This window comes from Amycolatopsis nivea (genome assembly GCF_004522235.1).
GTDB lineage: Bacteria > Actinomycetota > Actinomycetes > Mycobacteriales > Pseudonocardiaceae > Amycolatopsis > Amycolatopsis nivea.
Genome location: NZ_SDLT01000002.1, coordinates 281,897 through 338,195 on the forward strand (window position 1 = coordinate 281,897; position 56,299 = coordinate 338,195).

Annotated in this window: 53 protein-coding genes and 1 tRNA gene (1 of these 54 only partly in view); 27 read left to right on the forward strand and 27 right to left on the reverse strand. The window is 68.0% G+C overall.

The window, feature by feature from the left end; genetic code table 11:
• Positions 1 to 41: 41 nt before the first annotated feature.
• The 3 genes from rph to EIZ44_RS03510 all read right to left on the reverse strand — a co-directional run bounded on the left by rph (position 42) and on the right by EIZ44_RS03510 (position 7,328).
• Positions 42 to 2,633, reverse strand: a complete 2,592-nt coding sequence (rph, locus tag EIZ44_RS03500; protein ID WP_134727706.1) for a rifamycin-inactivating phosphotransferase — start codon at positions 2,631 to 2,633, stop codon at positions 42 to 44.
• A 174-nt stretch (positions 2,634 to 2,807) separates the two neighbouring features.
• Complete coding sequence (locus EIZ44_RS03505) at positions 2,808 to 6,794, reverse strand: CLIPPER-2 domain-containing protein (RefSeq protein WP_134727707.1); 3,987 nt, start codon at positions 6,792 to 6,794, stop codon at positions 2,808 to 2,810.
• Between the two features lie 63 nt (positions 6,795 to 6,857).
• Positions 6,858 to 7,328, reverse strand: coding sequence for a MarR family winged helix-turn-helix transcriptional regulator (locus tag EIZ44_RS03510; protein WP_134727708.1), 471 nt, complete (start codon positions 7,326 to 7,328; stop codon positions 6,858 to 6,860).
• Positions 7,329 to 7,399: 71 nt separating this feature from the next.
• Here EIZ44_RS03510 and EIZ44_RS03515 point away from each other — a divergent pair, with 71 nt between their 5' ends.
• Positions 7,400 to 8,596 (forward strand): FAD-dependent oxidoreductase, encoded by a 1,197-nt coding sequence (locus tag EIZ44_RS03515; RefSeq protein WP_134727709.1) that lies wholly within the window; start codon positions 7,400 to 7,402, stop codon positions 8,594 to 8,596.
• Here EIZ44_RS03515 and dcd read toward each other — a convergent pair.
• A complete protein-coding gene (dcd, locus tag EIZ44_RS03520) occupies positions 8,593 to 9,174 on the reverse strand; it encodes a dCTP deaminase (RefSeq protein WP_037354328.1) in 582 nt (193 codons plus the stop codon). The genes EIZ44_RS03515 and dcd overlap by 4 nt on opposite strands.
• The gene (locus tag EIZ44_RS03525) at positions 9,161 to 10,369 is read right to left on the reverse strand and encodes an oxygenase MpaB family protein (protein ID WP_134727710.1); all 1,209 of its coding nucleotides are present in this window, start codon (positions 10,367 to 10,369) and stop codon (positions 9,161 to 9,163) included. The genes dcd and EIZ44_RS03525 overlap by 14 nt, the downstream gene beginning before the upstream one ends.
• Before the next feature lie 115 nt (positions 10,370 to 10,484).
• Here EIZ44_RS03525 and EIZ44_RS03530 point away from each other — a divergent pair.
• Positions 10,485 to 10,555, forward strand: a tRNA-Gly gene (locus EIZ44_RS03530).
• Positions 10,556 to 10,889: 334 nt separating this feature from the next.
• Here the strand turns inward: EIZ44_RS03530 and EIZ44_RS03535 are convergent.
• The 5 genes from EIZ44_RS03535 to EIZ44_RS03555 form a co-directional block, all read right to left on the reverse strand.
• Positions 10,890 to 11,303 carry a type II toxin-antitoxin system VapC family toxin gene (locus EIZ44_RS03535; RefSeq protein ID WP_037808933.1) on the reverse strand — a complete coding sequence of 138 codons (414 nt, stop codon included), beginning with the start codon at positions 11,301 to 11,303 and terminating at the stop codon, positions 10,890 to 10,892.
• Positions 11,300 to 11,554, reverse strand: a complete 255-nt coding sequence (locus tag EIZ44_RS03540) for a hypothetical protein (protein WP_078870279.1) — start codon at positions 11,552 to 11,554, stop codon at positions 11,300 to 11,302. The genes EIZ44_RS03535 and EIZ44_RS03540 overlap by 4 nt, the downstream gene beginning before the upstream one ends.
• Before the next feature lie 208 nt (positions 11,555 to 11,762).
• A complete protein-coding gene (locus EIZ44_RS03545; protein WP_037808936.1) occupies positions 11,763 to 13,145 on the reverse strand; it encodes an amino acid permease in 1,383 nt (460 codons plus the stop codon).
• Positions 13,146 to 13,273: 128 nt separating this feature from the next.
• Positions 13,274 to 13,924: a hypothetical protein gene (locus EIZ44_RS03550; RefSeq protein WP_037808938.1), complete on the reverse strand. Its 651-nt coding sequence runs from the start codon at positions 13,922 to 13,924 to the stop codon at positions 13,274 to 13,276.
• Positions 13,925 to 13,926: 2 nt separating this feature from the next.
• The gene (locus EIZ44_RS03555; RefSeq protein ID WP_240691213.1) at positions 13,927 to 14,595 is read right to left on the reverse strand and encodes a hypothetical protein; all 669 of its coding nucleotides are present in this window, start codon (positions 14,593 to 14,595) and stop codon (positions 13,927 to 13,929) included.
• Positions 14,596 to 14,709: 114 nt separating this feature from the next.
• Between EIZ44_RS03555 and EIZ44_RS03560 the strand changes: the two genes are divergently transcribed.
• Positions 14,710 to 15,087, forward strand: coding sequence for a nitroreductase family deazaflavin-dependent oxidoreductase (locus EIZ44_RS03560; protein WP_067577605.1), 378 nt, complete (start codon positions 14,710 to 14,712; stop codon positions 15,085 to 15,087).
• Between the two features lie 12 nt (positions 15,088 to 15,099).
• Complete coding sequence (locus EIZ44_RS03565) at positions 15,100 to 15,630, forward strand: GNAT family N-acetyltransferase (protein ID WP_134727711.1); 531 nt, start codon at positions 15,100 to 15,102, stop codon at positions 15,628 to 15,630.
• A 1-nt stretch (position 15,631) separates the two neighbouring features.
• Here EIZ44_RS03565 and EIZ44_RS03570 read toward each other — a convergent pair whose 3' ends face one another.
• The 4 genes from EIZ44_RS03570 to mug form a co-directional block, all read right to left on the reverse strand.
• On the reverse strand, positions 15,632 to 15,907 hold the full coding sequence (locus tag EIZ44_RS03570) for a GlsB/YeaQ/YmgE family stress response membrane protein (protein ID WP_037808945.1): 276 nt from the start codon (positions 15,905 to 15,907) through the stop codon (positions 15,632 to 15,634).
• A 158-nt stretch (positions 15,908 to 16,065) separates the two neighbouring features.
• A complete protein-coding gene (locus EIZ44_RS03575; RefSeq protein ID WP_134727712.1) occupies positions 16,066 to 17,910 on the reverse strand; it encodes an acyl-CoA dehydrogenase in 1,845 nt (614 codons plus the stop codon).
• Between the two features lie 159 nt (positions 17,911 to 18,069).
• On the reverse strand, positions 18,070 to 18,858 hold the full coding sequence (locus EIZ44_RS03580) for a response regulator transcription factor (protein WP_051728643.1): 789 nt from the start codon (positions 18,856 to 18,858) through the stop codon (positions 18,070 to 18,072).
• 246 nt (positions 18,859 to 19,104) lie between these two features.
• On the reverse strand, positions 19,105 to 19,683 hold the full coding sequence (gene mug / locus EIZ44_RS03585; protein ID WP_134727713.1) for a G/U mismatch-specific DNA glycosylase: 579 nt from the start codon (positions 19,681 to 19,683) through the stop codon (positions 19,105 to 19,107).
• 29 nt (positions 19,684 to 19,712) lie between these two features.
• Between mug and EIZ44_RS03590 the strand changes: the two genes are divergently transcribed.
• Positions 19,713 to 20,351, forward strand: coding sequence for a class I SAM-dependent methyltransferase (locus tag EIZ44_RS03590; protein WP_205673036.1), 639 nt, complete (start codon positions 19,713 to 19,715; stop codon positions 20,349 to 20,351).
• 183 nt (positions 20,352 to 20,534) lie between these two features.
• Here the strand turns inward: EIZ44_RS03590 and EIZ44_RS03595 are convergent, their stop codons facing one another.
• On the reverse strand, positions 20,535 to 21,176 hold the full coding sequence (locus EIZ44_RS03595; RefSeq protein ID WP_134727715.1) for a VanZ family protein: 642 nt from the start codon (positions 21,174 to 21,176) through the stop codon (positions 20,535 to 20,537).
• 103 nt (positions 21,177 to 21,279) lie between these two features.
• Complete coding sequence (locus tag EIZ44_RS45865) at positions 21,280 to 21,405, reverse strand: hypothetical protein (protein WP_276323719.1); 126 nt, start codon at positions 21,403 to 21,405, stop codon at positions 21,280 to 21,282.
• Positions 21,406 to 21,575: 170 nt separating this feature from the next.
• Here EIZ44_RS45865 and EIZ44_RS03600 point away from each other — a divergent pair, with 170 nt between their 5' ends.
• Positions 21,576 to 23,264 (forward strand): bifunctional metallophosphatase/5'-nucleotidase, encoded by a 1,689-nt coding sequence (locus EIZ44_RS03600; protein ID WP_134727716.1) that lies wholly within the window; start codon positions 21,576 to 21,578, stop codon positions 23,262 to 23,264.
• Between the two features lie 83 nt (positions 23,265 to 23,347).
• Positions 23,348 to 23,689, forward strand: a complete 342-nt coding sequence (locus EIZ44_RS03605) for an MmcQ/YjbR family DNA-binding protein (RefSeq protein ID WP_439098580.1) — start codon at positions 23,348 to 23,350, stop codon at positions 23,687 to 23,689.
• Here EIZ44_RS03605 and EIZ44_RS03610 read toward each other — a convergent pair.
• From EIZ44_RS03610 to EIZ44_RS03620, 3 genes are read right to left on the reverse strand one after another with little or no spacing between them, the layout of a single operon-like run.
• Positions 23,679 to 25,517 (reverse strand): VanW family protein, encoded by a 1,839-nt coding sequence (locus EIZ44_RS03610; protein ID WP_134727718.1) that lies wholly within the window; start codon positions 25,515 to 25,517, stop codon positions 23,679 to 23,681. The genes EIZ44_RS03605 and EIZ44_RS03610 overlap by 11 nt on opposite strands.
• A 24-nt stretch (positions 25,518 to 25,541) precedes the next feature.
• A complete protein-coding gene (locus EIZ44_RS03615; RefSeq protein WP_037808959.1) occupies positions 25,542 to 25,874 on the reverse strand; it encodes a GroES family chaperonin in 333 nt (110 codons plus the stop codon).
• Between the two features lies 1 nt (position 25,875).
• Positions 25,876 to 27,705: a thioredoxin-like domain-containing protein gene (locus EIZ44_RS03620; protein WP_134727766.1), complete on the reverse strand. Its 1,830-nt coding sequence runs from the start codon at positions 27,703 to 27,705 to the stop codon at positions 25,876 to 25,878.
• Between the two features lie 169 nt (positions 27,706 to 27,874).
• On the opposite strand from EIZ44_RS03620, the gene EIZ44_RS03625 reads away from it, so the two are divergent.
• Complete coding sequence (locus EIZ44_RS03625) at positions 27,875 to 28,447, forward strand: hypothetical protein (protein WP_037809419.1); 573 nt, start codon at positions 27,875 to 27,877, stop codon at positions 28,445 to 28,447.
• 3 nt (positions 28,448 to 28,450) lie between these two features.
• On the opposite strand, the gene EIZ44_RS03630 is transcribed toward EIZ44_RS03625, so the two are convergent.
• Positions 28,451 to 28,906: an SRPBCC family protein gene (locus EIZ44_RS03630; RefSeq protein WP_134727719.1), complete on the reverse strand. Its 456-nt coding sequence runs from the start codon at positions 28,904 to 28,906 to the stop codon at positions 28,451 to 28,453.
• 17 nt (positions 28,907 to 28,923) lie between these two features.
• A complete protein-coding gene (locus EIZ44_RS03635; RefSeq protein WP_037808961.1) occupies positions 28,924 to 31,227 on the reverse strand; it encodes a hypothetical protein in 2,304 nt (767 codons plus the stop codon).
• Between the two features lie 268 nt (positions 31,228 to 31,495).
• On the opposite strand from EIZ44_RS03635, the gene EIZ44_RS03640 reads away from it, so the two are divergent.
• Genes EIZ44_RS03640 through EIZ44_RS03655 form a run of 4 tightly spaced genes read left to right on the forward strand, consistent with a single transcriptional unit; the run spans position 31,496 to position 34,616 of the window.
• Positions 31,496 to 32,002 carry a hypothetical protein gene (locus EIZ44_RS03640; protein WP_134727720.1) on the forward strand — a complete coding sequence of 169 codons (507 nt, stop codon included), beginning with the start codon at positions 31,496 to 31,498 and terminating at the stop codon, positions 32,000 to 32,002.
• On the forward strand, positions 32,003 to 32,608 hold the full coding sequence (locus tag EIZ44_RS03645) for a DUF3558 domain-containing protein (protein ID WP_134727721.1): 606 nt from the start codon (positions 32,003 to 32,005) through the stop codon (positions 32,606 to 32,608).
• Position 32,609: 1 nt separating this feature from the next.
• On the forward strand, positions 32,610 to 33,839 hold the full coding sequence (locus EIZ44_RS03650) for a hypothetical protein (RefSeq protein WP_134727722.1): 1,230 nt from the start codon (positions 32,610 to 32,612) through the stop codon (positions 33,837 to 33,839).
• Between the two features lie 27 nt (positions 33,840 to 33,866).
• The gene (locus tag EIZ44_RS03655) at positions 33,867 to 34,616 is read left to right on the forward strand and encodes an ESX secretion-associated protein EspG (RefSeq protein WP_134727723.1); all 750 of its coding nucleotides are present in this window, start codon (positions 33,867 to 33,869) and stop codon (positions 34,614 to 34,616) included.
• A 126-nt stretch (positions 34,617 to 34,742) separates the two neighbouring features.
• On the opposite strand, the gene EIZ44_RS03660 is transcribed toward EIZ44_RS03655, so the two are convergent.
• Genes EIZ44_RS03660 through EIZ44_RS03670 form a run of 3 tightly spaced genes read right to left on the reverse strand, consistent with a single transcriptional unit; the run spans position 34,743 to position 37,410 of the window.
• A complete protein-coding gene (locus EIZ44_RS03660) occupies positions 34,743 to 35,516 on the reverse strand; it encodes an amino acid ABC transporter ATP-binding protein (protein ID WP_134727724.1) in 774 nt (257 codons plus the stop codon).
• Positions 35,513 to 36,472: an amino acid ABC transporter permease gene (locus tag EIZ44_RS03665; RefSeq protein ID WP_037808969.1), complete on the reverse strand. Its 960-nt coding sequence runs from the start codon at positions 36,470 to 36,472 to the stop codon at positions 35,513 to 35,515. The genes EIZ44_RS03660 and EIZ44_RS03665 overlap by 4 nt, the downstream gene beginning before the upstream one ends.
• Before the next feature lie 23 nt (positions 36,473 to 36,495).
• Complete coding sequence (locus EIZ44_RS03670; RefSeq protein WP_037808971.1) at positions 36,496 to 37,410, reverse strand: ABC transporter substrate-binding protein; 915 nt, start codon at positions 37,408 to 37,410, stop codon at positions 36,496 to 36,498.
• Positions 37,411 to 37,576: 166 nt separating this feature from the next.
• On the opposite strand from EIZ44_RS03670, the gene EIZ44_RS03675 reads away from it, so the two are divergent.
• From EIZ44_RS03675 to EIZ44_RS03685, 3 genes are read left to right on the forward strand one after another with little or no spacing between them, the layout of a single operon-like run.
• Complete coding sequence (locus EIZ44_RS03675) at positions 37,577 to 39,238, forward strand: circularly permuted type 2 ATP-grasp protein (RefSeq protein WP_037808973.1); 1,662 nt, start codon at positions 37,577 to 37,579, stop codon at positions 39,236 to 39,238.
• Positions 39,239 to 39,252: 14 nt separating this feature from the next.
• Positions 39,253 to 40,200, forward strand: coding sequence for an alpha-E domain-containing protein (locus EIZ44_RS03680; RefSeq protein WP_009085091.1), 948 nt, complete (start codon positions 39,253 to 39,255; stop codon positions 40,198 to 40,200).
• The gene (locus EIZ44_RS03685) at positions 40,197 to 41,039 is read left to right on the forward strand and encodes a transglutaminase family protein (protein ID WP_037808975.1); all 843 of its coding nucleotides are present in this window, start codon (positions 40,197 to 40,199) and stop codon (positions 41,037 to 41,039) included. Before EIZ44_RS03680 ends, EIZ44_RS03685 begins: the two co-directional genes overlap by 4 nt.
• Here the strand turns inward: EIZ44_RS03685 and EIZ44_RS03690 are convergent, their stop codons facing one another.
• The gene (locus EIZ44_RS03690) at positions 41,040 to 42,020 is read right to left on the reverse strand and encodes a FecCD family ABC transporter permease (protein WP_051728647.1); all 981 of its coding nucleotides are present in this window, start codon (positions 42,018 to 42,020) and stop codon (positions 41,040 to 41,042) included.
• The gene (locus EIZ44_RS03695) at positions 42,017 to 43,033 is read right to left on the reverse strand and encodes a FecCD family ABC transporter permease (RefSeq protein WP_043831747.1); all 1,017 of its coding nucleotides are present in this window, start codon (positions 43,031 to 43,033) and stop codon (positions 42,017 to 42,019) included. The genes EIZ44_RS03690 and EIZ44_RS03695 overlap by 4 nt, the downstream gene beginning before the upstream one ends.
• 62 nt (positions 43,034 to 43,095) lie before the next feature.
• Between EIZ44_RS03695 and EIZ44_RS03700 the strand changes: the two genes are divergently transcribed.
• Positions 43,096 to 44,109 carry an ABC transporter substrate-binding protein gene (locus EIZ44_RS03700; protein WP_134727725.1) on the forward strand — a complete coding sequence of 338 codons (1,014 nt, stop codon included), beginning with the start codon at positions 43,096 to 43,098 and terminating at the stop codon, positions 44,107 to 44,109.
• A gap of 94 nt (positions 44,110 to 44,203) precedes the next feature.
• On the opposite strand, the gene EIZ44_RS03710 is transcribed toward EIZ44_RS03700, so the two are convergent.
• Positions 44,204 to 45,625, reverse strand: a complete 1,422-nt coding sequence (locus EIZ44_RS03710; protein ID WP_134727726.1) for a M20/M25/M40 family metallo-hydrolase — start codon at positions 45,623 to 45,625, stop codon at positions 44,204 to 44,206.
• A gap of 360 nt (positions 45,626 to 45,985) precedes the next feature.
• Between EIZ44_RS03710 and pdhA the strand changes: the two genes are divergently transcribed.
• The 11 genes from pdhA to EIZ44_RS03765 form a co-directional block, all read left to right on the forward strand.
• A complete protein-coding gene (pdhA, locus tag EIZ44_RS03715) occupies positions 45,986 to 47,191 on the forward strand; it encodes a pyruvate dehydrogenase (acetyl-transferring) E1 component subunit alpha (protein ID WP_037808983.1) in 1,206 nt (401 codons plus the stop codon).
• Complete coding sequence (locus tag EIZ44_RS03720) at positions 47,191 to 48,183, forward strand: alpha-ketoacid dehydrogenase subunit beta (RefSeq protein ID WP_134727727.1); 993 nt, start codon at positions 47,191 to 47,193, stop codon at positions 48,181 to 48,183. Before pdhA ends, EIZ44_RS03720 begins: the two co-directional genes overlap by 1 nt.
• Before the next feature lie 16 nt (positions 48,184 to 48,199).
• The gene (locus EIZ44_RS03725; RefSeq protein ID WP_134727728.1) at positions 48,200 to 49,579 is read left to right on the forward strand and encodes a dihydrolipoamide acetyltransferase family protein; all 1,380 of its coding nucleotides are present in this window, start codon (positions 48,200 to 48,202) and stop codon (positions 49,577 to 49,579) included.
• A gap of 106 nt (positions 49,580 to 49,685) precedes the next feature.
• Positions 49,686 to 50,258 (forward strand): TetR/AcrR family transcriptional regulator, encoded by a 573-nt coding sequence (locus EIZ44_RS03730; protein WP_167753960.1) that lies wholly within the window; start codon positions 49,686 to 49,688, stop codon positions 50,256 to 50,258.
• Between the two features lie 56 nt (positions 50,259 to 50,314).
• Positions 50,315 to 52,213, forward strand: coding sequence for an ABC transporter ATP-binding protein (locus EIZ44_RS03735; RefSeq protein WP_240691214.1), 1,899 nt, complete (start codon positions 50,315 to 50,317; stop codon positions 52,211 to 52,213).
• 31 nt (positions 52,214 to 52,244) lie between these two features.
• Positions 52,245 to 52,829, forward strand: coding sequence for an ABC transporter ATP-binding protein (locus EIZ44_RS03740; protein ID WP_240691215.1), 585 nt, complete (start codon positions 52,245 to 52,247; stop codon positions 52,827 to 52,829).
• Positions 52,826 to 54,016, forward strand: coding sequence for a hypothetical protein (locus tag EIZ44_RS03745; RefSeq protein ID WP_134727730.1), 1,191 nt, complete (start codon positions 52,826 to 52,828; stop codon positions 54,014 to 54,016). The genes EIZ44_RS03740 and EIZ44_RS03745 overlap by 4 nt, the downstream gene beginning before the upstream one ends.
• 11 nt (positions 54,017 to 54,027) lie before the next feature.
• A complete protein-coding gene (locus tag EIZ44_RS03750) occupies positions 54,028 to 54,528 on the forward strand; it encodes a P-loop NTPase family protein (protein ID WP_134727731.1) in 501 nt (166 codons plus the stop codon).
• A 33-nt stretch (positions 54,529 to 54,561) separates the two neighbouring features.
• A complete protein-coding gene (locus EIZ44_RS03755) occupies positions 54,562 to 55,473 on the forward strand; it encodes an SEC-C metal-binding domain-containing protein (protein WP_134727732.1) in 912 nt (303 codons plus the stop codon).
• Between the two features lie 54 nt (positions 55,474 to 55,527).
• Positions 55,528 to 55,995 (forward strand): FxsA family protein, encoded by a 468-nt coding sequence (locus tag EIZ44_RS03760; protein ID WP_037808993.1) that lies wholly within the window; start codon positions 55,528 to 55,530, stop codon positions 55,993 to 55,995.
• 13 nt (positions 55,996 to 56,008) lie between these two features.
• Positions 56,009 to 56,299 carry the 5' portion of a very short patch repair endonuclease gene (locus tag EIZ44_RS03765; protein ID WP_107050910.1) on the forward strand. It continues 138 nt past the right edge of the window, so 291 of the gene's 429 nt are visible here — the first part of the coding sequence; the start codon lies at positions 56,009 to 56,011; its stop codon lies beyond the right edge, outside the window.

Here is a 56,299-nt window from a genome sequence, read left to right on the forward strand (position 1 = left end):
TACGATGGTTACCTCCAAATGGCGCAGCGGCCGGAGACCCACTACCCAGCGTCGAGAACCTCGACGTACCCGTCCGTCCCGTTGACGCGGATCCGTTGTCCGTCCTTGATCAGCTTCGTGGCGTTCTGCACCCCGACGACCGCGGGCAGGCCGTACTCCCGCGCGATCACCGCGCCGTGCGTCATCTGGCCGCCGACCTCAGTCACCAGGCCGGTGATCGCCACGAACAGCGGTGACCAGCTCGGATCCGTGTACGCCGTGACGAGGATGTCGCCCGGTTCGAGATCGGCGTCGCCGAGATCCAGGATGACGCGGGCACGGCCCTCGATCGTCCCGGCGGACACCGGCAGCCCGCCCAACGCGCCTTCGGGCAGGTCGTCGCGACGGTAGCTGCCGGAAACGGCCTCGCCGTCCGAGGTGAGCACGCGGGGCGGCGTCATCGATTCGTAGGACCGGAACGCTTCCTTGCGCTGCTGGATCAGCTCGCGGTCGACCTCGCTCGTCCGCACGACCTCCTGGAATTCCTGCAGGCGCAAGAAAAAGAGGTCCTCCGGCTCGTCGAGCACGCCAGCCCGCACCAGCCGCTCGGCCTCGCCCAGCAGAGCTTCCTTGTATACGAAATAGCGGCTGATCATGCCGTACTTCGGATACTCGCGGTACCCGGTGAACGTGCGGACGCGCTCGATCATCCGCTCGGTTTCCTCGGCCTTAGCCGCGCCGTCCGGCAAGGCGCGCAACCGTTCCAGGACCTCCTGCGCCTTGTCCAGCGCTTCCTGACGGCCCTGTTCGAAGCGGCGCTGCCCGGCCCCCGGCTCGAAGTTTTTGATGTTGGACAACAACATCGGCACCAGCGCGACCGGCTGTTCGCTCCACCGAGGCCGGGTAATGTCGATCTCGCCGACGCAGCGCATCCCGTACTTGTCGAGGTACCCCTGGATCGCGGCGCGCGATTCCTCCCCGCCGGCCAGCTTCGGCAGCTCGTCCAGGAAACCGTTGTCCTCGACGTCCTGAAGGAACGCGACGACCTCGGGATGGGCGCGGAGCACGTCGGCGACGTCAAGGAGCGCCAGCCCCATCTCCGCGGTGACGTTGTGCGGTACGGACTGGGTGAGCGTGTCGGCGACGTTCTTTTCGCCGAGCCACTCTTGGAGGTGGTCGTTCAGCCACCAGGTCGCTTGCATCGCCGCGGTGAACACCTGGTGGCTGCGCCGGTCGAAGAGGATCCGGCGCATTTCCTCGACGTCCTCGAAAATGAAGTCGAGCAGTTCACTGCCGGACTTCGCAGCGATTTCTCGCTGCAGCTTGGCGATGGAGGCCTCGCTGTGCTGGATCAGCTCGGTGACGACGGCCGGATCGGTTTCGATGGTGGCCGGTGCGGCGCCGGGGATCTGCTCGCCGGGTCCGTCGTCGTCGGACAGCGGGAGGAAGCCCTCGCGGGAAAGGACGGTCTCCAGCGCGTCCGCCATCAGCGGATCGGATTTCCCCACCACCGCGAGGAAACTGGCGCGGCTCTTGGGCACCGACAGCAGTGCGGTGGCGTCCGCGAACAGCCGCCCGCCCGCCTCGGCCATCGGCCGCGGGGTCGTCAGCTGCCAGACCGACAGGCCCAGAGGCTTCATCGCGTCGGTCATCATCTGCTGGTGACCGACGGAGAGGTAGACGTGGTTTCCCTCGTCGGCGGCCGCCGGGAGCGGGAACAGCGTGGTGATCGGGCGGCTCTGCACGATCTGGAACTCGTCGTCGGACAGGCACCATTCGATGTCCTGCGGGCGGCCGAAATGCGCCTCGATCGTGCGGCCGAGTTCCACCAGCCGCAGGACCTGGTCGTCAGTCAGCGCGGCCTGTTCCTGCTGGTCCGCGGCGATCACCTGCTCTTCGGTGCCGCCGCCCTCGACGGCCAGGATGGCGCGTTGCTTGGCGGAGACCGCCTTGTCGACGATCACGCCGTCGCGCACCTGGTAGTTGTCCGCGTTGACCAGACCGGAAACCAGCGCCTCGCCGAGCCCGAAGCTGGCCTCCACGACGGCGGTCTTCCGGTTGGACGTCACCGGGTCGGCGGTGAAGAGCACCCCGGCCGCCTGCGGGAACACCATCTGCTGCACGACCACGGCCATGTGGACTTTCCGGTGGTCAAAGCCGTTGCGCAGCCGGTAGGTCACCGCGCGTTCGGTGAACAGCGACGCCCAGCACCGGCTGATGTGCCGCAGGACCGCCTCCGCGCCAAGGACATTGAGGTAGGTGTCCTGTTGCCCGGCGAAGGACGCGCCCGGAAGGTCCTCCGCGGTCGCGCTCGACCGGACCGCGTAGGCGCGTCCGTCCACCAGCGCGTCGGTGATCTCCTTCGCCAGATCGTCCGGGATCGCGATCGCTTCCAGCGCTTGTCGGATCTCCGCGCTGCCCTCGCTGATCGCGTCCCGGTCGTCCGGGTTCAGGTTCGCCAACCGGTCCAGCGGCCCGGCCAGTTCCGGCGCGTTCTCGATGATCCGCTCGAACGCTTCGGTCGTCACGCAAAAACCGGGCGGCACGCGGACCCCGTCGATCCGCGCGAGTTCGCCCAGATGCGCGCCCTTGCCCCCGACGATCGCGACCTGCTCCCGGTCGATCTGCCCGAGACCGAGCACGTAGCTGCCCATTCGTTCGTTTCCCCCGTCTGTGGTCGTTCCCGGCTTTCGCTCGCCTGTCGGACGGAAGCCGGGTCGGCTGGAGATTCTGCGGTACCACCCGGGTCTTGCGGCAAGCCCCCCGATGCGTTATAAGTTAAATACGGCAGGGAGAGATATTCTTCGCTGCCTTTTCTTTTGCCCGCTTCAAGGGCTCACCTTCGTCGTCGTGGTGGCTTCCTTGGTCACCGGGCGTCCGGTCTGATCGGTCGCGGTCGCGGTGGTCGTCGTGGTGACGTCCGCGCGAGCCGAAAGCGTGCAGGCCCTGGTGACCTGTTCGCCAGGGGCCAGCTGGGTGACGGTGAACGAGCAGGCCGGGTCCGCGGCGCGAACGGTCACGTCGTGCAAAAGCGCGTCGCCGGTATTGCGGAGGGTGCTCACGTAGGTCACCGGGTCACCCGGCCGGATCGGCTGGTCCAGGTGATCGCGGCGCAGGTCTAACGCCGGGTGCAGCACCGCGAAGTCGGCTTTCCCGGTCGCGGTCACCGGCGGGCCCCACGGGGCGGCTGCGGTCGCGGTGAGCGGGGCGGCGCTTGCCGGTGCGACGCACTGGTAGCGCTGGGTTCCGCCGACCGGCAGCTCGGCGAAGGCGTGCGCACAGGCAGGGTCGCCGGCCACCCGGACGTCGTGCAGCGGCTGGTCGCCGGTGTTGGTCACCACGACCTCGAACGGCACCGCGTCGTCGGCTCGATACGCGCTGCCGGTGGCGTGTTTCGCGACGGACAGCGCGGGCTTCTTCACCTTGAACGACGCCTGGGCGGAAGCGTTGACCGTTCGCTGCGTCGGGTCGGTGCCGGTCACCTTCGCAGTGTTCGTGAACCCGGCCGCGCCCGCGGTGATCGAGCACTGGTATTCGATCTGCGCGTCCGGGGCCAGGCTCGGGATCTGGTGCGCGCAGGCCGGGGTGCGATCGTCCACAACGGACACCGCGGTCAGCGGGACGTCGCCGACGTTGCGGACCAGCAGCGAGAAGGTGACCTTGTCGCCCTGGCGCACCTCGTACGGCTGGGCGTCCTTCATGATCGCGAGTTCCGGGTGGATGACGTCGATCTTCGCCGAGCCGGACGCGGTGACCGGGCGGTTCGTGGGGTCGGTTCCGGAGAGGGTGGCGAGGACGGCGAAGTCGTCCGGTTTGGCCTTCACCGTGCACTGGTAGCTCTGCGCGGCACCGGGTTCGAGGCGGTCGAACTTCTTCGGGCACGCGGGATCAGTGCTGGTCACCGCGGTGAGCGGGACGTCGCCGGTGTTGGTGACGGAGACCGTCACGGTGAGAGGGTCGCCGACCCGCGCGACGGTCGGGTTCGCCGAGGTCAGCACGGTGAGCGCGGGATGGATCACGTCGATGTGCGCGTCAGCGGACGCGGTGAGCGGCGGGCCGACCGGCGGGGTGCCGGCGACGTGCGCGGTGCTGACCGCGTCGTCGGCCGGGGCGGGGATGGTGCAGTCGTAGGTTTTGTTCGCTTTCGGGGCGAGGGTGTCGAGGGCTTTCGCGCATGGGCCCTGGTCGGTGACCTTGACGGCGGTCAGCGGGGCGTCGCCGGTGTTGGTCGCGGTGATGGTGAAGGTGACCGGGTCGCCGGCGCGGAAGGGTCCGCCGTGCACGGTCTTCGTCAACGACAATCCCGGGTGCACGACGGTGAACGCAGCGTCCGCGGTGGCGGTGACCGTGCCGCCGATCGGGTCTGCGGCGGTCACCTTCGCGGTGTTCGAGTAACCGTCATGCCCGGCTTTCGTGGTGCAGGTGCAGTGCTGTTCTTCGCCAACAGCCAGGGTGGGGAAGTCGCGGGCACAGCCGGGGGTCTTTTCGTCCACAATGGACACCTTGGCCAGCGGGACGTCTCCGCTGTTGCGCACGGTGATCGTGAAGGTGACTTCGTCCCCTTCGCGCACCTGCGTCGGCGCGACAGTTTGGGTGAGCTGGACGGCGGGGTGGATGACGTCGACGTGTGCGCTCGCGTTCGCGGTGACCGGGCGGCCGGACGGGTCGGTGCCGGTGACCGTTGCGTCGCTGGTGAGGTCGTCCGTCGCGGGCCGAGTGCAGGTGTAGGTCTGCTTTGCCTGCGGGGCAAGGGTTCCCAGCCGCTTCGCGCATTCCGGGACATTCGGGTCGGCGACCTGGGTGTCGCGGAGTTCGGTGTCGCCGGCGTTCGTGACGGTCAGGGTGAACGTCGCGGGTTCACCCGGGCGCACGACGGTCGGCGCCACGCTCTGCGCGAGCGTGACGAGCGGGTGGATCACGTCGATTGCTGCCTCCGTCGCCGCCGTCACCGGCGTTCCGACCGGCGGTTTCGCGGTGACCTGCAGTGCTTCTGTCACGTCGGCGCCCGGTGCGGTGGTGGTGCAGTCGAACGTCCAGTTGGCTCCGGGGGCGAGGGTGTCGTGCTGTTGTGCGCAACCTTCGGCACGGGCCATCGTCGTGACGGCCAGTCCGGTGAGCGGCACGTCGCCGGTGTTCGCCACGACGACATGAATTGCGATGGAGTCGTTTTCGCGGAACGGTCCACCTTGGACAGTCGCGGTCAAGGTGACTGCCGGGTGCTGCACGGTGAACGACGCGCTCGCTTTTGCGGTGACCGGACGGCCGGTCGGGTCGGTGCCGGTGACGGTCAGGTCGTTCGTGAAGCCCTGCGTTCCGGCGACCGTGGTGCAGGTGAAAGTCTGCTTTCCTTGTGCGGCAACAGTCCCGAGGGTTCGCGCGCATTCCGCGACCCGGTCGTCTGCCACGGTGACGTCATGGAACTCGGCGTCGCCGGTGTTGCTTACCGTGACCGTAAAGGTGACGCGGTCCCCCTCGCGCACCTGCGCGGGCGCGGCGGCGACGGTGGCTTCCAACGTCGGGTGAACCACATCGATCCGCGCCTCCGCGGTCGCGCGCTGTGTCGTTCCGAGCTGATCTTTGCCAGTCGCAACAACGGTATTCGTCACGTCGTCCGCCGGAGCTAACTGTTCGCACTTATACGTCTCGACCGCGTTGGGCGCCAACGTGCCGAATTTGCGGACACAACCGGGCACGCTGTCGTCGGCCACCGCGACGTCGTCGAGCGGCACGTCCCCGGTGTTGCGGACGGTGACAGCGAAGGTGACACGGTCCCCTTCGCGCACCTGCGCGGGGGAGGCGGCAGCGGTGACCGCCAAGGCTGGATGGATCACCGTGACGGTGGCCGAGGACTTGGCCGTGACCGGTCGGCCGGTGGCGTCCGTACCAGTGGCGGTAACGCTGTTTGTGGTGGTGAGCGCGGGTTTCGCGGTGCAGGAGTAGGTCTGCTGGGTGCCCGGCGTGAGTACGCCGAAGGACCGCGAGCACTCCGGAGTCAGGTCGTCGGTGACGTCGACCGGGTTGAGCGGGCTGTCACCGGTATTGCGCACGGTGACTTTCCAGGTGACCTGGTCCCCGCCGTGCACCACCGGCGGGACAGCCTCCTTGGAAACGGAGATCGCGGGCGTGATGAGGGGGACTTTCACGTCCGCGGTCGAGCTGACGACTTTGCCAAGCGGATCGATGCCCTTCACGGCCGCGCGGGCTCCGTTCTGCAGCGGCACGGTTGCCGTGCAGGTGCCCACCACCGATTGGCCCGGCGCAAGGGATCCGATGGCGCGTGCGCACGAGGGGACCGCTGGGTCGGCGATGGTCACGTCGTGCAGCGGAACGTCGCCGGTGTTGATGGTCTTGAGCGTGAAGGTCGCCTGATCGCCGGCGCGGTAAGCCGGTTTGTCGACCTGTTGACTCAACTTCAGGGCCGGGCGGAGGACATCGACGTTGCTGCCCGCCGAAGCCGACACCTGCTCCCCGCCGGAACCCACGCCAGTCGCCTTGACCGTGGCGACAAACCCCTTCTCCGGCGCGGCGAACGTGCATTGATAACGCGCGCTGGCCCCCGGAGCGAGGGTGCCGATCTTCTTGCCGCACTGCGGGTTCCGCTCGTCCACGACGTCCACATCGGACACCGGGACGGAAGCCGGGTTCGTCACGCTGACCGTGAACGTCACCTGGTCGCCCGCGTGCACCCGGTGCGGTTCGGCGACCGCCGTGACCTGCAATTCCTGCGCCTGCCGGGGCGCCGCATACGCCGCGGGGGTCAGCAGAGTGGCCACCAGGCCGAGGACTAAGAGCAGACGTTTCCCGGCCGAAACCATGCGGGCAAGTTTTCCACCATCCGGTGACGCCGCGGCGATTTCTTACCCGGCAGTGGGATTACCTCACTCCGCTGAGCGATGAGTGAGACGCACGGTTGACTCGTGGGTGATCGCCGCCGCCTGATCGAGGAAACCGATCACCGTTTGGAGTTGCTCGTCGGAGTAGCCGGCCGCGACCGACTTCGTCGCGGCGACGATGTAGTCCCACAGCGGCGCGACGCGCTCGACGTTCGCCGGGTCGACCCGGACGAGGACTTTCCTCCGGTCGTCGGGATGCGGCATCCGGTTGACGACGCCCTTGCGCTCGAGCCGGTCGACCAGCGCGGTGACCGACGCGGGCGCGAGCCCGGCGTACTCGGCCAGCTCCTTCGGCGTGAGCGGACCGAGCCGGGCGAGGTAGTCGATGACCTTGCTCTCGACCGGCGAAAGACCGTTCTGCTCGGCGAGCGCGGTGTGGAACATGACCGTCTCGGTCGACAGCACCCGGGCACGAAGCAGCAGCTCAGCGACCAGATCCTCGCGTTCGCTTGACATGCCCCGGAGTCTAGCGGACTATTTAGTTCGATAGAACGAATTACTTTCCAAGATATTCGAAGGGGCGAATCATGGCACGGATCTTGATCGCGGGCGGGGGCATCGCGGGGGCGATCACCGCGATCGCGCTGCACGAGGTGGGGCACGAACCGGTCCTGTACGAGGCGTACGACCGCAGCGCGGAAGGAGTCGGCGCGTTCCTGACACTCGCCGTGAACGGCCTCGACGCGCTGACGCCGTTAGGGCTGAAACCGCTGGTCAAAGACCTGGGTTTCGACACGCCGCGGATGACGCTCGGGCTCGGCAACGGCCGCCGGCTCAGCGAGTTCCCGCTCGGCGGCGCGCTGCCGGACGGCACGGTGAGCCAGACCGTCCTGCGCTCCGATCTCTACGTGGCGCTGCGCGACGAAGCGGTCAGACGCGGCGTGCGCACGGAGTTCGGCAAGCGGCTGACCGGTGCCGAACAGTCGGCGGACGGCGTCACCGCGGTCTTCGCCGACGGCACGAAAACCCACGGCGACCTGCTGATCGGCGCGGACGGGCTGCGGTCGACAGTCCGCCGGATCCTGGATCCTTCCGCCCCGTCGCCGCGGTACGTGCCGCTGCTCAACACCGGCGGTTTCGCGCGCGGCCTCGACCTCGACGACGAGCCCGGCATCATGCACATGGTGTTCGGCCGCAAGGCCTTCTTCGCGCACGTACTCGCCCCGGACGGCGCGGTCTGGTGGTTCGCGAACGTGCCGCACGCCAGCGAACCGACCGAATCCGACCTCGCCGCGATGCGCGGCCCCGGCTGGCGGAAGCGGCTGCTCGACCTGGTCCGCGCGGACCGCACTCCGGCCGCGGCGATCATCGAGGCCAGCGAAAACATCTACGAACCGTGGGCGACGTACGACTTCCCGACGGTCCCGGTGTGGCATCGCGGCCGGATCGGCCTCATCGGCGACGCCGCGCACGCGACGTCACCGGCGGCCGGTCAGGGTGCGGCGATGGCGATCGAGGACGCGGTGACGCTCGCGATGTGCCTGCGCGACGTCCCCGACCCGGCGGGCGCGTTGACCACCTTCGAGGCGTTGCGCCGCGAGCGGGTGGAAGCCGTTGTGGCCCAAGGCAAACGCAACGGCGACGCCAAAGCCCCGGGCCCGATCGGCCGGGTGGTCCGGGACTTCTTCATCACGCGCGCGATGCGCAAACCGGCCACCGACGACCCGAACCGGTTCATGTGGGAGCACCGGATCGACTGGGCCGCCCCGGTGAAGGCGGCTTAGCGCCAGGTGTCGACGCGGTGGAAGTTCTTGTACGCGCGGCTCGGCGTCGGCCCGCGCTGCCCCTGGTAGCGGGAGCCGGCCTCGCTGGAGCCGTACGGGAATTCCGCCGAGCTGGACAGCCGGAAAATGCACAGCTGGCCGATTTTCATCCCGGGCCACAGCGTGATCGGCAGGTTCGCGACGTTCGACAGCTCGAGCGTGATGTGCCCGGAGAAGCCGGGGTCGATGAAGCCCGCGGTGGAGTGGGTGAGCAGCCCGAGGCGGCCAAGGGAGGATTTGCCCTCGAGCCGTCCGGCGAGGTCGTCGGCGAGCCGGACCTGCTCGAACGTGGACCCGAGCACGAACTCGCCGGGGTGCAGCACGAACGGCTCGTCGCCCTCTTTTTCGACCAGCGAGGTCAGCTCGTCCTGCTGCAGCTGCGGGTCGATGTGGGTGTACTTGCTGTTGTCGAAGACCCGGAAGTACCGGTCGAGCCGGACGTCGATGCTGGACGGCTGGACCATGGCAGGGTCGAAGGGGTCGATGCCGAGGCGGTCGGCGTCGAGCTCTTTGCGGAGGTCACGGTCACTGAGCAGCACGGATGCAGCCTATCGGGCGGGCAGGCGCGGCCGGGGCACCCCTCCGTCCGAACACCGCGTCCATCCGCTTGAGGTACCGCCGCCGCCCGAACGCGCCGAGTGCTTCCTGCAGCGCAGTCGCACCGGGCACCAGCTGCCGCACGGTCTCCGCCGCGTAATTCACCCCTGCGGCGGCGAGCACCGCGGCCTGCGCGACCGGGTTGTCCGGCAGCCCGAGAAAGTCGGCGTTGTCCCGCCCGAGCACGAGCCGACTGATCGCGGAGTGCACACCGACGTTTACCTGCGCGAGCACCTTCCCGGCCGCCCCGCGCCCCTCGCCGATCGCCGCGTGCGTGTCGACGAGGGCGCGGGCGAGCCGGACGGAGTCGTCGTCGGGGATGAACTCGGTGGCGGCGAGCATCCAGAGCAACCGCCAGGCGTCGTCCTCATCGGCGGGCAGCAGCTCGTCGGCGACGCCCATCAGCCAGCCGACGTAGCGCCAAAGATGCAGGATGTCGGCCTTCTCGCGGGCGGTGTAGCGGAGGCCGAGCAGCTGGGTGCCGAAGACGTAGACGAGCGAGAAGAGCAGGAGAGTGCCCGCGGTCTGGACCTGATTGACCGGCCGATCCCACCGCTCGTAATCCCAATCCGGCCGGTTGTTCATCGCGCGCCGGACGTGCGCGTGCACCAGCCGGATCTTGAGCGCGGCCTGATACCCCGTGCGGTGCTTTTGGAGCGCGCCCGGAGTCGTGACGTCAATCCACCACGCGGCGGTCTCCACCAACCGCCGCGGTGCCCGGTGCTCGATTTCCCCGGTCCCGACCAGGGATTTCGTCGCTCGTGAGGCCAGGTAGCCGCCCATGAGCGACATGTCGCCAAGCGGGAAGAGCCCAAGCAGCCCGGCGCGGGTGATGGCCTTCGCGCCGCGGACGAGCCTTTGCTGGTCGACCCAGTACGGGGTGGCCTCGACCTGGTCGATGAAGGCTTTCAACTCCGGGTGAACCTGTTCCCCCGCCAACGCCTGGTCGACGCGGCTTTGCTGGTGGGGCTCCCGGTGCAGCCACTCGACGACAGCGTCGGCCAGGGCGTCTTCCTGCTGCGCGAAGGTGCGGAGCCGCTTGAGCTGCGCTTCGTCGGCGGTGGCACCCCGGCTCCGGGCGGCCAGCCGGAACCCGCCTTGCCGGAACATCTCAGGAGACATCTCGGGGTCGTCCATCGCGCACCTCCGCACCGTGGGTCGACAACAAGTGTTGTCACTTTGGCGGGGAGCGTCAAGGCGTAGCCCCCGCTGGACATGGGGGTGCTGCGGTTGTGTATGCTGGCGGAGCACTGCGGATGTAGTTCAATGGTAGAACATCAGCTTCCCAAGCTGAATACGCGGGTTCGATTCCCGTCATCCGCTCTCATAGAGAAGCCCCAGGTCAGTGGTTGTCCACTTTAGACCTGGGGCTTTCTTTATCTGCGCTCTTCACTTCTCGCGTGCGAGCCCGCGGACTAGCGTCGACCAAGCGAGGCAGTCCTCCGCTAACGATCCGGAGGAGACCGTCCGCGCCGCAACTCGTATCGCTCATTCGCCCTCATCAAAGTCGGGCGTGTGGCGCATCTGCACGGAGCCGAGCCTGCTCTGGGTCGGAGTCGCGATCTGAGACGAGCAGCCTCTCAAGAGGTGATCTACGGGGCGGAACGACTTATCCGACACAGTCTTCGCTGCGGCCTTCCTGTCTCTGCCGAAGACACTAGGAAGGCAATAGGGTGAACGACGAAATATGCCTTGGCTTGACAACCGAGAAATGACGCGTATCAAGGGTTGCCACCCGCGTAATGCCGAGCCGCTCAGCCAGTGCGATGACGCACGCATCGGCGGTTCCCAACGGGAGATCCGCGTACTTCTCCACAAGGTCGGCCGCCCGCGCGATATCGGCGAGCATCATGGACTCGACGGTGTAGAGTCCGTCAGCGACGTCGCGAAGAAAATCGGCTTCCGCTGAAGCGCCGGCACGCGAGCCAAGCATGTAGCCAATTTCCACAAGCAGCGGCTCCGGCAAGATCAGTGGCTCTAGAGTCGAAGCCAGGAGTTCGGTACAGCGTTCGTGGTCGTCATCGCGCCGGTTGCCCATGGCGACCACGACCCCAGTGTCGACCAGGATCACGCCGATTTGCCCGATCCGCTGCCAAGTTCTCGACGGGCCACTTCCTTGGCGCGCCGGCCGAGGTCGTGTTCACCTTCGAACACGCCTACCGTGCGAAACCGACGACGTGGCGGTTCAGCGTCTGGTGGCACCTCCGCCAGTTGCCGAAGCGCCGCCAACGCAGCGGATACCCGTTCGTCGGGAACCGCCTCGAGGAGGCGTCGAGCCTCTTCACGAGGAGCGCCCGGATCAGGGGCTTCGCTAGTCGCCATGCCACCATCCTAGCTGCAACCACACACAATTCCGACGAACGCGAAGTACGCAATCGCTACTGCGGGTGCACTTGAGCAGCTCTACGCATCGACCGGAAGAGGCTCGGCCCCAGGTCGGAGGCCAGGGCGAGGATCACGGTCAGGGCCCCGTAAGCGTTGCCCTACTGGCTGGTTACGACACCACCCGCCCGACTTGACGGTGCTCGCGTTATCCAGCCTCGGACATCGCGTCTTCCTTCGGCTCCGACGGCGTTGCCCTGCGGTGGAACCAAAACAGCCCGCACAACACCGCCAGCCACACGACCCCAACGAGCAGCGCCAGGCGGGTGTCCTCGGCGAACGCCATCACCACGAAGATGAACACCATGAACACCATCGTCAGAACCTGGCCCACCGGCCAAAACGGCACCGGGAACTCCAGATCAGCGGCAGACGAGCGACGCCGTGAACGGTAGTGCGTAAGCAGGATCATGAACCAAACCCACACCGTCGCAAAGGTGCCCACCGAAGCGATCAGCAGGAAAGCACTGTCCGGCAACAGGTAGTTCAAGACAACAGCCAAACTCAGCGCAGCAGCAACCACCAGGACAGTCATCCACGGGATGCCATTACGCGTAACCCGGGCCATCACAGCAGGGGCTTGGCCGCGTCGAGCCAGGCCATAGATCATTCGGCCGGCACCGAAGATGTCGCTGTTGATCGCGGACAACGCCGCGGTCACCACGACGATGTTCAAAACCGTTGCGGCGGAGTGCAATCCCAGACCGGCGAAGATTTGGACGAAGGGGCTTCCGGAAGTGCTGATCGTGTTCCACGGGTTCAGCATCATGATGATCGCCAGGGTCGCCACGTAGAAAAGCAGAACCCGGACGGGGACCGTATTGACTGCTTTCGGCATGGCGGTGCGCGGGTCTTCGGATTCGGCAGCGGTGAGGCCCAAAATCTCCGTGCCGCCGAAGGCGAACATCACCAAGGCGAACGAAGCGATGAAACCGCTTACCCCATTGGGGAACCAGCCGCCGTGGGACCAGAGGTTGGTCACGCTGCCGGAACTCGAACCCAGGCCGAAGATCAGGATTGCCGCGCCGCCGAGGATCATCGCTACGATGGCGACTACCTTGACCAGCGTGAACCAAAACTCCAGTTCACCGTAAACCCGTACGCTCACCAGGTTCGCGGCGGCGATGACCAGGATCGTCAGCACCACCCAGATCCACCGTGGCACATCGGGGAACCAGAATCCCATGTACACAGCCAAAGCCGTGACATCGGCGACGCAAACGATCACCATCTCGAACGCGTACGTCCAGCCGGTCAGGAAACCTGCCAAGGGACCCAGGTGCTTTCGTGCGTATTCGCCGAAAGAACCGGGCGCGGGATCGTTGACGGCCATTTCGCCCAAAGCGCGCAGCACGAAGAAAATCGCCGCGCCGCCAATGAGATACGCGAGCAGCACCGACGGTCCGGCCTTGGCGATCGTGTCCGAGGAGCCGTAGAACAATCCGGTGCCGATCGCCGAACCTAGGGCGATGAACCGGATGTGCCTGCCGTTCAACCGGCGGCTCAACCCGTCCCCGGACTTCGTCGTCATCGACGGAACCTCCCGAAATCAGTGGCCCGCGTGCGAGCGGGTCGGCACAGTAGAACTGATCCGGCCCGGACCGCCCAACCAACGACTCCCGGAAAGCGTCTGCGATTTCAGACAGTCCACAAAGGACGTCAGCCTTCCACCAATTCCCACGGCGCGCCCGGCTCCGCGCGGTCGAACACCTGGCCCGGCGCGGCGAGCAAGGCTGGCACGACGTCCGGGTACAGCTGCACGACGTGTTCCAGTTCCAGGCCCTCCACCTCGAAATCCTCCGCCTCGGGGACCTCGAAGCCGACGAACAGCCACGTGCCGTCCTGCTCGCGCACGACCTGGCGGACTGCCCGCGCCGGCGCGTCGGCGGTCGTGCCGATTTCGGTCAACCCGGTGCTCAGCTGGACTTCTTCCAGCGGCGAACCGGGGTGCGTCCAGGCGGCGATCCGGGCCTCCTGGTGCACGAGATCCTCGTCCACGTCGTCAGAGTCCGACACCGAGCTGAGCAGCCAGGTGCGGCGGTCCGGGTCCCAGTCCGCGGCCATCCCGGGCGGCACGTCGGCCAGCGCGACCAGGTGCGGCAACAGGGTCACCGCCGCGCGCAGGGCCGTCGCGCCGAACAGCTGGCGGTTGACCTCCATGTCCTCTTCGAACTCGGCGCCGTCGCTGATGAACCAGTCGTCGTCATCGTCCAGGACGACGAAGGCCAGGTTCTCCGGGTGATCCACCAGGTCGTGCGCGATGATCACCGGGGATTCCGGGTCCTGTCGCAGCGGCCATTGCTCGGACATGCTCACTCCCCGTCGTCGATTACGTGCAGCCACTCGGCATCCGGAGCCTCGCGGAAGAACACCTCGCCCGGTTCCGCGTCCAGCAGTTCGACCACCTCCGGGTACAGCTGCGCCACGTGCCCGACCTCCAGGGTGTCAACCTCGACCTCGGTCTGCTCGTCGGGATCCGGCACCTCGAAGCCGACGAACATCCACGTGCCGTCTTCTTCCCGGCTGACGTACCGCACGCCGCGCGCTGGTGCGTCCGGCGCGGTGCTGATCTCCATCAACCCCAGGCTGAGGTTCACCTCGTCCATCGGCGACCCGGCGTGCGGCCAAGCCGCGGCGCGAGCCTCCCGGTACGCGCGGGCCTCGTCGTCATCGCTCGGCACGAGCGGCGAAATCAGCACCCAGGACGCGTTGCCGGCGTCCCACTCCGCGCCCATCCCGGCGGGCAGCTTCCCCAGCGCCGACAGCTGCGGCAGCAGCTCGACGACGTCGTGGAGGCACATCGTGGCGAACTGTTCCTCGTCCAGCTCCGGATCCTCGCCGAACTCCGTGCCGTCGCTGACGAACCAGCCTTCCTCGTCGTCGAGCAGCACGTGATCGAGCTGCTCCGGATGCTCGATCAGCCCGCGCGCGACGAGCACCGCCGCGTGCGGTTCCTGCCCCATCGGCCAGTCCTCGGACATACCCGCTCCCCACCTCGTGTCCACGTGCGCGCCCATCCCACCAGACCCGCCCGCTCAGGTGCACAGCGCGTCTCCGGCAGGAAATTCCACGAACGTTGGATTAGGCTCGGCGGCATGGTGCTGCCCGAACGTCTCGCCCGGTTCAACCGCGTGGTCACCAACCGGGTCACGAAACCCTTCGCCGACAAACTGCCCGGATTCGGGGTGATCGTGCACCGCGGCCGCAAGTCCGGCCGCGAATTCCGCACCCCGCTCAACGTCTTCCGCACCGACGACGGATTCGTCGTCGCGCTCACCTACGGACCGGACGCGGACTGGGTCCGCAACGTCCGCGCCGCGGGCGAGGCGGAGGTGATCACGCGCGGCCGTAAATACCGCGTGCGCGATCCGGAACTCGTGCATGATGAATCGCGCCGGCCGATGCCGCCCGGGGTGCGCCAGTTCCTCGGGCTGGTCGGCGTCACGGATTTCCTTGTGCTGAAACGAGAATGAGGGGGAGCGCGGATGCTTACGGGGAAGCTGGTCCGGCTGCGGGCGATCGAACCTTCGGACGCCGAATCGTTTTACCGCTGGATCCACGACCCGGAGGTGGGCCGGTACATGACCGGCGACCATCCCCGTTCGCTCGCGCAGCTGCGCAAATGGGGAGAGGAACGCCCCGTCAACAAGTACGAGAACGTCGCGCTCGGCATCGAATCCCTCGAAACGGGCAAGCTGATCGGTGCCGTCGACCTGCGCGACGCCAGCCCAGAGATCGGCCGCGCCGAGCTGGACATCTACATCGGCGAGACCGACCACTGGGACGGCGGGTACGGCACCGAGGCGTTGAAACTCATGTGCCGCTACGGGTTCAACGTGATGCGGCTGCACCTGATCGCGCTCTGGGTCGTCGCCGAGAACGAGCGCGCCCGGCACGTCTACCGCAAGGTCGGGTTCGTGGAGGACGGCAGGCACCGCGAATGCCATCGCGGGCCCGACGGCCAGTACCACGACATGTATCTGATGAGCCTGCTCGAGCCGGAACTGAACGACTGAGCTAGCTCTTGACCTGCCGCTTGCCCCACAGGCTCGCGGCGAGCGTCACGCCGATCGCGGCGAGCACGACCTGGGTGATGATTTCCAGCCAGTCGATGCCCTTGGTGTCCGCGTAGCCGATGCCGCGCGCGATCGCGGTGCCGACGAACGCGGCCACGATGCCGACGATGATCGTCAGCCAGATCGGGATGGATTGTTTGCCAGGTGCGACCAGCTTGCCGAGCAGGCCGAGGATCAGGCCGATCACGACCGCGCTGATGATGCCGGAAACCGCCATGCCGAACTCCTTCTGCCGAGAGGACCGGGCCCGACCGGTTTAGCCCGGAACCCGTGGGTTCAAACCCGGCTTACCGCCCGCATGGGGCCACCGCCACCGGAAGCACGAAAAATGCCCCGGTCCGGGTGCGGAGCGGGGCATTTTTCCAGCCAGTGCGATCAGAACGCGGCTTCGTCGATCTCCATGAGCGCGTTGTCCGCGGCCTCCACGATGGCGCGGCGCGAGGTCAGCTCCGGCAGCACGCTCTTCGCGAAGAACGACGCCACCGCCAGCTTGCCCTCGTAGAACGGCTTGTCCTTGGCCGACGCGCCGTTGTCGAGCTTGGCCAGCGCGACCTCGGCACCCTGCAGCAGCTTCCAGCCGACCAGCAGGTCGCCGACCGACATCAGCAGCCGCACGGTGTGCTGGCCGACCTTGTTGATGTTCTGCGGGTCTTCCTGCGACGAGGTCAGGTAGCCGATCAGCGAGCCCAGCATGCCCTGGGTGTCCTCGAGCGCCTGCTTGAGCAGCGCGCGCTCGTTCTTGAGCCGGCCGTTGCCCGCCTCGGACTCGATGAACTTGGTGATCTCGCCCGCGACGAACGCGAGCGCCTGGCCCTTGTCGCGGACGATCTTGCGGAAGAAGAAGTCCAGCGACTGGATCGCCGTGGTGCCCTCGTACAGCGAGTCGATCTTCGCGTCGCGGATGTACTGCTCGATCGGGTAGTCCTGGAGGAAGCCGGAACCGCCCAGCGTCTGCAGCGACTGCACGAGCTGCTCGGTGGCGCGCTCGGAGCCGACGCCCTTGACGATCGGCAGCAGCAGGTCGTTGACGCCGTGTGCCAGCTTCAGCGCGGCCTCGTCACCCTCGCCGGTCCACAGCTGGTCCTGGAACGACGCGGTGTACAGGTAGATCGCGCGCAGGCCCTCGGCGTACGCCTTCTGCAGCATCAGCGAACGACGCACGTCGGGGTGGTGCGTGATCGTGACGCGCGGCGCGGCCTTGTTCAGCATGTTCGGCAGGTCAGCGCCCTGCACGCGCTCCTTGGCGTACTCGAGCGCGTTCAGGTAACCGGTGGACAGCGTGGCGATCGCCTTGGTGCCGACCATCATCCGGGCGTACTCGATGACCTGGAACATCTGCGCGATGCCGTCGTGCACCTCGCCGAGCAGCCAGCCCTTCGCCGGGGTGCCGTGCTGGCCGAAGGTCAGCTCGCACGTGGTGGACACCTTGATGCCCATCTTGTGCTCGATGTTGGTGACGAAGGCGCCGTTGCGCTCGCCCAGCTCGCCGGTCTTGGAGTCGAAGTGGAACTTCGGGACCAGGAACAGCGACAGGCCCTTGGTGCCCGGCTTGGTCTCGATGCCGGGACCCTCGGGACGGGCCAGCACCAGGTGCATGATGTTCTCGACCATGTCGTTCTCGGCCGAGGTGATGAACCGCTTCACGCCGTCGATGTGCCAGGAGCCGTCCTCCTGCTTGACCGCCTTGGTGCGGCCGGCGCCGACGTCCGAACCGGCGTCCGGCTCGGTGAGCACCATGGTGGCTCCCCAGCCGCGGTCGATCATCAGCTGAGCCCAGTGCTTCTGCTCTTCGGTGCCGTTCTTGTCCACGATCATGGCGAAGTTCGGACCCGCCAGGTACATGAACAGCGGGGCGTTCGCGCCGAGGATCAGCTCGGCCGCGGCCCACTGCACCGTCGGGGGCAGGCCGAAGCCGCCCAGCTCGTTGGTGAGGCCGAGCCGCCACCATTCGCCGTCGACGAGCGCCTTGTAGCTCTTCTTGAACGAGTCGGGGATCGTCACGCTGAACGTCTTGGGGTCGTACACCGGCGGGTTGCGGTCCGCGTCGGCGTAGGACTCGGCGAGCGGGCCGGTGGCGAGGTTGTTCAGCTCCGACAGCACGCCGCGGGCGGTCTCCTCGTCCGATTCGGCGAGCACGCCCTTCCCGAGCCGTTCCTGCACGCCGAGTACCTCGAAGAGGTTGAACTCCAGGTCTCGGACGTTGCTCTTGTAGTGGCCCATGTCGTCACTCCGTGTCGTGTTCGGCTTTCCGGCCGGGCACTGGCTCCCTTACTCGCCGGTAACATCAGGATATTACCTACCAGTAACCAGAGCAAGCGAATCCGCCCTTCCAGGGGGTGGATATTCGCGCGGAATGACGGGTCGACCAGGGGGCCGGGCTCACCGCGTGCCGCGCGCCACGGCCTCCTGCACGGCCGGCGGCCCGGCGCTGTCGTCGAGCTGGGGGACCAGGATGCCGCTGCGGAACGCGATGGTCACCGCGTGTGTCCGGTCGCGGGCGGAGAGCTTGCGCAGAATGCTCTTCACGTGGGTCCGCACGGTTTCCACGGACAGGAAGAGCAGCTTCGCGATCCCCGAGTTCTCCAGCCCTTCGGCGACGAGCTGCAAAACCTGGTACTCGCGCCGGGACAGCGGCATGGCGCCCTTGGGCTGCACGAGGTGGCCGTCGACCGGAGCGGCTCTTGGCGACGGCTCGCGTTTGGGCCGTGCGGTGAGCGCGGACAGCGCCGGGTCGATGTAGCGCCGGTCGTGGTGCGCGCGCCGGACCGCCTCGGCGAGCCGCCGGGAATCGACCGCACGCGGAACGATGGCGTGCGCGCCCGCCCCGATGGCGGCGGCGAGGTACTGCTGGGTGCGGTTGGTGTCGCGCACGAGGGTGACCAGCACGAGTGCCGGATCGCCCGCGTTGAGCAGCTTCGCGAGATGGCAGTTGGGGTCCAGCGCGGAGTCGAGGATCACGACGTCCGGCCGGACCTGCTCGCACAACTGCATCGCCGCGTGGTGGCTCGCCGCCTGGCCGGACCAGTGCAGGCCCAGCGTGCGGTGCACCATCGCCGCGATGCCCTCGCGGAAAATCGGGATCGGGTCGACGACCGCGACCCCCAGGCTTCGACCGCCGGCTGGCTGACCGGCCGACATGGGCGTTCGGTGGGGCTCGATGCCACGCATCTCGGGCCTCCGTCCATCTCGGTCGCTCCCGGTGACCGGCACGCCCCCTCGGCGTGCCCGCCGGTCCCCCCTGCCGGAACCGGCCGGGAACGACACCTTGTCCCTGGTTCGACTCCGCCGAGAGCAGCTTGTGACGCGGTTTCCCCCTCATGGCCGTAACGGCTGGTCGCGGCAAACTCTGAGTAGAAAATCGGCCGGGAAATGCGGGGGAACGGCGCAGCGAGGGTCCGCCCGACTGGGTTAGCTCTACTGAGGGTTTACCTGCTCGGGTGAATCTCCGATGACCGCCTGTGCGCGCAGCCGACCGAACTCCCCGGCGAGCGTTTTCGGGGTCCAATGGGCGTTCAGACCGCTCGGATTGGGCAGCAGCCACACCCGAGTCGTCCCGATTGTCCGGTCTTGCGGCCCGACCGCGGCCCGCCGATCGCCGAACGCGACGCGGTAGGCGGTGATTCCCACCACTGCCAGCCAGCGCGGACGGTACTTCTCGACCTTCTCGGTCAGGATCTGCCCGCCCTCGCGGAGTTCGTCGTCGGTCAGCTCGTCGGCGCGAGCGGTGGTGCGGGCCACGACGTTGGTGATGCCGAGGCCGAGGTCGAGAAGTTCGTCCTGCTCGCTCGGGTCCAGCAGGCGCGGGGTGAACCCGCTGGCGTGCAACGCGGGCCAGAAGCGGTTGCCGGGACGGGCGAAGTGCAGGCCGAGCGCGCCGGAGTAGAGGCCGGGGTTGATGCCGCAGAACAGCACGTTCAGGTTCGGGGCCAGGACGTCCGGGATGGTGGTCCCGTGCGCGGCGGCTTGTTCGGCCTTGGTGGGTTTGGCGGGCATGGCTCCAGTTTCCCGGCAAGCTGAGCGGTATGAGCGTGACGCCTGACGGCTGCCCGGTCGACCTGTATCTGGAGCTGCCCGCCGCCGGCGAGCCGGAGGCGATTCACGGTGCGATCCCGGCTGGTGCCGCGGTTCTTGAACTCGGCTGCGGAACAGGCCGCGTGACGCATCCGCTGCTCGCGTTCGGACATCCGGTGGTCGCGGTCGACGAATCGGCGGAGATGCTCGCGCACGTCGCGGGCGCGGAGACCGTCCGCGCGCGCATCGATGAGCTCCAGCTGGACCGGCGGTTCCCGGTCGTCGTGCTCGGCAGCCACCTGGTCAACGGGCCGGATCGGCAGGCGCTGCTGGCGGCGGCACGGCGGCATCTGACTCCGGACGGGCAGTTGCTGGTCGAATGGCATCCGCCCGCCTGGTTCGATCAGGTCGCCGACGGCTCGGGCGGGCAGCTGGGCGACGTGCGCATCGCCCTCGAAGACGTCCGCCGCGACGGCGACCGGCTCTCCGCCACCGTCGCCTACTCGCTCGGCGACCGAACCTGGAAACAGCCCTTCACCTGCGAAAACTTCCCTCTCGAACCAGCACTCGGACAAGCCGGGCTGAAGTTCGGGCGCTGGGTCACCGCTGAGCGGGATTGGTTCTCCGCACGACCTTCGAACGCGGGGTAGCCAACCCGACACCGGGCTCGGTAGCCTGTGTGATCTCTCGCACAACGGCGTCGATGAGGAGAGCACATGCAACTGTGGCTAGTGCTCGGCCTGGTAGCACTGATCATCGCCATCGCCTCGTTGATCGTGATCCTGGAAGACCGCCGCGCCGCGCGCCAAGCCGCGATCGCGAGACGCGCCCGGTTAGCGCGTCTCGGCGAGGTCGATCCGCTCGCTCCGGGCAGGCTCCACGCGGAGGGTTGAAGAGATCGGCCGGAGCGCGAGCAGCAGCGCGCCGGCCAGCCAGCCGAGACCGGAGCCGAAGGTGTTGGTCATGAGGTCGTCGACGTCGAAAATCCGGTAGACGAACGGCGCGGTCCCGAAGTTCGCGGTGAGCTGGGTGATCTCGACGGCCAGTGAGGCCGCGAAACCGATCGCCAGCGCGCCGACCAGGCCGCGGCGCCACAGCACCCGGGCGAAGAAGCCGAGCGGGACGAACAACAGCACGTTCATCGCGGCCTGCTGGAACGTCTGCGTGGTGAACCAGTCCGCCGCCGACAGACCGTGTTTCACCAGCTCGGTGTGGATGTCCGCGATCCACTGGAACGGCTCCAGCTGCACCGTCTGCTCCAGCCGCCTGCTGTGCGGGCCGGGCAGCGGCAGGAAGACGACCGCCAGCGCCATGCACGCGTAGAACACGACCGCCGCCGTGGTCGCCAGGCCGCGCAGCCGCGGGCGGCCGTGGCGCGCGAACTGGAGCACGAGCTGCGGGACCAGGATCGTCGCCCATACCGCGAGGAACCCGATGAACCCGTACTGCAGGGCGGTGACCTGTGCGTTCGTCATACCGAGAACGCTATTGATCTTGCCGCCGCGGCACTTCGGTCGAAGAGCCGGAGGGTCTGGACCACGGATCGGCCAGATGGCCGAGTGGGCGCCGACCGATCGGTCAGCGCTCGCCCGAAGGCGGCTCGTCGTCCTGGTCCACCCGCTCCGAGCGCCAGGCCGCGAAGACGGTGCCGGCGATCAGCAAGAGCACGACGGCAAGCGTCAGCACGACGAGCTGCAGTTCCATTTTGTCCCCCTCGGCACCCAACGCACTGATCGGCGCGGCGCGGGCGAACGTTACCGAAACTTTCACCCGGTACCGGCCGTTCCGCCCTGGTCAGGACCGTCCGATTTGGGCAGACTGCTTCGCCGGGCGTCCGCATCAGGGGTCAGGCGGGCGCGAACACCGGAGGAAACATGAAGCTCTTCACCCGGCTCGCGGCCACCGCCGCGGCCGCACTGGCCACCGTGGCCGTCACGAGCGCGCCCGCCGAGGCCGCGCAGACCGCCGACGTCCGGATCATCGCGTTCAACGACCTGCACGGGAACCTCGAACCGCCGTCCGGGTCGAGCGGGAAGATCACGCTCCCGGACGGGAGCAAGGTGGACGCGGGCGGCGCGGCCTACCTCTCGACGCACGTCAAGCAGCTCGAGGCGCAGGTGCGCAATTCGATGGTGCTGTCCTCGGGCGACAACATCGGCGCGTCGCCGGTGATCTCGGCGCTGTTCCACGACGAACCGACCATGGACTTCCTCAACGAACTCGGCGTGAAGGCGTCCGTGGTGGGCAACCACGAGTTCGACGAGGGCTACCAGGAACTGCTGCGCATGCAGTTCGGCGGCTGTAACAAGACCGACGGCTGCCAGTTCCGCAAGACCTACGACGGCGCGCGCTTCCCGCTGCTCGGGTCCAATGTGTACTTCGACAACGGGCTGCCCGCGCTGCTGCCGTTCAGCATCCAGTACTCCGGCGGCGTCCCGGTCGGCGTCATCGGCGCGACGCTCAAGGACCTGCCGTCGGTCGTGACGCCGGAAGCCATCAAGGGCCTCAAGTTCGGCGACGAGGTCGAGGCGATCAACCGCACCGCGAACATCCTCGACCGGCTCGGCGTGAAAGCCCAGGTCGTGCTGCTGCACCAGGGCGACGAGGCGCTGCCGGGCGCGGGCCCGAACGACTGCAAGGTGCAGCCGGACGGCGACGCCTCGGCCATCGCGAAGAACGTGACGTCGAAGGTCGACGCGATCTTCACCGCGCACAGCCACCAGCAGTACAACTGCGTCATCAACGACCCGGCGGGCCAGCCGCGTCCGGTGATCCAGGGCGCGTCGTTCGGTCGGCTGCTGTCGGTCGTCGACCTGAAGATCGACCGCCGCACGCGCGACGTGGTCCGGTCGCAGACCAAGGCGCACAACGAGATCGTCACCCGCGACGTCACGCCGGACCCGGCCGTGACGAAGCTCGTCGACGAGGCCAGGACGAAGGCCGCGCCGATCGCGAACAAGCAGGTCGGCACCATCACCGCGGACCTGCCCGCGGCGGGCGGGCCGTCCGGCGAATCGCCGCTCGGCGACGTGATCGCCGACGCCCAGCTCGAAGGCACCAAGTCCAACAACGCCGTGATCGCGATGACGAACCCGGGCGGCATCCGCGCCGACCTGACGTACAAGTCGTCGTCGGCCGGGGAAGGCGACGGCGTCGTCACCTACGGCGAGGCGTTCACCGTGCAGCCGTTCTCGAACATCATGCAGACGATCACGCTCACCGGCGCGAATCTGAAGAACGTGCTGGAACAGCAGTGGGGCCAGTCCGGCGGAACCAAGATCCTGCAGATCTCGAAGTCGCTGCATTACACGTATTCGGCGGCCGCTCCGGTCGGCTCGCGGGTCTCGAACATCACGGTCAACGGCACGCCGGTCGACCCGGCGGCCAAGTACCGGGTGTCGGTGAACAACTTCCTCGCCGCGGGCGGGGACGGGTTCACCGAGTTCACCAAGGGCACGGACCTCGCGGGCGGGCCGGTGGACCTGGACGCGTTCATCGCCTACCTCGGCGCGCACCCGGGCATCGCTCCGCCGCCCGCGGACCGGATCACCGCGACTCCGTAACCCGCGGCGCTCCAGGAGCCCTCGCCCACCCGGGCGGGGGCTCCTCTCGTTTCTCCAAGACAACTCGCCGCTGCCGGGCCACGATGGACGGCATGACGATGACCTGGGACGACGTGACCGCGTGGGCGCAGGAAGAGCTGCCGGAAACCGAGGTGGCGACCTGGTACCGCACGCCCGCGCTCAAGGTGGCGGGCAAGGGTTACGCGCGGCTGCGCACCGAGGCCGAAGGCGGGCTGGTGCTGTTCGTCGGGCTCGACGAGAAGGCCGCGTTGCTCGCGTCCGGCGATCCGGCCTTCTTCACCACGCCGCACTACGACGGGCACGGCTCGATCCTCGTGCACCTCGACCGCGTCGACCCACAGCAGCTGCGCGAGCTGCTCACCGAGTCCTGGCGGTCGAAAGCCCCGGCGCGGCTCAGCAAATGACGATCGGCTGCGGCGAGTACGTCGTGCTGCGGCTTTCCTCGCGGACCTCGCCGCCGCTGGCCAGGTCGTAGAACACCCGGGTGTCGCTGACGGTGAACCCGGACGCGCCCGGCGACGCGTGGCACTGACCGTCCGGACCAGGTCCCAACTGCACCGGCGGCGGCACCTGGTTCGACGGCGCGCCGCTGCGGCCTTCGACGCGGAAGTGCTTGGTGCCCCAGATCTTCACCGTCACCGAACCGCCGCTTGCGCTCGCCTGGATCACGAAACCGGTCGGATCGTTGTTGGCCAGCTTGAGGTCCACGGCATTGCCGGAACTGTCCACAGCCGCCGCGTCGCGACCCGCTGGGTAGCGGTCGATGAAGTGGTCGTGCGCCGCGTGGCCGCCGTCGCCGAGTCCGGCCAGGTAAGCCGCGTTGTACAAAGTGGACGAAAGCTGCGACAGCCCGCCGCCGGTCACCGACGGCCCGGTGCCGTCCTCGTCGACCGGCGCGGAGGCGTACCCGCCGCCGCGATAGTCGTTGAGGCTGAACGACTCTCCCGGCTTCACGAGGACGCCGTTGATGCGTCCGGCGAGCGTGGCGACGTTGTCCGCGGCCGGACCGCTGAGCCCGCCGGTGGTGTACTCGCCGACGACTTCCTTGACGCCCAGCGCGTTCGCGCCGTCGGTGGTCAGGGTCGGGTGTTTCTGGTCGTAGGCGACCGGCAGATCGCGGCCGGCCGGCTTGGCGAGCACCGCGGTGAGGGTCTTGAAAGTGTTGGCCCAGTTGATCTTTCGGCCGTCCTCGGACGGGGTGACGGCCGGAACGCCGGAGTCGAGGGTGATCTGCGCGTCCTTGCTCTTCGCCTCGGTGGACGCCAAGTCCGGCTGGACGGCCGCGCGCAGCTTCTCCTGGTCGATCCGCAGTTCGAGACCGCCGCCCCCGTTGGGCTGGAACTGGAACGACGACGCGATCGCGGACGGCTCCAGCGTGCTGTCCTTGCCCTCGCCGTGCAGCACGACCGGCGCGGCGACCGCGGGCGCGACCACGGTGTCCAGCAACCGGTGCACGTCAGCGGAGGTGGTTTGGGGCGGGGTGACCGCCATCTTCACCGTGACCCCGCGCGGCGAAAGCCAGTCCGCGACCACGGCTTGCACCGCGGCCGGGACGTCGGACAGCTCCTGGCCCTGGCGCGGCTCGACCGCATACGCGGTGACCCCGTTGTTTTCCTTCGGCGTGAACCCGATGCTGCCCTCGACCAGCGGATGGTTGAGCTGTTTCCCGGCGAGCTGCTGGACCGCGTCGGTCACCTCGAGCTGGTCGCTGCGCGTCACGACGCCTACCTCGCGGGTGGTGAAGAACGACAGCAGCCGGGTGAGCGGGCTCCACGGCTGGTGCCCGGCCTGGGCGAGGGTGCCGGGCCAGTCGAGGCCGAGCCCGGAATCCGCGGGGACGAGCGTCCCGGTGACGTCCCCGGCGTGGACCGCTACCGGACGGGTCAGCCGCGGCTGGAGTTCGGTATGTAGCTTGGCTTCCGCCTCGGCATAGGAGAGGCCGCCGACGTCGATCCCGGCCACCTGCACGCCGCGCGGCACGTCGCCGGCGCTGGTCATCAGGTCGACGGTATAGAGCAGCACGAACAATCCGAGCAGACAGCCGACGATCATGAACGTGCGGCCGACGCGTTTGCGGAACCGGCGGAACGGCGTGTCCGGCGGCGGGGGCGCGTCGGCGACCGCGAAGATCTCCGTGGCCAGATCGGCTTCGCTGACCAGGGCGGGGTCGTTCAGCAGTTCGTCGCTCAGCAGGTCGTCGGCGAAAGCCGACGAACGGTCTTCTTCACGCAACGCCTGCCTCCCCTGGTACGGGAGCTACAGGTAAAGCCCCGTGCCGTGTTCGGTCCGCTCCGTGGCCACCGCGTGGATGTCGCGTTCGCGCATCACCAGGTGGCCTTCGCCCTGGATCTCGACCTCAAGCTGGTCCTCCGGGTTGAACAGAACCCGATCTCCCTGCTTGACGTTCCGCACGCTGTTGCCGACACCCAGTACATCACCCCACACCAGCCTGCGCGCGACTTGCGCGGTGGCGGGAATCACGATGCCGCCGCTGCTGCGGCGCTCGCCTTCCTCCTGCGACAACCGCACGAGGACGCGGTCGTGCAGCATCTGGATCTCGAGCTTGGGCGTGTCCGGCACGCCAGCCATGCTACTGACCGGTTGCCGGAGCCTTGGGCTCGCCCGCCATCATCAGGCTCAGCGACTTCCCCCCTCCGTTCTCGAACCGCACCGGAACGCCCCAGTCCTGCCGGGTGATCCGGCACGCCGGGTGCTCGCCGCCGTCGTCGCAGCTCGCGGCCTGCGCCACTACCTGCAAGACACCTTCGGTCGCGCCTTCGGCGAACTTGATCCGCCGAACGAGATCAGTTCCGACCCCGGCCCCGTCGGCGAGCAGTTCCGGCGGCGACGCGGTGATCTCCAGCCGCGTCGAAGGCCCGTAACGCTCGTCGAGCTTCTCGCCCGGCGGCGGGGCGAAGACGACGGAGAACTCGATCTCGCCGGGCGCGAGCACGGTCGGCGGCCGCCGCACGGCTTGCCGCGTGCCGGCGACGGCGGTCGCCTGGCCATTGCCCCCGAGCGGGGTAACCCGGTTGCCCGCCGACTCCACGACGTACAGCTCGCCGTCGTGGCGCACCAGGCCCTGCGGTTCGGCGAACCCGGTCGCGAGCGTCGTGACGTCGCGGGTGAACGGGTCGTAGCGGCGGATCGCGCCGTTGTAGGTGTCGGCGATCGCGACCCGGCCGTCGGGCAGCACGGCGAGGCCGAGCGGATGCTGCAGCAGCGCCTGGTCGGACGGGCCGTCGGCGTGGCCGAAGGTGAACAGGTCCGTGCCGACCGCGGTGTGCACGGCGAACGACTCGCCGGCCGGTTCGATCCAGCGCAGGGCCGAGGTTTCCGCGTCGACGAGCCACAGTTTCTGGCCGTCCACGGCGAATCCGGACGTCTGTGCGAAGAACGCCTCGTGCACGTCGCCGTCGCGCAGGCCCTCGACGGTGGTGCCGGCGAACCGGCGGATGGCGCCGGAGACCGGGTCGAAGACGCTCAGCGTGTGGTTTCCGGCCATCGCGACGACCACGCCGCCCGCCGGGGCCCACCACGTGACGTCCCACGGGCTGGTGAGGTCGATGTCCAGCGCCTTGCCGGTGTCGGTGCCGTCGCGCCACTGTTTCCCGGTTCCGGCAACGGTTTTCACCTCGCCGGTGTTGAGGTCGAGGCCGCGCAGGCGGTGTCCGGCGGTGTCGGCGACGATCGCGTGGTACCCGGCGCGCTCGGCGACTTCGTTGGGCAGCAAGGCGATTCCGGACGGTTCGGCGAACTGGGCCAGGTCGAACGGCCCGTCCTGCGTCCCGCGCACGCCGCTGCCGAAGCGGCGGATGACGGTCTCGCCGTCCGAAGCGAACTCGACGATGGAGTGATGCCCGGTGTCCGCGACCAGGATCCGCCCGCCCGCGGTGACCACGGCCTTGCTGGGGAAACGCAGTTCCGTGCGCTGCTCCTCGACCGGCACGTACGGGCTGCCGCCGCGCCGGAGCGTGCCCTTCGCCTCGTGCTTGGCGACGAGGTCGGCGATCACGCGGCGTAGCGCCTCGCCGTGGCCTTCGCCCGCCGCGACGTGCACGACGTAGCCCTCGGGGTCGACGACGACCAGCGTCGGCCAGGCCCGTACGGCGTACTGCGACCACAGCTCCATCTTCGGGTCGTTGACCACCGGATGGTGCACCTCGTACCGGCGCACCGCGGCCTCGATCGACGTGCGCTCGCCCTCGCGGCTGAACTTCGGCGAGTGCACCCCGACGGTGACCAGGACGTCGGCGAATTCCTGTTCCAGCGGACGGAGTTCGTCCAGCACGTGCAGGCAGTTGATGCAGCCGCTGGTCCAGAAGTCCAGCAGCACTACGCGTCCGCGCAGTTGCGCCAGAGTCAGCCGGTGGCCGCCGGTGTTGAGCCAGACGTCGCCGGTCAGCTCGGGCGCGCGCACGCGGGCTTGCCGGGCTTGCGGTGAGGAAGTCACGGGAGGAGTGAACTACATTCGGTCACGCAGTGTTCCGTCAACCACGGCTGGAGAGAAGAACCTCACCCCGGCGAGGGAGTTCATTCCGGCGAAAAAGGGCGCGCGGACGCGGGCCGGCGCTACGTACGCTTCGGGCATGACACACGTTCAGCCGGCCGAAGCCTTCACCGTGGAGGAGGCCCGCATCCTGCAGCAGAATCTCGGCGAGCCCTTGCGGCCTGGCCTCACGCCCGCCGAACTGAGCGACGTCGAGGACCAGTTCGGGTTCACCTTTTCCGACGACCACCGGATTTTCCTCACCGCCGGGGTGCCAGTGGGCGACCGCTGGCCCGATTGGCGCCACGGCGACCCGGACCAGCTGCGCAAACGCCTGGACTGGCCGGTCGACGGCGTCCTGTACGACGTGGAGAACAACGACCTGTGGCTGCCCGAATGGGGCGCCCGGCCGCGGTCGATGTGCAACGCGCTGGCGGTCGCGCGACGGCAGCTCGCGACAGTGCCACAGCTGGTGCCCGTGTGCGGGCATCGGTATCTGCCCGCGACGGCCGGGGAATCCGGGTATCCGGTGCTCTCGGTGTACCAGACCGACGTGGTTTATTACGGCTGGGACCTGCGCAGTTACCTGCGGCACGAGTTCGGCGGGGAGCCGCTGGGGGAGGAACCCGCGAACGTCAAGGTCGTGGAGTTCTGGTCCCGGTTCGTGGAGTGAGCGCTACTCGACCGCGCTCTTGAGCCGCGCGAGCGTCTCCTCGATGTTGACGCGGTTGGTCACCGAACGGTCCTTGACCCCGGTGGCCACCACGGTCAGCGGCGTGAACCAGCCGGGCCGCTGGTCCCACATGCTTTCGGTGACGACGCAGCCGTCGTCGGCGGGTTCGATCACGTACTCCCAGCGGGAGACCGGGATCGGCCCGAGCTTGACGTCGAAGGCGAACCGGCGTCCCGCGTCCGCGGCCGTGATGACGACCGTCGTGGACCACCGGCGCACCCCGCGCCGGTTGCTGCCGCGGAATTTCGCGCCGACCGCCGGGCCGGTCGCGCCGCCGAGCCAGCGGTGCCCGCAGTACTCGGTGGCCGCCCCCGCGAGCGCGCCCGGGTCGCTGACCAGCGCGTACACCTTCGCCGGAGCGGCGCTGACCTCGATCTGACCGGTCGCATCAGGACTCACATACCCAGAGTATGCGATCAGGACTCTCTCCGCAGCATCCGGCTGACGCCCGCCGCGACCGTCGTCGCGAGGATCCAGCCGGACGCGGTGAACCCGGCCGCCACCCAGTTGTCCGCGCCGTGCATGTACCAGCGCGACTTGTTGCCGAAGTCGACGATCGGCACCAGCAGGTCGGCGGTGTAGATGACCGGGTTCCATTGCAGGCCGGAGTCCTGCTGGTTGACCAGGCAGCGCGGGCCGCTGGTCATGTAGCGGCCGGTGTGGTCGTTGACGCAGTCGTCCTTGCCGAGGCCGAACCACAGGCTGCCGAGCACCAGCAGCGTGAACAGCCAGCCGAGCGCGCGCACCGGACGGAAGCCGTAGCCGACCATCGACCGTTGCAGCCAGCTCCACGCGCGGACGCCGGGTCCGAAGAACTTGAAGCCCTTGGCGAGCGCTTCGTAGCGGAACTGCTGCTTTCGCAGGGCGACCGTCGAGGCGTGCTCTTCGTTTCCGGCCGCGCGCAGGGTCGCGGCGAGCTGGTCGTAGGGGCCTGGTCGGTAGCCGCGCATTGCCTTGCGCAGCAACTCGATCCGGTGGTCCAGCGCTTTGTCGTCATCGAGGGCGATGCCGTGTTTCAAGGCGTCGTAACGGAAATCATCGAGTTCGAGACCGTCGGTGGCGTTCCAGATCTCCTCGTTGTCGGCCAGCGCACCGCAATGCGCCCTGCGCAACCGCACCGAACCGGTCGGCGGCTCGGCGGGAGAGAGGATGAACTCGTCCGCGGTGACGTCGCTGGCGTCGAGCGCGATGTCGTGCGGGGCAAGGGATCCGAGCTTCGCACCGTTCATGTCGAGCCTTCGCGCGATCTGCGCGCCGTCGAGGTTCACGCCGCCCTCAGCGAGGAACGGACGGTCTTTGTCCTCGGTGAGCACCAGGTCGCGGCCGATCCGCGCGGTACGGATGTCGAGGGAGAAACTGCTCGATTTCCGTTGCCCTGGCTCGGTGAGCAACGTGCCGAACATATTCACGCTGCCGCCGACTTCCGCGCCCTGAAGCCGCAGTGTGCCCTTCACGGTGGCGTCCGTCAGCTGGAAGTTCCCGGAGATTTTGGCCCTGCGCGCGGAAAACGCGTCCCGACCCGGGTGCAGGAACATCGAATTCCAGGCGAGGAAGTTGCCGCCGACCGTGATGTCCGCGAGCCGCAACTGGCCGATCGGCACGCGGAGATTGGTCGCCTCGATGTCGCCGCCGATGGTGGACCCGTCGAGGTGGAGCGCGCGGTCGTAATACGGCGTCGCACGGCCGCGCACCATGGTGATTTCCGCGCCAGCGAGCCTGAGCGATCCGCCGATGCGCGCGTTGACCATCCGCAGGGTGCCGAATGCCCGGAGCCCGTCGGACAACTCGAGATTTCCGTCGACCTTCAGCCGGTCCGCGACCAACGCCGGCCGCGGATCGAGGTACGGATCCCCGGACTTCCACGCGTCCATCACGATCGGACCGCGTTGGTCGACCTCAAGCCGCGCCTCGCGCAGGACGATGTCACTGTCCACAGTGGCGCTCGGCAGGTAGAGGACTCCCTTGGCGGAGAACCTTTTCCGCTCACTCGCCGGACCGTAATTGTCGACCTCGCACAGCAGACTGCCGCCAATGTGCAGCCCGTTCCCGTTGAACGCGAAGCCGTCCGGATTGTCGAACGTCGCCCCGGAAAAGTTCACGTTACCGCCAGTCCGCATGCCCGGCAGCCGCACCTCGCCCTTGGCGACCATGCGATAAGCCAGCAGCGCCCCGGTAATCACCAGGCGGTCACCCTGGATCGCCTTGCCGTGCGGATGGCTGATCGTGGTCCGGGTGAGCACGACCGACCCGTCGATCACCGCGTCGGTGAGATTGACCGCGGCATTGGGCATCCCGCGCTCGCGATCGTCCCCGCGCTGCACGGTGGTCGTCTCCACCTCGAATTCGTCCGCCGCGATTTCCACGGTGCTGCGAATGAGCCGCACATCATTCCGGCTGCGCAAATTGCGCGCCCGCAGTCCGGGAAGCCAGCATTTCCGAAAAACGAGCCCGAGAAGCGTCGCCTCGCGCACGTCCGGCGGATGCTCGAACCGGCAGCGTTCGAATTGGAAGAGAAAATTGAGATCGGCGGCGCGAAGATCGAGAGTGCCGGTGATGTAGGCGTCCTCGACCAGCACGATCGGCGCGTTGGTGGCCTGCCGTCTCCAGCGAAGGATGCCGCTGCTGCCAGGTTTCAGCAGGTCCGCGGCCTTCACCTCGTACCGCTTGTCGGGAACCCCGGCAAACGGATCAAGCGGCGGCAAGGTCGTATCGGTCGGCACGAGCCCCTTCTCCCCACGATCGTCGGCCCTCAGGGAATCGGATCAACGGCGGATGGGCAAGGGGCCGGGCGGAGTAGTGCCCGGTCGTCCTTGTTGGCGGTCACTGACTGCTTGCGGATGACTACCGAATTGATCCACTGTCCGAGCGATCTTGCCCGAACCGCCTTCCGTGCCTGGGCATGGCTGCTATGGTCACTTGCTGAAGCTGATCAAGAACAGAGGGTAGGCCGCCCCCATGAAGCCGCGGCCCGTGCGGGGAGGCACGACAATGCCAGACGGAACGAACAGCGGGCTGCAGGGCGTCCAGAACCAGCTCATCTCGACGGCCCCGACCGCTCCTCCGCCCGGATCCGGGCTCATCGCGGGAGCCAACGCGGCCACGCCGCCACCACCGCCGCCGAATTTCGCGGCCCTCGGGTCAGGCCAGGCCAAAGCGGACTTCGCGGCCGCCTCGTCCAACGGCGGCTGGGAATTCAACCCCGAGGCGATGGACAAGGTGATCCAGCAGCTCGAGGACAGCCTCGACAACGAGTACTCGAGGGCCCGGACCATCGCGATCCAGTTCGCACAGCTCGGCCAGCCGGGTTCGGACACCGTCACGACGGAATACTCGAAGGCCGCGGACCGCGCCACCACCGCGTACAACGAATTTCTCCGCGGAACGGTCGATTACCTGGATTCCTACGTCCAAACCCTCAAAGACATCCGAACCGCTTACGTGAAGCAGGATCACGCCGCGATCGACGCGCTGCGCGGAACCCGAAAGGTCGACTGAATGCGAATTCGTAGCGTCTGCCAACTCGTACTCGCCGGTGGGGGTGCGCTGCTGCTGACGGCGTGCGGAGGCGGCTCGACCGGAGGGCAACCGACCCCCGCGCCAGCCAGTTCTCAACCGGCGGAAGGCATGCTCGCCCCGAAGGTCGCGGTGCCGCTGACCAACACCGCCCAGTACGAGGCCGACCCCTGCTCCGCCCTCCCGACGTCCGAGGTAGAGAAGGCAGGCGGCAAGGTCAAAGGCACCTCTGTCGCTCAGTCGATCGTGGGCAAGTCCTGTCAATGGACATTCGACGGAGGCGGCGGCAACGTCAGCGCCGGCTTCTTCTCCGGGAACAAGCGCGGTCTCAACAGCCTCTACCTGGAGAACCAGGCAGGGAGGCTGACCACGTTCAAGCCGCACGCGCCGATCCTCGGGTACCCGTCGGTCGTTTACAGCAAGGGCGACGAAGGGACCGGCTCGTGCGCGTTGGCGGTGGGGGTGCGCGACGACCTCACCTATACCGTCAACACTCAACTGCGGTCGGGAAGCCCCGCGGTAGCCGACCCGTGCGGGATGGCGGAGAAGCTGGCTGCCGCCGAGATCACCCGGCTGAAGGCAGGTTGAGGTGGCGGTCACCGGTCATGACATTTACAACCAGTTGCACAACCCCGGCGACACGACCGGACTGGACGCGATGGGCGGCGGGTGCGGCGACCTCAAATCCATCCATAACGCGGTAGCCGCCAAGCTCACCGAAAGCCAAGCAGCGCTCAATTCCTTCTGGAAAGGGCAGGCCGCCGAGAGCGGCAAGGCCGGGCTGGCCCCGTTGATCGCCACGTCGCACATCGCGGCGGAAAAGATGGACTCGATGCAGAAGTCCATCGCGGAACAGTCGGCGGCGTTCAACTACGTGAAGAACGCTGTGGTGCCGGTCGCGGAGAGCAGGCCGGATGACCAGAAGCTCTCGGACTACGTCTCGATCGGAGCGAGCGACGACGAGATCGCCGCCGCGGAGTTCGACGACAAGACCAAGAAGAACGTCGAGGCGTACGGCCAGTACCAACAGAGCACCGATCCCCGAACCCAGACCATGCCGATGGACTATCCGGCCGCGCACGATCCGGATGTGTCCTCGACGGGCATCACCCCGGATCCCTCGACGCCTGGGACCGCGACCGGGCGGGTCGGCTCCGGGATTGGCCACCATTCGTCCGGTGGCGGTTCGTCGCACAACTACGGCGGCGGCTACAGCAGTGGGCCCAGCACCTACTCCGCTCCTCCCGGCGCGGCTGGCATGCAGGCACCTCCGCCGCCCGGGCACGGTGGGGGCGTGACTCCGCCCGTTACACCGCCGCCGAATGACAGCACCAGGGCGGCTTGGGCGGATCCCACGCCGCCTCCGTCGACGCCTCCCACTTGGCAGCCGCCGTCCTCGGTGCCGGGCGGCGGGAATCCTGGGACTGGCGGGTTGAACGGTGGTTTCGGCCCGGTCAGCGGGTTCGGTGGCGGCTTCGGGCCGACCGCCGGCGGGAGTGGCAGTGGTGGCTTCGGGCCCGGTGGGTCCGGTTCCGGTGGCGCGGGTAGCAGCGCCGGGCCGCGGGGTCTCGGAGGCGGTACCGGTGTGGGGGCGCTCGGCGAGGGGGCGGGTGCAGCCCGGCCTGGTGCGGGCGGTGCTGGTGCGGCTGGAGCGAAAGGGCAGCCCGGGATGGGCGGCATGGGCGGCGGCGGCAAGGGCGGCAAAGGCCCCGAGGACGAGGAACACCAGCGCAAGATCCTGCTGGCCGAAGAAGACCCGGATTCGATTTTCGGGGGTTACGACGGCAATCGGCCTACGCCGCCGGTGATCGGGGCTTAGCGGAATGGCAAGGGGGAGGGAAAGTCGGTGCTGCGCAAGCCCGTTGAGCTGAGCCTGCAAACCTTCGAAGTGCTGCTGGAACGCCTGAACCTCGGCGACATCCACCCGACGCTCGTCCGCGGCGCTCTGTGGTACTCGCCGGAGGAAAGGCGGCAACTTGCTGCTGACACCGACCGGGAGCTGCACAATGTCGGTCTGATGCAGCGCGGACGGCTCAGCGACGAGTTCGTCGAGACGATGCATCTGCTGCAGCGGCCGGGTGTCGAGTACTACTCGTGGGTCAAATCGGAGCGTGGCGAGCGAACGGTGCGTGCCGCCGCGAGCGGTCGGGACACGGCGACTGTTGTTGCGGTGAACCAGAAGTTGTATATCGCGCCGTGTTCGGCGGATAGGTTGGTTCGGGAGTTCATCGCGCTGCTGCCGGAGGCTCCGGCCGCGCGGGTTCTTTCGCTTAACTGTTCCGACGAGGACCTGAATCTGGTCAAGAGCGGCAGCCAGCCGTCTGGGCGGACGAGTCCGAGTGTTCGGGATGCCAAGCAGGTATTGCAGTGGCTTGACAAGCCGCACACGTACTTTGGGCGGCTGTACGTCGCGGTCCGGGACAGTCGCGGGAAGCGGCGGCGTAACGAGAATCCGCCGGGGTGGGCGGATATGGAGGAGGGGCGGATCCTGTTCGGGGTGGACAAATCCGGATGGATCAGCTTGGCCGGGGCTGGGCCGCAGGAGATGGCTAAGAAGGTGCAGCAGTTGGAGAATGAGTTACGTTCTGGACGGTGACCCGCCCGCCACCGCTGACAGGTTCTCTACATTGCCCAGCTGGACACCGGAAATCCGCCACCTGAAGTCCACACACCGCTCATAAAAAGGCCGCCCGGATAATCTCCGGGCGGCCTCCACAAAACCTCAAGCGTTCGGATTCAACACCCGCGCAAGGAACGACTTCGTCCGTTCATGCTTCGGATCCCCGATCACCTCATCCGGAGAACCGGACTCCACGACAACCCCACCGTCCATGAAGAAGACCTTGTCGGCTACCTCGCGGGCGAACTGCATTTCGTGGGTCACCACGACCATCGTCATGCCGTCCTTCGCCAGTTGGCGCATGACGCCCAGGACGTCGCCCACCAGCTCCGGGTCCAATGCGGACGTTGGCTCGTCGAAGAGCATCAGCTTCGGTTGCATCGCCAGCGCGCGTGCGATGGCGACCCGTTGCTGCTGGCCGCCCGAAAGCTGGCCGGGGTAGGAACGGGCCTTGTCTGCCAGGCCGACTCGGCCCAGCAGTTCCAAGGCCCGCTCCCGGACCTGTGCCTTCGGTTCCCGGCGGACCTGGACCGGGGCCTCCATGACGTTTTCCAGCGCTGTCATGTGCGGGAACAGATTAAACCGCTGGAAAACCATACCGATGTTCTTGCGCTGCGCCGCGATTTCCTTGTCCCGCAGCTCGTGCAACCGGCCGCCGTGTTCGCGGTAGCCGACTAGCACTCCGTCGACATACAGTCTGCCCGCGTCGATTTTCTCCAGGTGGTTGATACAGCGCAGCAGGGTGGACTTGCCGGAACCGGACGGGCCGATCAGGCAGAGGACCTCGCGGTCGTGCACTTCCAGATCGATGCCCTTGAGCACGTCCAGGGAGCCGAAGCTCTTGCACACCTTTTGCGCGGAAACGACGGGAGTCACTGGACGCTACCTCCGCTTCCGCTGCCGCCGCTGCCGAAGCGGAAGCCCAGCATTCGCGACCCCCACTTGTTCCGCTGTGCGGTCGCCCGTGAAGTGCCGCGGGCGAAATACCGCTCGATGTAAAGCTGCACGATCGTCAGCACCGACGTCATGAACAAATACCACGTCGCCGCGACGATCAGCAGCGGGACTGTCTTGTAGTTCTGCGAATAAATCGTCTGCGCCGACACGAACAGCTCGAAGTATCCGATGACGACGACCAGCGACGTGGTCTTCAACATCGAGATGGTCTCGTTGCCGGTGGGCGGGATGATCACCCGCATCGCCTGCGGCAGGATGATCCGGCGCAAGGTCTTGCCCCGGCTCATGCCCAGTGCGGACGACGCTTCCAGCTGACCGCTGTCGACGGACTGGAGACCGCCGCGGACGATTTCCGCCATGTACGCCGCCTCGTTCAGGCCGAGGCCCAGCAACGAGGCGACGAACTGGTTGATCAGCGTGTTCGTGTCCCAGCTGATGAAGGTCGGCCCGAACGGAATGCCGAGTCCGATCTTCGGGTACGCCAGCGCCAGGAAGTTCCAGATCACCAGCTGAGCGATCAACGGCGTGCCGCGGAACAACCAAATGTAAATCGACGCCGCGCCCGACATCAGCAGGTTCGGCGACAGTCGCATCACCGCGAGCAGTACGCCGCCGACAATGCCGATGAGCATCGAGAGCACCGTGAGCAGCAACGTGTTCCGCAGGCCGTTGATAATCCGGCCGTCGAAGAGGTACTCGCCGACGACCGGCCACTGCAACGCGGAATTCGTGACCACGCTGCGGATCACGATGAACGCGACGAACACGATGATCACGCCGGCGATCCAGCGTCCGTAATGCCGGACCGGGACCGCCTTGATCGGGGTGGTGTCGACCTCCTGCCAGGAATCGGCGGGGCCGGGGGGAGTGGACACGAGTAACTAAGTCCTCAGTTTCGTCAGGAAGCGGACGGGTTGATCTCCGACTTGGTGATGGCACCGGAACCCGACAAGCCCCACTTGTCGAGGATCTTCTTGTAGATTCCGCTGTCGATCAGCTTCTGCACGGCGCCCTGGATCGCCTTGCCGAACTCGCCGCTGCCCTTCGGCAGCACGATCCCGTACGGCGCGGTGTCGTACGGCGCGCCCGCGGACTCGAGCTGGCCGCCGGTCTGCTTCACCGCGTAGTCGATCACCGGCGAGTCGGCGAGCTCGGCCTGCACGCGCTTCGCGGTCAGCGCCAGGTTCACGTCGGTCTGCGCCTGGAACTGGGTGATGTTGATCGGCTGCTTGCCCGCCTTGGTGCACGCGGTGTTGCGCTTGCCGAGATCGTCGACCTGCGTGGTGCCCTTCTGCACGGCCACATTCTTACCGCACAGGTCGTCCACCGACAGTTTGTCCGGATTGCCCTTGAGCACCGCGAGCGAGGTGCCGGCGCTGTAGTACGAGATCATGTCGACGGTCTGCATCCGCTCGGCGTTGATCGTGAACGACGAGATGCCCATTTCGTACTTCTTCGCCGAAATACCGGGAATGATGCCGTCGAACGCCGAGTTCTGGAACTCCGTCTGCACGCCGAGCACCTGGCCGACCGCGGTGGCGAGGTCGACGTCGAAGCCGGTCGCCTTGCCGTTCTCGACGAATTCGTTCGGCGGGTAGGTCTGGTCCTGCCCGATCACGATCTTGCCGTCGGCCTTGATGTCGGCGGGCACCATCCCGGCCAGCGCCGCGTCCTTCTGCGCGGTCGGCGCCGCTTCGCCGCCGGGAGCCTGGCTGGCGCCGGCGTCGGTGCCGCCGGCTCCGTTGCCGCCCGCGCCGCACGCCATCGTCATGCCGACCAGCGCGAAAGCGGGGAGAAGGGCGAGCGCCTTCATTTGCTGTCCTCGGGCCACTTCGTCACTCCTCGTAGTTCTCAAGGGCTGAGAGCTGGCATATTGCCACCCGGAAGCGGGTATGCACAGCACTGCTGCGTCACGGGGAAGTTTCGCACAGGACTTGCCGGAAGACGGGTGTCACGGCCGTCCGGCGCGGTAAGTCAGGATGTCTCCCATGAACAGCAACCCCGGTCCCCGGCTGCCGCCAGCCGGACGACGTGCGCGAACGGTGAAAGGCCGCCGCGCGGCCCGGCCCGGCGCGCAGTTCGACGGATACCTCGCCCCGGAGCGACCACACGCCGGCGCGTACGACGAGATGTTCGCGCCCGACGGCACGGTCCGCGGGCCGTACCGCGCGCTGTACGGCTCGATCGCCGCCCTCGACGCCAGCGACCTCACCAACCGCTCGCAGGCCCTCGACCGGGCGATGGTGGACCAGGGGATCACGTTCTCGCTGTCCGGCCAGGAACGGCCGTTCCCGCTCGACCTCGTGCCCCGCGTCATCCAGGCGACCGAATGGTCCCGGCTCGAACGCGGCGTGACCCAGCGTGTCCGGGCGCTGGAGGCGTTCCTCGCCGACGTCTACGGCGACCGGCAGATCCTGCGCGACGGCGTCCTGCCGCGCAGGCTGATCACCTCGTGCGAGCACTTCCACCGCGAGGCCTACGGGATCAAACCGCCCAACGGCGTGCGGATCCACGTCTCCGGCGTCGACCTCGTCCGCGACGAGGAGGGCACTTTCCGGGTCCTGGAGGACAATCTCCGCAACCCGTCGGGCGTGTCCTACGTGATGGAGAACCGGCGCACGATGGCGCGCGTGTTCCCGGACCTGTTCGCGCGACACCGGGTCCGGCCGGTCGGTGACTATGCGTCACACCTGCTTCGCGCACTGCGAGCGGCGGCCGCGCCGAACGTCGCCGACCCGATGGTCGTCGTCCTCACCCCCGGCGTCTACAACTCGGCCTACTTCGAGCATTCGCTGCTCGCCCGGCTGATGGGCGTGGAGCTCGTCGAGGGCCGCGACATGTTCTGCCGCGACAACGTGGTCTACCTCCGCACCACCGAGGGCGAACGCCAGGTCGACGTGATCTACCGGCGGATCGACGACGAGTTCCTCGATCCGGTGCACCACCGGCCGGATTCGGTGCTCGGCGTCGCGGGCATCCTCAACGCGGCCCGCGCGGGCAACGTGGTGGTGGCGAACGCGGTCGGCAACGGCGTCGGCGACGACAAGCTCGTCTACACCTACGTGCCGGAAATGGTGCGCTACTACCTGAACGAGAAACCCATTCTGCCCAATGTGGACACTTTCCGCTGCTGGCTGCCCGACGAGTTCGACCACGTCATGCAGCACGCCGACGAATTGGTGATCAAACCGGTCGAAGGTTCCGGCGGATACGGCATCGTCTTCGGGCCGGACGCGTCCAAAAAGGAGCTGGACGCGTTGCGCCGCAAGGTGCGCGCGAACCGGCGCGGCTGGATCGCGCAGCCGGTGGTGCAGCTGTCGACCGTTCCGTCCAAGGTGGACGACCGGCTCGCGCCGCGGCACGTGGACCTGCGGCCGTTCGCGGTCAACGACGGCAAGGAAATTTTCGTACTCCCCGGCGGACTCACCCGGGTCGCGCTGCCCGAGGGCAGTCTGGTGGTGAACTCGTCCCAAGGCGGCGGTTCGAAGGACACCTGGGTGCTCGCTTCGCGGTCCTCGACGTCGGAGCAGGAACTCGACCGTCCCGCGCTCGGCGACGTGTCCGTTGTGGACGGTGTCGCCGCGGAACAGGGTCCGGAACTGTCCACGTCGCAGCAGCAACAACAGCAGCAACAGAGCTGAGGGAGGGAAACATGATGCTGGCCCGCAACGCGGAGTCGCTGTACTGGATCGGCCGTTACGTCGAACGCGCCGACGACACCTCCCGCATCCTGAACGTCTCGGTGCATCAGCTGCTGGAAGACGCGAGCGTCGATCCGGACCACGTCAGCCGGCAACTGCTCGCCGTGCTCGGCATCCCGTTCGACGCGGGCGACGCGCTCGACGTGTGGAAGCTGACCGAACTGGTCGCCTATGCGAAGGACAATCCCTCATCGATCGTCGGTTCGATCAACTCCGCGCGAGAGAACACCCGCGGCGCGCGCGAGGTCGTTTCGACCGAGCTGTGGGAATGCCTGAACGCGACCTGGAACGCGGTGCCGGACCGGCAGCGTTACGCCCGCCGCGCCGGACCGCACGCCTTTCTGTCCTTTGTGGAGGAACGGGCGGCGATGTTCGCCGGGCTCGCCGATTCCACGATGAGCCGCGACGACGGCTGGCTGTTCCTGGTGCTCGGCCGATCGGTCGAACGCGCGGACATGGTGGTGCGGCTGCTGCTTTCGCGCGTTTCCGACCGCGCGTCGTCGCCGGGGTGGATGACCGTGCTTCGCTCGGCGGGCGCACAGGACACGTACCTGCGCACCAACCGCGGCGCACTCGACGCGGCCCGCGTGGTGCAATTCCTGCTCAGGGACACGTTGTTCCCGCGTTCGGTATTCCACGCGCTGCGCCAGGCGGAGGATTGTTTACGCCAGCTCGATCCGGGAATCAACGCCCGGGGCAACGAAAAGTCCGAGGCCGTCCGCCTGCTCGGCCGTGCCCGCAGCGAGCTGGAATTCCTCCACCCCGCGGCACTGCTGGACGACCTGCCCCGGCGGCTGCGCGGATTGCAGGAAGCGATCAAGGAAGTCGGGGAAGCAGTGTCCATTCAGTACTTCCACACGTCGCCGTGGGTGGCGTGGAGCGGTGCGGAGGTGTCCCTGTGAGCTGGCAATTGCGGGTGACGCACCGGACCGGCTACCGGTACGCGACCCCGGCCACCCAGTCGTACAACGAAGCCCGGCTCACCCCGCGCTCCGACCGGCGGCAGACCACTTTGGCCACTCGCATCGAAACCTCCCCGGCCACGCGGGCCTACCGCTACACCGATTACTGGGGCACCGACGTCACCTCGTTCGACCTGCACGCGCCGCACACCGAGTTCACCGTGCTCGCGACGTCCGTGGTGGAGACCGCGGACGAGGCGGAACCGGTGCGTTCGGCGACGTGGAAGGAACTGCAGAGCGAGACCGTCCGCGATCAGCGCACGGAGTATTTGACGCCGACGCCGTACACCCCGAACGACCAGGAACTGTCCAAACAGGCCCGAGCGCTGCGCAAGGGCTTGGACCCGGCGGACGCGGTGCTCGCGATCTGCGGCTGGGTGAACGAGCAACTGAAATACCAGCCCGGCACCACTGGTGTACACAGCACGGCGACCGATTCGTGGCGGGCGCGCGAGGGCGTGTGCCAGGACTTCGCGCACGTCTCGCTGGTGATGCTGCGCGCGATCGGCATCCCGGCGCGGTACTGCTCGGGCTACCTGCACACCAAGCCGGAGGCCAAGCTCGGCGAGAAGGTCGAGGGCGAAAGCCACGCCTGGGTCGACGTGTGGACCGGCGGCTGGTGGGCGCACGACCCGACGAACGCGATCCCGGTCGGGCCGCGGCACGTATGGGTCGCGACCGGCCGCGATTACGCGGACGTGGCTCCGTTGAAGGGGATCTTCACCGGGGCCAGCCAGTCCACTTTGGATGTCTCGGTGGAACTGACCAGGATGGCTTGATCACGCGGTCTGGCGGCGCCGGGAAACGGTCAACAGCCACAACAGATACCCGCCGCCCAGCGCCGCCGCGACGACGCCCACCGGCAACAGCGAAGCGTCCAGGACCCGCTGGCCCACGAAGTCCGCCGCCAGCACCAGCACCGCACCCATCGCCGCGGAGGCGAGCAGGTTCGGTCCCGGTCGACGGGTCAGGCGGCGGGCGAGTTGCGGCGCGGCAAGGGCGACGAACGGGATCGGCCCGGCCGCCGCGGTCGCGGAAGCGGCCAACGCGACCGCCGCCAGCAGCACCACCGCACGCACTCGCGGCACCGCGACGCCTACGGCGACCGCGGCGTCGTCGCCCATTTCCAGCATTCGCAGCGCGGGCTGGTGCACGAAGATGAACGGCGCGAGCACCACGACGGCCAGGCACAGCGGGATGAAGTAGTTCCAGTCACGACCGGCGAGATCGCCGGTCAGCCAGCCGACCGCCTGTGCCGCGGCTTCGAGTTTCGCTTGCACCAGCAGGTAACCGTTCACCCCGGCCAGCACCGCGCTCACCGCGATGCCCAGTAGCACCAGCCGTGAGCTGAGCAAACCGTGCGGAGCGCACAGCGCGGTGACCAGCAACGCGGTGAGCAGACCGCCCGCGACCGCGCCGACCGACACCAGGCCGGGGCCCGCGCCGAACAGCAGGATCATCATGATCCCGCCGGTCGCCGAGCCGGTGGTGAAGCCGATGATGTCCGGGCTGCCGAGCGGATTCCGGGTCACCGTCTGGAAGACCGTGCCCGCCAGCGCGAGCGCGACGCCGACGAAGATCGCCACCAACGCGCGCGGCAACCGGCCGGTGACCACCAGGTACTGCGCCTTCGTGCCGGATCCGGCGAGGGTCTGCAGCACTTCGAGCGGCGACATCTCGTAATCGCCGGTGCCCACGGCGAGCACCAGAAGCACCGCCGCCACCAGCGTCAGCAGTCCGACGACCACCCACGTCCTCATCGCCGCACCGCCTTCAACCGCCGCGCCACGATCACGAAGGCGACGCCGCCGATCACGTCCGTCATCAGGCCCACCTGGATTTCGCCGTTGCCGCCGAGCAGCCGGCCGAGCACGTCGCACCCGAGCAGCAGCACCGGCCCGAGCAGCGCGGACAACGGCAGCACCCACCGTTCGTCCTGGCCGACCAGCGCGCGCACGACGTGCGGGATCATCAGCCCGACGAACGCGATGGGCCCGCACGCCGCGGTCGCGGTCGCGGAAAGCAGGCCGACCGCGATCATGCCGACCGCGCGGGTCAGCACCGGATTCGCGCCGAGCCCGCGCGCGCTGTCGTCGCCGAGCGCGACCGCGTTGAGCGGCCGGGCGAGCACTCCCGCGACCACCAGGGCGGCCAGGAAGAACGGCAGCAGCCCGGCGAGGCTGTCGAGGTTCCGGTTCACCAGCGAGCCGACGAGCCAGTACCGCATCTGGTCGAGGCTGTGCGTGTTGATCATCTGCATGCCCTGGTTGATCCCGACGAACACGGCCTGCACCGCGACGCCCGCGAGCACCAGCCGCAGCGGGCTCACCGAGCCGCCGATCACCGTGACCAGGACCGTTCCGGCCAACGCGCCGAAGAAGGCGAACCACACCAGCTGCTGCGGCGAAGACACCGAGAACACCGCGCCGCCCAGGACGATCGCGACCGCCGCGCCGTGGTTGATGCCGAGCAGGCCGGGGTCGGCGACCGGGTTGCGCGTGATCGCCTGCAGCAGCGCGCCGGCCAGCCCGAGCCCGACGCCGACGGCCAGCCCGAGCAGCGTCCGGGGCAGCCGGTCGTCGCGGATCACCACGTCCTCGAACGTGCCGCTGTAGGAGAACAAGGCGTGCCAGACGCTGCCGAGCGGCAACCGGTTGGAGCCGAAGGCGATGGACAGCACCACCACCGCGACGAGGGCGACGAGCGCCGCGACCAGGACTGTCGCGCGGACGCCCCAGCGCCGGGATGTGACGCGCTCCCCAAGCAGGACCATGGCGTTCACCCTAAGGCAAGGCTAACCTCAGGCGGTACCTCACCCGATCCTCCGGAGTTCCGATGACCCTCTCACCGGCGCGGCTGTCCCGCCGCGGTTTTCTCGCCGGCACCGCCGCCGCGGGCACCCTCGGCCTGCTGAGCGCCTGCGGGTACAAAGACGACCAGCCCGCTGCCGGCGGCGGCGCGACGTGGTCCTTCACCGACGACCGCGGCCGCAAGCTCAGCGGCGAACGTCCACAGCGGATCGTCGCACAGGTGACCGCCGCGGCCGCACTGTGGGACTTCGGCGTGAAATCGGTGGGGATCTTCGGCCCGTCGAAGCTGCCGGACGGCAAGACCGATCCGCAAGCGGGCGGCGTCGACCTGAAGTCGGTGACCTCGCTGGGCAACGTCTGGAACGAGTTCAACTTCGACAAGTTCGTGTCGCTGAACCCGCAACTGCTGGTCAGCGTGATGTATCTGAAGCAGCAGATGTGGTACGTGCCGGACACCTTGGCGGACAAGGTGGACAAGGCCGCGCCGAGTGTCGGCATCGGACTGCAGGACATCGCGATGCCGCAAGGGATCGCGAAGTTCGAGGCGCTCGCGAAAGCCCTCGGCGCGAACGTCGCGACGCCGGAAATCCAGCAGGCGAAGGAGAAGTACGAGGCCGCGGACGCCAAGTTCGCCGAAGCGGTCAAGAAGACGGCCGGGCTGAAGGTCGTGCTGCTGTCCGCGCAGAAGGACACGGTGTACGTGGCCAACCCCTCGAAGTTCGCGACCTCGAAGCACTACCAGGACAAGGGGATGCACTTCGTCCTGCCGGCGAAGCCCGACGAGAGCCAGGGCGGCTACTACGAGCAGGTGAGCTGGGAGAACGTCGGCAAATACTCGGCCGACGTGATCATGTACGACTCGCGCGGCGGTTCGCTGTCGCTCGGCCCGGACGGGCTCGGCGGCGTCCCGACCTGGCAGCAGCTGCCCGCGGTGAAGGCGGGCAAGCTGATCCCGTGGAACAACGAGACGCCGTTCTCGTACCAGCGGTTCGCACCCGAGCAGACCCGGGTCGCCGACGCGCTGGCCAAGTTCGCCTAAAGCACCCCAATGTGGCATTGGGTGCATGCGACGCACCCAATGTGGCATTGGTTGCGTTAGATGCACCCAATGCCACATTGGGGCGCGCGCCAGGTCAGCTGCGGGCGTGCGCGTCCAGGAGGTGCGCCACCGCTTCGGTGACCTGCTGGGCGTAGTCCAGGTTCAGCCACTCGTCGGGCACGTGGATGTTCGAGTCCGCCCCGCACGCGCCGGTGACCAGGAACTGCGCCTCCGGGTACTTCTCGCCGAGCAGGCCCATGAACGGGATCGACCCGCCCATGCCCGCGGCGCGGTGCGGACGGCCGAACACCTCGTCGTCGACCCGGCGCAGCGCGTCGGTGAGCCACGCGGCTTCTTCCGGCGCGTTCCAGCCGTTCTCCGCCTGCTGGTCCTCGGCGATGGTGACCTTCGCGCCGTACGGAACATCCGTGGTGAGCACCCGCTTGATCGCCGCCAGCGCGTCGTCCGCGACCGCGGTGGGCGGCAGGCGGAAGCTGAACGTGAGAGTGGTGCTCTGCCGCAGCACGTTGCCCGCTTCGGCGGGCAGCGGGAGCCCTTCGCCGCCGATGATCGACAGCGTCGGCCGCCAGTAGTTGTTCAGCAGCAGCTCAAGCGCGTCCTCGGACACCGTCTTTCCGCCGCTCACCAACGGGAACGCGGTGCGCAGCGCGTCCGGGGCCACCTCCGCGACCGCCTCGATCTCGGCGCGGCGGCTGGCCGGCACCTCGACGTTCAGCTCGGACAGCTTGATCTCGCCGGTTTCCGAGTTCTCGATGCGCTCCAGCAGCTGCCGCAGCACCCGGAACGAACTCGCGACGACACCGCTGGCCAGGCCGGAGTGCTGCGCGGTGGCGAGCAGCTGGACGTTGACCGTCAGGTGCACCATGCCGCGCAAGCTGGTGGTGAGCCACAACCGCTCGTAGTCCATGCCGCCCGCGTCGAGGCACACGACGAGGCTGACTTCGCCGAGCCGCGCGCTCAGGTGCTCCAGGTAAGCGGGCAGGTCCGGGCTGCCGGATTCCTCGCCGGTTTCCAGCAGCAGCGCGATGCGCGCGTGCTCGCCGCCGGCCGCGTGCACCGCTTCCAGCGCGGCACTGGCCGCGTACCCGGAGTAGCCGTCGTCCACCGAACCGCGGCCGTACAGCCGTCCGTCGCGGATCACCGGCGTCCACGGGTCGAGGCCCTCGGACCAGCCGCCGACCGGGGGCTGCTTGTCCAAGTGGCCGTACATCAGGACGGTGCCCTTGTTCGTCGCGCCCGGGGTGGCCGGCACGTCGACGAACAGCAGCGGCGAACGGCCTTCCAGCTCGACGACCTCGATCCGCGCGCCCGGCAGGTCGCGCCCCTCGAGGTAGGTCTTGACGTGCTGGACGGCGGCGGCGAGATGCCCGGTCGACGCCCAGTCCGCGTCGAACGCCGGGGACAGCGCGGGGATCGCGACCAGACCGGACAGGCTCGGCGTGACGTCGTTGATCCACGTCGAGACCACGGATTCGCGTACGGATTTTTGTTCCACAGCGCCATCTTGCCACGGTGACCGACGTCACCGGCACGAGTGAACGTCTCGAGTGCTCAGTCCGCTTAGCCGAGCCGCCGTCGCCCGCGAGGGCAGGTAGGACGCGGGATGGCCGCCCGACCATCGCCTCTCCCATACTCGGGCTTCCAAGCGTTTCCCCTGTTCAGCGAGGTTTTCTCAGCAACAAATCAGCAACTGCCGCTCTCCATCGGAGCAATTCTCGTGCCAGGATGTGGCCACGAACCGTCAACGCCGACGGTGGCCGGGAGCCTCGGACCCGAGGAGCCGGTCCCCGCCGGTGCAGTCGCTGTGGCCGCCACAAGCGGCCGCTCGCGGCGCCGACACCGAGGAGAACAGCTCATGCCGTCCGAACAGTGGACGCACCCGGAACCTGGAGACGGGCCGGCCGCCGTAGCGGCCCAGCCTTCCCCCGAACAGGTGATCGCCGGTTTGCGAGCGACAAGCGAAGGTGGCGCTGAGCTCACTCAGCTGCTCACCCCCGAAGGCCAGCGGGTCCCGTCCGAGCGGTTCGACCGCTACGTCGAGGACGTCGACGACGAAACGCTGAAGAACCTCTACCGCGACATGGTGCTGGTGCGCCGCGCGGACCGCGAGGCCAACGCGATGCAGCGGCAGGGGCAGCTGGGCATCTGGGTGCCGCTGCTCGGCCAGGAAGCCGCGCAGGTCGGGTCCGGCCGCGCGCTGCAGCCGCGCGACATGGCGTTCCCGAGCTACCGCGAGCACGGCGTCGCGTACACCCGCGGCGTCGACATGCGCGACCTGATCGGCATTTTCCGGTGCACTGACCACAGCGGCTGGGACTACCAGGCCCACCGGTTCCACCCGTACACGATCGTCATCGGCAACCAGGTGCTCAACGCGGCTGGTTACGCGATGGGCCAGAAGTTCGAGGGCAAGGTCGGCGACGAGGGTGGCGAGGCCACCATCTGCTACTTCGGTGACGGCGCGACTTCGCAGGGCGACGTGCACGAAGGTTTCGTGTGGGCCGCGGTGTACGACGCGCCGCTGGTCTTCTTCTGCCAGAACAACCAGTGGGCGATTTCCGAGCCGACCGAACGCCAGTCGCGACTGCCGCTGTACCAGCGCGCCCGCGGCTACGGCTTCCCCGGCATCCGCGTGGACGGCAACGACGTCCTCGCCTGCCTCGCCGTCACCCGGTGGGCGCTGGAGGAATGCCGGCATGGCAACGGCCCGGTGCTGATCGAGGCGTTCACCTACCGGATGGACGCGCACACCACGACCGACGACCCCACCCGCTACCGGCTCTCGGACGAGCTGGAGGAGTGGAAGCTCAAGGACCCGATCGAGCGCGTGCGCGCGTTCCTGGCTCGGAACGGGCACGCCGACCAGGCCTTCTTCGACAGCGTCCAGGCCGAGGCGGACCAGTTCGCCGCGGACCTGCGCGACTACACGTTCAACATGCCCGAGCCGCCGCCGGACCGGGTGTTTTCCCAGGTGTACGCAGAACCCTCGCCGGTGCTGGAAGCGCAGCGCGAGGAGTATCTGTCCTATCTCGACGGTTTCGCCGCGGCAGGTGAGCACTGATGACTGATCTGCAGAAGCTCACGATCGGCAAGGCGCTCAACCTCGGTCTCCGGCGCGCGATGGAGGAGGACCCGAAGGTCCTGATCATGGGGGAGGACGTCGGCAAGCTCGGCGGCGTCTTCCGGATCACCGACGGGCTGCAGAAGGACTTCGGCGAGCAGCGCGTGCTGGACACGCCGCTGGCCGAATCGGGCATCATCGGCACCGCGGTCGGCCTCGCCGTGCGCGGTTTCCGGCCGGTGTGCGAAATCCAGTTCGAAGGCTTCATCTTCCCCGGCTTCGACCAGATCTCCTCGCAGCTGGCGAAACTGCACTACCGCACGCAGGGCAAGGTCAAGATGCCCGTCGTGATCCGGGTGCCGTTCGGCGGCGGGATCGGCGCGGTGGAGCACCACTCGGAATCGCCGGAATCGCTGTTCTCGCACATCGCCGGCCTCAAGGTGGTGTCGATTTCGAACGCGGTGGACGCTTACTGGGGCATCCAGGAGGCCATCCGTTCGGACGACCCGATCCTCTTCTTCGAGCCCAAGAAGCTGTACCACTCGGGTGCGTTGAAGATGGAGGTCGACACCTCGACGGCGCCGTCGAAGGTGTTCGCGTCGCAGGTGGTGCGCGCGGGCACGGACGCCACGGTGGTCGCGTACGGCCCGTCGGTGAAGGTGGCGCTCGAAGCCGCTACGGCCGCCGAGTCCGAGGGCAAGTCGCTGGAGGTCATCGACCTGCGCACGCTCTCGCCGCTCGACCTGGGACCGGTGTTCGAATCGGTCCGCAAGACCGGCCGGCTCGTCGCGGTCAGCGAAGCGCCGTCGGAATCCTCGCTGACCTCGGAGATCGCGGCCCGGGTCCAGCAGGAATGCTTCTACTCCCTTGAGTCCCCCGTCCTGCGCGTGACCGGATTCGACACGCCGTACCCGCCTGCGAAGCTCGAGGAGCATTACCTCCCCGACCTCGACCGGGTCCTGCACGCTGTCGACCGTTCGCTCGCCTGGTAAGGGGGTTCCCGCAGAAATGCCTGAGTACAAACAGTTCCCCCTGTCGGACACGGCGGAGGGGCTCACCGAGGCCGACATCCTCGCCTGGCGCGTGAAGCCGGGCGACACGGTCACGGTCAACCAGATCGTGGTCGAGGTCGAGACCGCGAAGGCCGCCGTCGAATTGCCGATCCCGTGGGCCGGTGTGGTCACCGAACTGCACGTGGAGCCGGGGCAGACGGTGGAGGTCGGGACGCCGATCCTGACCATGGACGTGGATCCGGACGGGAAAGCCGCCCCTGCTCCCGCGGCCGCTTCCGCCGAGCCCGCTGCTCCGGCCGAGGAGGAGATGAAGCCGCTGGTCGGCTACGGCTCCAAGGCGGCCGGGACTACCCGGCGGGCGCGCAAGCACCCCAATGTGGCATTGGGTGCGTCAGATGCACCGAACGCCACATTGGGTGCGTCACATGCACCCAATGCCACATTGGGGCGATCCCCGGCCCCCGTGGCACCGGCAGGATCGGCGGCATCGCGTGGCGGTTACGTCCCGCTGGCCAAACCGCCGGTCCGCAAGCTGGCCAAGGACCTCGGCGTCGACCTGCACTCGCTCACCGGCAGCGCGGACGGCGGCGTGATCACCCGCGACGACGTCCACCGGGCCGCCAACGGTTCCGCCGCGCCCGCAGTGTCCACTGTGGATTCCGGCTACGACCCGGCGACCCGCGAGCGGCGCGTGCCGATCAAGGGGGTCCGCAAGGCGACCGCGGCCGCGATGGTGCAGAGCGCGTACACCGCTCCGCACGTCACGGAGTTCCTCACCATCGACGTCACGCCGATGATGGAACTGCGCGAGAAGCTCAAGAAGTCGCGCGAGTTCAGCGGCGTCAAGCTCACTCCGCTGGCGTTCGCGGCGAAGGCGGTGTGCCTCGCGGCGAAGCGCACGCCGGACGTCAACGCGGTGTGGGACGACGCGGCGCAGGAGATCGTCTACAAGGACTACGTGCACCTCGGCATCGCGGCGGCGACCCCGCGCGGTCTCGTGGTGCCGAAGATCCGGGACGCGGATTCCTTGTCGCTCAAGGAACTCGCGGTCGCGCTCACCGAGCTGACCGATGTCGCGCGCGAGGGCAAGACGACGCCGGCGGCGATGCTGGGCGGCACGTTCACGATCACCAACGTCGGCGTGTTCGGCGTCGACACCGGCACGCCCATCATCAACCCGGGCGAGTCGGCGATCCTGGCGGTCGGGGCGATCCGCGACACCCCGTGGGTGGTCGACGGCGAGATCAAGGTGCGCAAGGTGATGCAGTTGTCGCTGAGCTTCGACCACCGGGTGGTCGACGGGCAGCAGGGGTCGGAGTTCCTCGCCGACGTCGGTGCGCTGCTCGCCGATCCGGCGGTCGCGATCACGTACTGAGCCGAAGGGGCCGTGTGCGCACGGCCCCTTCGTTTTATCCCGTTGACGGAGTGAGCACTCACTCCGTACCGTGGAGCGCATGGAGACAAGAAAAAGAGCGCCCGGGATGGCGCCGGACGACCGGCGGCGGATGATCGTCCGCGCGGTGCTTCCGCTGGTCGTCGAGCACGGCCGCGGGGTCACGACCGCGCAGATCGCCCGCGCCGCCGGGATCGGCGAGGGCACCATCTTCCGGGTTTTCCAGGACAAGGACGAACTGTTCGACGCGTGCGTGGAAGCCGCGCTCGATCCGGCGGAGGCACTGGAGATGATCGGGGAGATCCCGGCTGAGCTGCCGCTGGAGAAGCGGCTGGCGGAGGCCGCCGAGGCGATGAACGCGCACCTTCAGCGCATGGGCGCGGTGATGGCCGCGACGATGAAGGGACGGCCGCGGGCGGCGGCGGAGGCGGCCCGCAACCGCAAGTCGGTGACCGGGGACAGCCGCCGCGAGTCGCTCGAAGCGATGCAGCGCGCGGTGCGGGAACTGTTCGTCCCGGACGCCGCCCGGCTGCGGCTGCCGGTCGACAAGGCCGCTTCGCTGTTCCTGGCGCTGCTGTTCACGCAATCCCGCCCGATGCCCGGTTCCCCCACTACTGACGAGGTCATCGACGTCTTCCTGCACGGTTCGGTGCTGGCGTGATCCCCGGCGGTGGGGGCGGGATCGAGATGGCCCTCGGCCGCCGCGGTCGCCGCAGGATGGCGCAATCCGTGCCGGACAGCGGACTCACCGGGCCGGTCGACATCCCGGAACCGGAGCAGCCGGAACAACCGAAAGGCGTGCGGGCGCGCCTGTCGCGGATGCGTACCTCGGTGGCGGGCACCGTCCGCGGCCTGCCGAAGGTCGCGAAACTGACCTGGCAGGCCAGTCCGACTCTGACGATCGTGCTCGCGGTGATCACGCTGGCCTCCGGCCTGCTGCCGACAGTCACCGCGTATATCGCGAAAATCCTGCTCGATTCGGTGGTCGCGGCGATCCAGCACCGCGGGTCGACCGCGGACATCGTGCGCATCACGCTGTTCCAGTTCGGCGTGCTGGCGGCGACCGCGATCAGCAGCTCGCTCACCACGATCGCGCAATCCCTGCTGCAGGAACGGATGACGCTCACCATCCGGCACCAGGTCATGCGGCACGCGAGCGACCTGCACCTGGCGTACTTCGAGGGTTCGGCGTCGTACGACATGCTGCGCCAGGCCGCGCAGGAAGCGCCGACGCGTCCGTTGTCGATGATGACCTCGGCGCTCGGCCTGATCCGGACGCTGATCACCTTCGCCAGCATGATCGCGTTGCTGGTGTCGATCAGCCCGCTGCTCGCGCTGGTCGCTTTGCTGGCCCCGATTCCTGCGTTCATCTCGCAGTCGAAGTACGGTTCGCGGGCGTTCTGGCTCACGTTCATGATGTCGCCGATCAAACGACGGATGGACTATCTGTCCTCTTTGGTCACGACGGACACGTATGCCAAGGAGACCAAGCTGTTCGGCCTCGGCCCGTACTTCGTGGACCGGTTCCGGAAGCTCGGCGTGGTGGCTTACGAACGGCAGCGGAAGCTGACGGTGAAACGGAATGTCAGTTCGACGTCGTGGGGTTTGCTGAGCACGCTGGTCGGCTCGGCGATCGCGTTGTACATCGCGCTGGAAGCGGTCGGCGGACGGCTCACGCTGGGCGATCTGGCGTTGTACACCGCCGCCGCGACGTCCGTGCAAAGTTCGGTGACCGGGTTGTTCACCGCGTTTTCCGGGATGTACGAGAACAACCTCTACCTCGACACGCTGTACAAATTCCTCGACACCGAACCGGAAATCACCGCGCCGGCGAAACCGCGCCCGCTTCCGTCCACTGTGGATGGACACATCCAGTTCGAGTCGGTGAGCTTCAGTTATCCGGGCGCGGACGAACCGGCGCTGCACGGGGTGAGTTTCGAGATCCGTCCCGGCGAAACGGTCGCGGTGGTGGGCCGCAACGGCGCGGGCAAATCGACGCTGTTCAAACTGCTGTGCCGGCTCTACGACCCGACCGCGGGCCGGATCCTGCTGGACGGCGTCGACATCCGCGAGTACGACCCGGCGGAACTGCGCACCAAGATCAGCGCGATGTTCCAGGATTACGTGACGTACCAGGGAACCGCGGCGGAGAACATCGGTCTCGGCGACCTGAACCGGCTCACCGATCGCGAGCACATCGAGGACTCCGCCCGCCGCGCCGGAGCCGACGAGCGCATCGCCCGGCTGCCGACCGGGTACGACAGCCCGCTCGGCCGGTGGTTCGACCAGGGCGTGTCGCTGTCCGGCGGGGAATGGCAGAAAATCGCGCTGGCCAGGGCTTTCCAGCGCGAGGCCCCGATCCTGATCCTGGACGAGCCGACGTCGGCACTGGACGCGCAGGCCGAGCACGACCTGTTCGACCGGCTGCACACGTTGTCTCGCGGACGGACGACGCTGTACATCTCGCACCGGTTCTCGACGGTCCGCCAAGCCGAGCGCATTCTGCTGCTGGACCACGGGAAGGTCGCGGAATACGGCACGCACGAAGCGCTGATGGCGGCCGATGCCGGGTACGCGGAATTGTTCACGCTGCAAGCGGAGGCGTACTTGAAGTGACTATCTTGGGGTGATCAGCCGAGGGGGTTTCGTGCTCATCACCACTCAAGACCTGGGAGTCACCGCGGGCGAGACAGCGCTGTTCAGCGGTCTCGACCTGGCCGTCGACGCCGGCGAATGCCTGGTCGTCCGCGGTGCCAACGGAGCGGGCAAATCAACGTTGCTGCGGTGTCTTTACGGGAATCAGGCGCCGACGTCCGGTTCCGTGTCCGTCTGCGGCGGGCCGCCGGATGAGCGGTCCGCCGCTTTCCGTCGCCGGGTTTCCGTGCTTTTCGACGATTCGGCGCTCTTCGACGAACTCACCCCGCGCCAGCATCTCGATCTGCTGCGCAATTCCTTCGGTGGCGAGCTCGCCGAAGGACCAGTTCCGGCTCCCGATGTGCCCGCGGCGGAACTCTCCGCCGGGCAACGCCGTCGGCTCCTGCTGCACGCCGCGGTCGCGCGTCCGCACGAGGTCCTGCTGCTGGACGAACCGGAACGCGCCCTGGACGCCGAGGGCCGGGCCTGGCTGTCCACCCTGGTCACCACCAGTACGCAACGCGGCGCGGCGGTCGTGGTGGCGAGCCATCACCCGCCGCTCGCGGACGAGGTCGCGGACTACGTGGTGGACCTGTGAAACGCCCGGACCTGGTCCTGGCGCTGGTCATCGCGCTCGGCCTGCTGGGATCGCCGTTCTACAACACCGAACTGGTGCGCAGCCAGCTGATCGGCGGTGCTCCGGTGGGCGCGCTCGGCAGCGTGCTCGTACTGTGCACCGGCCTCGCCCTTGCCTGGCGGGCGACGCTGCGCCGCGGGTACGTCTGGGCCCATCCGGCCACGCTGACCTGGGACGATTTCGACGGCCAGCGTCCCGCCGTGCTCACCCGACGGCTCGTACTGGACTGGGCCGCCCGGTTCGCCGTGGCGGCTTATTTCTTCGCGGTGTCCGGGATGCTCATCGGCTTTCCCAGCTCGCTGGTCGGCCCGATCGCGCTTTTCGTAGTCATCGCCGCACTGGCCTTGGCGCTGGGCCGCCGACGTTCGTTTCCCGGCGAATCCCTTCTCCCGCTCACCCTCGCGCTGCCGCTGGTCATTCCACTGTGGACCTACGTGGTCGCCGCCGGTCTCGCGACGATCGCCTTGCTCCGGTCTTCTCCCTTGCCGCACACGGCTTCTCGAGACACCCTGATCCGGCACTACACCGAGCGCATGGTGCGCCGGACATCCGCCGCCTTCCTGGACGTCTGGGCGCTTCTCCCGGCGGGCCGCCCGGTTCCGTGGCGGAATGCGCTCGCGAGCCGGTTCGTCGTCACCCGATACGTCCTCACCGGAGTCCTCGCCCGGCGCTCCGCACTCGGCCTGCCGGTCTTCTTAGCACTCGCCGTCGTCGCGACCCACGCGACCTTCCCGGCCGTCACATCGGTCTGGCTGATCGGCATCGGCGGCTACCTGGGTTTATTGCCGTTCACCGCCCCGATCGCGCAGCTGCACCGGGTACCCGGACTGCGGCGCTGGCTGGCCGCGTCCGACCTGCACCTGCACGCCGTGACCTGCGCTTTTCTCTGCGTCCTCGCCCTGCTCTGGACCGGCGTCGTCCTGCTGCTCGGCATCCCAGCGTCGATCGGCGCGCTCGCGGCGGCCCTGATCGCGGCGCTGTCCGCCGTGCGCTCGGTGACCCGCGGCCCGCTGGACTTCAGCTCGATGGGCATGGTGCTGTACGAGGGAGTCCTGATCCCCGCCGGCCTGGTACGGCAGCTGGTCCGGGGGCCGGAGCTCCTCGTGCTGGGATTAATTGCCGCGAGCTTCCTCCCGGTCTGGCCCTAGGCTCCCCGCTCATGGGGCGACGCATCATGGTCACCGGATGCTCCGGGGCCGGAAAATCCACGCTGGCCAGGCAGATCGGCGCGACGTTGGACCTTCCGGTCACCCATCTGGACCGGCTGTACTGGCGACCGGGCTGGGTCCCGGCCCCGCCGGCGGAGTTCCGCGCGGCGGTCGCCGAAGCCGCCAGCACGGACAGCTGGGTGATCGACGGCAACTACAGCAAGACCTTCGACCTGCGCCTGCCGTTCGCCGACACCGTCGTGCTGCTGGACGCGTCCCGCTACACCTGCCTGTTCCGCGCCGTGCGACGGCAGCTGCGCGAATGGGGCCAAGAAACGCAGGCCGCCGGATGCGTGTCGAAGATCGACGCCGAGCTGGTCCAGTGGATCTGGAAGTGGCCGACCCGGCGCCCGCTGATGCTGCAGCGGATCGCCGAGGGAGCCCCGACCGCGCGGCAGGTGTTGCTGCGCTCGCCGCGCGAGGTCTCCGCGTTCCTGCAGCGCCTGCGGTGATCGCCTTGCGGGACCGGGAATACAGTGCCGCGCATGAAGACGGGAACGGCCGCGGAGACCGCCGCACAACTGGAAGCCGAGCTGGAGAAGTATCCCGAGGAGCGGGGAGAGATCCTGCTCGAGGCGGCACAGGCGTGGCGTCAGGCCGGTGACGACGACCGCGCCATCGCATTGCTGACCCAGGCTGTCGCTGCGGGCGGCGAGGACGGGGGCAACGCCCGGGTAGAACTCGCCGAGGTGCTGTTCGACCTCGACCGGGCCGAGGAGGCCCAGACCTGCCTTGACGAGTTGCGGAACGAGCCACTGTCCTCACCGGTGCCGTATTACCTGGCCGCTGAGCTGCTGGAACACCGCGGCGAGCTCCAGCAGGCACTGACCTGGTTCGACCTGGCCGCAGCCCGGCTGTCCGCGCCGGAGCCGACCGGCGGGAACGCGGAGTTCGGGTTCTTCACCCACGCGAACCACATCTTGACTGCTCGCCGACGGGTGCGCCGCGCACTGGGATTGCCTCCGGACGAGCAGGACGAGTCAGTCCAGGGCCCTTCGGATGATGCCCCTGCTCCCGCCCAGCCAGCGCCGCCAGGGGAAGTGCGAGTGTTGTTCTGGCCCCGCGCCGAGATCCCCCGCGCGCACGAGGCCTGGCCGAACCTGGTCCAGCACGCCGATGCGGACACCGCCATCGCCGACCGCGAGGCCGCCAACCGGGAGCTGTCCGAGTCGGGCATCGCGCGGATCGTGCTGGTCCCGTTGACCACCGCGAAGCTCCAGGAGTTCGCGACCCGCACCGGGAGCGACCCGGCCGCCGAAGACACCCGGCTGGCCTGCATGAACGAGATCTTCGAGGAAGGCGGCGCGATCGACTGGCCACCGGCGCGCAACGAACGCTGCTGGTGCGGCTCGGGCGGGAAGTACAAGAAATGCTGCGGCCGTCCCGTAAGCATCTGACCTGCGTTTATCCCTCCTCGGGAGCAAATCGCGGCACTCGTTCGTTCACTGGATATGGCTGTCGTGTTCCTGCTCTACGTCATCGCTGAAGTCGCCGCCATCTGGGCGGTCGGCTCGGTCGTCGGTGTGCTCGGCACGATCGGTCTGCTGATCGCGGGCGCGTTCGTGGGTTCGTGGCTGGCGCGTCGCGAGGGCGGCAAGGCGATGCGCGCCTTCATGGCGACCGCGCAGTCCGGCCGCAATCCGGAGAAAGAGCTGACCGACGGCATGCTCGTCGCGCTCGGCGGCGTGCTGATCATGGTCCCCGGCTTCGTCAGCGACGTGCTGGGCCTGCTGTTCCTGCTGCCGCCCACCCGCTCGATCGCCCGGCGGTTCTGGCTGCGCCGCGCGGAGAAGCGCGCCATCCGGTACGCCAACCAGCGCCGCGGTCCGGTGATGGTGGTGGACAGCGAGGTCGTCGCGGAGGAACCGCGGCAGGCGAAGAACCACCCGGTGATCGAAGGCCGGATCGTCGAGGGCTGAACCGCGCGCCACAATGGCTCCCGTGGAGCGGCTGGAAACGACTTCCGCGGTGAGCGCCCGCATGAGCAAACAGAAGTCGCGCAACACCGGGATCGAAATGGCGTTGCGCAAGATCCTGCACGCCGCCGGGTACCGCTACCGAGTGCACCGCCGTCCGGTGAAAGGCGTCCGCCGCGAGGCTGACCTGGTGTTCGGCCCCGCGCGAGTAGCGGTTTTCGTGGACGGCTGCTTCTGGCACGGCTGCCCGGAACACGGCACGTGGCCGAAGAACAATGCCGATTATTGGCGGACCAAGATCGAAACC

Bases quoted from the DNA above. Each gene is read 5' to 3' on its own strand.
- rph (WP_134727706.1), bottom strand. From the start codon at position 2,633: ATGGGCAGCTACGTGCTCGGTCTCGGGCAGATCGACCGGGAGCAGGTC.
- EIZ44_RS03505 (WP_134727707.1), bottom strand. From the start codon at position 6,794: ATGGTTTCGGCCGGGAAACGTCTGCTCTTAGTCCTCGGCCTGGTGGCC.
- EIZ44_RS03510 (WP_134727708.1), bottom strand. From the start codon at position 7,328: ATGTCAAGCGAACGCGAGGATCTGGTCGCTGAGCTGCTGCTTCGTGCC.
- EIZ44_RS03515 (WP_134727709.1), top strand. From the start codon at position 7,400: ATGGCACGGATCTTGATCGCGGGCGGGGGCATCGCGGGGGCGATCACC.
- EIZ44_RS03525 (WP_134727710.1), bottom strand. From the start codon at position 10,369: ATGGACGACCCCGAGATGTCTCCTGAGATGTTCCGGCAAGGCGGGTTC.
- EIZ44_RS03540 (WP_078870279.1), bottom strand. From the start codon at position 11,554: ATGGCGACTAGCGAAGCCCCTGATCCGGGCGCTCCTCGTGAAGAGGCT.
- EIZ44_RS03545 (WP_037808936.1), bottom strand. From the start codon at position 13,145: ATGACGACGAAGTCCGGGGACGGGTTGAGCCGCCGGTTGAACGGCAGG.
- EIZ44_RS03550 (WP_037808938.1), bottom strand. From the start codon at position 13,924: ATGTCCGAGCAATGGCCGCTGCGACAGGACCCGGAATCCCCGGTGATC.
- EIZ44_RS03555 (WP_240691213.1), bottom strand. From the start codon at position 14,595: ATGTCCGAGGACTGGCCGATGGGGCAGGAACCGCACGCGGCGGTGCTC.
- EIZ44_RS03560 (WP_067577605.1), top strand. From the start codon at position 14,710: ATGGTGCTGCCCGAACGTCTCGCCCGGTTCAACCGCGTGGTCACCAAC.
- EIZ44_RS03565 (WP_134727711.1), top strand. From the start codon at position 15,100: ATGCTTACGGGGAAGCTGGTCCGGCTGCGGGCGATCGAACCTTCGGAC.
- EIZ44_RS03570 (WP_037808945.1), bottom strand. From the start codon at position 15,907: ATGGCGGTTTCCGGCATCATCAGCGCGGTCGTGATCGGCCTGATCCTC.
- EIZ44_RS03575 (WP_134727712.1), bottom strand. From the start codon at position 17,910: ATGGGCCACTACAAGAGCAACGTCCGAGACCTGGAGTTCAACCTCTTC.
- EIZ44_RS03580 (WP_051728643.1), bottom strand. From the start codon at position 18,858: ATGCGTGGCATCGAGCCCCACCGAACGCCCATGTCGGCCGGTCAGCCA.
- mug (WP_134727713.1), bottom strand. From the start codon at position 19,683: ATGCCCGCCAAACCCACCAAGGCCGAACAAGCCGCCGCGCACGGGACC.
- EIZ44_RS03590 (WP_205673036.1), top strand. From the start codon at position 19,713: ATGAGCGTGACGCCTGACGGCTGCCCGGTCGACCTGTATCTGGAGCTG.
- EIZ44_RS03595 (WP_134727715.1), bottom strand. From the start codon at position 21,176: ATGACGAACGCACAGGTCACCGCCCTGCAGTACGGGTTCATCGGGTTC.
- EIZ44_RS45865 (WP_276323719.1), bottom strand. From the start codon at position 21,405: ATGGAACTGCAGCTCGTCGTGCTGACGCTTGCCGTCGTGCTCTTGCTG.
- EIZ44_RS03600 (WP_134727716.1), top strand. From the start codon at position 21,576: ATGAAGCTCTTCACCCGGCTCGCGGCCACCGCCGCGGCCGCACTGGCC.
- EIZ44_RS03605 (WP_439098580.1), top strand. From the start codon at position 23,348: ATGGACGGCATGACGATGACCTGGGACGACGTGACCGCGTGGGCGCAG.
- EIZ44_RS03615 (WP_037808959.1), bottom strand. From the start codon at position 25,874: ATGGCTGGCGTGCCGGACACGCCCAAGCTCGAGATCCAGATGCTGCAC.
- EIZ44_RS03625 (WP_037809419.1), top strand. From the start codon at position 27,875: ATGACACACGTTCAGCCGGCCGAAGCCTTCACCGTGGAGGAGGCCCGC.
- EIZ44_RS03640 (WP_134727720.1), top strand. From the start codon at position 31,496: ATGCCAGACGGAACGAACAGCGGGCTGCAGGGCGTCCAGAACCAGCTC.
- EIZ44_RS03645 (WP_134727721.1), top strand. From the start codon at position 32,003: ATGCGAATTCGTAGCGTCTGCCAACTCGTACTCGCCGGTGGGGGTGCG.
- EIZ44_RS03670 (WP_037808971.1), bottom strand. From the start codon at position 37,410: ATGAAGGCGCTCGCCCTTCTCCCCGCTTTCGCGCTGGTCGGCATGACG.
- EIZ44_RS03675 (WP_037808973.1), top strand. From the start codon at position 37,577: ATGTCTCCCATGAACAGCAACCCCGGTCCCCGGCTGCCGCCAGCCGGA.
- EIZ44_RS03680 (WP_009085091.1), top strand. From the start codon at position 39,253: ATGCTGGCCCGCAACGCGGAGTCGCTGTACTGGATCGGCCGTTACGTC.
- EIZ44_RS03690 (WP_051728647.1), bottom strand. From the start codon at position 42,020: ATGAGGACGTGGGTGGTCGTCGGACTGCTGACGCTGGTGGCGGCGGTG.
- EIZ44_RS03695 (WP_043831747.1), bottom strand. From the start codon at position 43,033: ATGGTCCTGCTTGGGGAGCGCGTCACATCCCGGCGCTGGGGCGTCCGC.
- EIZ44_RS03700 (WP_134727725.1), top strand. From the start codon at position 43,096: ATGACCCTCTCACCGGCGCGGCTGTCCCGCCGCGGTTTTCTCGCCGGC.
- pdhA (WP_037808983.1), top strand. From the start codon at position 45,986: ATGCCGTCCGAACAGTGGACGCACCCGGAACCTGGAGACGGGCCGGCC.
- EIZ44_RS03720 (WP_134727727.1), top strand. From the start codon at position 47,191: ATGACTGATCTGCAGAAGCTCACGATCGGCAAGGCGCTCAACCTCGGT.
- EIZ44_RS03725 (WP_134727728.1), top strand. From the start codon at position 48,200: ATGCCTGAGTACAAACAGTTCCCCCTGTCGGACACGGCGGAGGGGCTC.
- EIZ44_RS03730 (WP_167753960.1), top strand. From the start codon at position 49,686: ATGGCGCCGGACGACCGGCGGCGGATGATCGTCCGCGCGGTGCTTCCG.
- EIZ44_RS03735 (WP_240691214.1), top strand. From the start codon at position 50,315: ATGGCGCAATCCGTGCCGGACAGCGGACTCACCGGGCCGGTCGACATC.
- EIZ44_RS03750 (WP_134727731.1), top strand. From the start codon at position 54,028: ATGGGGCGACGCATCATGGTCACCGGATGCTCCGGGGCCGGAAAATCC.
- EIZ44_RS03755 (WP_134727732.1), top strand. From the start codon at position 54,562: ATGAAGACGGGAACGGCCGCGGAGACCGCCGCACAACTGGAAGCCGAG.
- EIZ44_RS03760 (WP_037808993.1), top strand. From the start codon at position 55,528: ATGGCTGTCGTGTTCCTGCTCTACGTCATCGCTGAAGTCGCCGCCATC.